The 57,671-nt window shown below is 68.0% G+C and carries 45 protein-coding genes and 1 pseudogene (2 of these 46 running past the window's edge); 16 read left to right on the top strand and 30 right to left on the bottom strand.

Going from position 1 to position 57,671, the window contains the following annotated elements; all coding sequences use genetic code 11:
- The 5 genes from E5A74_RS09710 to E5A74_RS09690 all read left to right on the top strand — a co-directional run.
- On the top strand, positions 1 to 244 hold the 3' portion of the coding sequence (locus E5A74_RS09710) for a TonB-dependent receptor (protein ID WP_135984244.1). Its footprint begins 1,943 nt before the window's first position; 244 of the gene's 2,187 nt are visible here — the last part of the coding sequence; the start codon falls outside the window, past its left edge; its stop codon occupies positions 242 to 244.
- Positions 245 to 257: 13 nt separating this feature from the next.
- A complete protein-coding gene (locus E5A74_RS09705) occupies positions 258 to 1,298 on the top strand; it encodes an N-acetyltransferase DgcN family protein (protein WP_135984242.1) in 1,041 nt (346 codons plus the stop codon).
- Positions 1,295 to 2,425 (top strand): YkvI family membrane protein, encoded by a 1,131-nt coding sequence (locus E5A74_RS09700; protein WP_135984240.1) that lies wholly within the window; start codon positions 1,295 to 1,297, stop codon positions 2,423 to 2,425. The genes E5A74_RS09705 and E5A74_RS09700 overlap by 4 nt, the downstream gene beginning before the upstream one ends.
- The gene (locus tag E5A74_RS09695; protein WP_135984238.1) at positions 2,422 to 3,996 is read left to right on the top strand and encodes a serine hydrolase; all 1,575 of its coding nucleotides are present in this window, start codon (positions 2,422 to 2,424) and stop codon (positions 3,994 to 3,996) included. The genes E5A74_RS09700 and E5A74_RS09695 overlap by 4 nt, the downstream gene beginning before the upstream one ends.
- 143 nt (positions 3,997 to 4,139) lie before the next feature.
- Positions 4,140 to 5,306, top strand: coding sequence for a dipeptidase (locus E5A74_RS09690; RefSeq protein WP_135984236.1), 1,167 nt, complete (start codon positions 4,140 to 4,142; stop codon positions 5,304 to 5,306).
- Positions 5,307 to 5,536: 230 nt separating this feature from the next.
- Here E5A74_RS09690 and E5A74_RS09685 read toward each other — a convergent pair whose 3' ends face one another.
- Positions 5,537 to 5,998, bottom strand: coding sequence for an outer membrane lipoprotein (locus E5A74_RS09685; protein WP_135984234.1), 462 nt, complete (start codon positions 5,996 to 5,998; stop codon positions 5,537 to 5,539).
- Positions 5,999 to 6,143: 145 nt separating this feature from the next.
- On the bottom strand, positions 6,144 to 9,170 hold the full coding sequence (locus E5A74_RS09680) for a TonB-dependent receptor plug domain-containing protein (protein ID WP_135984232.1): 3,027 nt from the start codon (positions 9,168 to 9,170) through the stop codon (positions 6,144 to 6,146).
- 316 nt (positions 9,171 to 9,486) lie between these two features.
- Between E5A74_RS09680 and E5A74_RS09675 the strand changes: the two genes are divergently transcribed.
- On the top strand, positions 9,487 to 11,853 hold the full coding sequence (locus tag E5A74_RS09675; protein WP_135984230.1) for a penicillin acylase family protein: 2,367 nt from the start codon (positions 9,487 to 9,489) through the stop codon (positions 11,851 to 11,853).
- Here the strand turns inward: E5A74_RS09675 and E5A74_RS09670 are convergent.
- The 10 genes from E5A74_RS09670 to ychF all read right to left on the bottom strand — a co-directional run bounded on the left by E5A74_RS09670 (position 11,845) and on the right by ychF (position 21,273).
- Positions 11,845 to 12,432: an HdeD family acid-resistance protein gene (locus E5A74_RS09670; RefSeq protein WP_135984228.1), complete on the bottom strand. Its 588-nt coding sequence runs from the start codon at positions 12,430 to 12,432 to the stop codon at positions 11,845 to 11,847. The two genes, E5A74_RS09675 and E5A74_RS09670, sit on opposite strands and share 9 nt — an antisense overlap.
- Before the next feature lie 25 nt (positions 12,433 to 12,457).
- Positions 12,458 to 13,051 carry an HdeD family acid-resistance protein gene (locus E5A74_RS09665; protein WP_135984226.1) on the bottom strand — a complete coding sequence of 198 codons (594 nt, stop codon included), beginning with the start codon at positions 13,049 to 13,051 and terminating at the stop codon, positions 12,458 to 12,460.
- A 2-nt stretch (positions 13,052 to 13,053) separates the two neighbouring features.
- Positions 13,054 to 14,298, bottom strand: a complete 1,245-nt coding sequence (locus tag E5A74_RS09660) for an arginine deiminase (protein ID WP_135984224.1) — start codon at positions 14,296 to 14,298, stop codon at positions 13,054 to 13,056.
- A gap of 29 nt (positions 14,299 to 14,327) precedes the next feature.
- Entirely contained in the window at positions 14,328 to 15,758 is a 1,431-nt protein-coding gene (locus E5A74_RS09655) for a basic amino acid/polyamine antiporter (protein ID WP_135984222.1), read from the bottom strand.
- A 70-nt stretch (positions 15,759 to 15,828) separates the two neighbouring features.
- Positions 15,829 to 16,083, bottom strand: a complete 255-nt coding sequence (locus E5A74_RS09650; RefSeq protein ID WP_135984220.1) for a hypothetical protein — start codon at positions 16,081 to 16,083, stop codon at positions 15,829 to 15,831.
- Positions 16,084 to 16,144: 61 nt separating this feature from the next.
- Positions 16,145 to 16,609, bottom strand: a complete 465-nt coding sequence (locus E5A74_RS09645; RefSeq protein WP_135984218.1) for an META domain-containing protein — start codon at positions 16,607 to 16,609, stop codon at positions 16,145 to 16,147.
- A 2-nt stretch (positions 16,610 to 16,611) separates the two neighbouring features.
- A complete protein-coding gene (locus E5A74_RS09640) occupies positions 16,612 to 17,190 on the bottom strand; it encodes a hypothetical protein (protein WP_135984216.1) in 579 nt (192 codons plus the stop codon).
- Positions 17,191 to 17,214: 24 nt separating this feature from the next.
- Positions 17,215 to 17,619, bottom strand: coding sequence for a hypothetical protein (locus tag E5A74_RS09635; protein ID WP_135984214.1), 405 nt, complete (start codon positions 17,617 to 17,619; stop codon positions 17,215 to 17,217).
- 252 nt (positions 17,620 to 17,871) lie between these two features.
- Positions 17,872 to 19,932 (bottom strand): ATP-binding protein, encoded by a 2,061-nt coding sequence (locus E5A74_RS09630; protein WP_135984212.1) that lies wholly within the window; start codon positions 19,930 to 19,932, stop codon positions 17,872 to 17,874.
- Positions 19,933 to 20,172: 240 nt separating this feature from the next.
- Positions 20,173 to 21,273 (bottom strand): redox-regulated ATPase YchF, encoded by a 1,101-nt coding sequence (ychF, locus tag E5A74_RS09625; protein WP_135984210.1) that lies wholly within the window; start codon positions 21,271 to 21,273, stop codon positions 20,173 to 20,175.
- Between the two features lie 119 nt (positions 21,274 to 21,392).
- Here ychF and E5A74_RS09620 point away from each other — a divergent pair, with 119 nt between their 5' ends.
- From E5A74_RS09620 to E5A74_RS09610, 3 genes are all read left to right on the top strand, one after another.
- Entirely contained in the window at positions 21,393 to 22,277 is an 885-nt protein-coding gene (locus E5A74_RS09620; protein ID WP_135984208.1) for an oxygenase MpaB family protein, read from the top strand.
- Between the two features lie 89 nt (positions 22,278 to 22,366).
- Positions 22,367 to 23,353 carry a transferrin-binding protein-like solute binding protein gene (locus E5A74_RS09615; RefSeq protein WP_166745719.1) on the top strand — a complete coding sequence of 329 codons (987 nt, stop codon included), beginning with the start codon at positions 22,367 to 22,369 and terminating at the stop codon, positions 23,351 to 23,353.
- Positions 23,354 to 23,457: 104 nt separating this feature from the next.
- The gene (locus E5A74_RS09610) at positions 23,458 to 23,844 is read left to right on the top strand and encodes a hypothetical protein (RefSeq protein ID WP_166745718.1); all 387 of its coding nucleotides are present in this window, start codon (positions 23,458 to 23,460) and stop codon (positions 23,842 to 23,844) included.
- A gap of 6 nt (positions 23,845 to 23,850) precedes the next feature.
- On the opposite strand, the gene pth is transcribed toward E5A74_RS09610, so the two are convergent.
- The 5 genes from pth to E5A74_RS09585 all read right to left on the bottom strand — a co-directional run bounded on the left by pth (position 23,851) and on the right by E5A74_RS09585 (position 27,294).
- Positions 23,851 to 24,420, bottom strand: coding sequence for an aminoacyl-tRNA hydrolase (gene pth / locus E5A74_RS09605; RefSeq protein ID WP_135984202.1), 570 nt, complete (start codon positions 24,418 to 24,420; stop codon positions 23,851 to 23,853).
- Positions 24,421 to 24,501: 81 nt separating this feature from the next.
- Positions 24,502 to 25,128 carry a 50S ribosomal protein L25/general stress protein Ctc gene (locus E5A74_RS09600; RefSeq protein WP_135984200.1) on the bottom strand — a complete coding sequence of 209 codons (627 nt, stop codon included), beginning with the start codon at positions 25,126 to 25,128 and terminating at the stop codon, positions 24,502 to 24,504.
- 267 nt (positions 25,129 to 25,395) lie between these two features.
- A complete protein-coding gene (locus E5A74_RS09595; protein ID WP_166745717.1) occupies positions 25,396 to 25,884 on the bottom strand; it encodes an SRPBCC family protein in 489 nt (162 codons plus the stop codon).
- Complete coding sequence (locus E5A74_RS09590; protein WP_135984196.1) at positions 25,877 to 26,224, bottom strand: ArsR/SmtB family transcription factor; 348 nt, start codon at positions 26,222 to 26,224, stop codon at positions 25,877 to 25,879. The genes E5A74_RS09595 and E5A74_RS09590 overlap by 8 nt, the downstream gene beginning before the upstream one ends.
- Before the next feature lie 185 nt (positions 26,225 to 26,409).
- On the bottom strand, positions 26,410 to 27,294 hold the full coding sequence (locus tag E5A74_RS09585) for a TraB/GumN family protein (RefSeq protein WP_135984194.1): 885 nt from the start codon (positions 27,292 to 27,294) through the stop codon (positions 26,410 to 26,412).
- 68 nt (positions 27,295 to 27,362) lie between these two features.
- On the opposite strand from E5A74_RS09585, the gene E5A74_RS09580 reads away from it, so the two are divergent.
- The 3 genes from E5A74_RS09580 to ppdK all read left to right on the top strand — a co-directional run bounded on the left by E5A74_RS09580 (position 27,363) and on the right by ppdK (position 33,725).
- A complete protein-coding gene (locus E5A74_RS09580; RefSeq protein ID WP_206365822.1) occupies positions 27,363 to 28,229 on the top strand; it encodes a glycine--tRNA ligase subunit alpha in 867 nt (288 codons plus the stop codon).
- A 214-nt stretch (positions 28,230 to 28,443) separates the two neighbouring features.
- Entirely contained in the window at positions 28,444 to 30,741 is a 2,298-nt protein-coding gene (gene glyS / locus E5A74_RS09575; protein ID WP_135984192.1) for a glycine--tRNA ligase subunit beta, read from the top strand.
- A 320-nt stretch (positions 30,742 to 31,061) separates the two neighbouring features.
- Positions 31,062 to 33,725 carry a pyruvate, phosphate dikinase gene (gene ppdK, locus E5A74_RS09570; protein ID WP_135984189.1) on the top strand — a complete coding sequence of 888 codons (2,664 nt, stop codon included), beginning with the start codon at positions 31,062 to 31,064 and terminating at the stop codon, positions 33,723 to 33,725.
- A gap of 86 nt (positions 33,726 to 33,811) precedes the next feature.
- Here the strand turns inward: ppdK and E5A74_RS09565 are convergent, their stop codons facing one another.
- From E5A74_RS09565 to E5A74_RS21440, 8 genes and pseudogenes are all read right to left on the bottom strand, one after another.
- Complete coding sequence (locus tag E5A74_RS09565; RefSeq protein ID WP_135984187.1) at positions 33,812 to 34,090, bottom strand: hypothetical protein; 279 nt, start codon at positions 34,088 to 34,090, stop codon at positions 33,812 to 33,814.
- Between the two features lie 80 nt (positions 34,091 to 34,170).
- Positions 34,171 to 35,163: a type II secretion system F family protein gene (locus tag E5A74_RS09560; RefSeq protein ID WP_135984384.1), complete on the bottom strand. Its 993-nt coding sequence runs from the start codon at positions 35,161 to 35,163 to the stop codon at positions 34,171 to 34,173.
- A 2-nt stretch (positions 35,164 to 35,165) separates the two neighbouring features.
- On the bottom strand, positions 35,166 to 36,143 hold the full coding sequence (locus tag E5A74_RS09555) for a type II secretion system F family protein (protein WP_135984185.1): 978 nt from the start codon (positions 36,141 to 36,143) through the stop codon (positions 35,166 to 35,168).
- A gap of 49 nt (positions 36,144 to 36,192) precedes the next feature.
- Positions 36,193 to 37,473, bottom strand: coding sequence for a P-loop NTPase family protein (locus tag E5A74_RS09550; RefSeq protein ID WP_135984183.1), 1,281 nt, complete (start codon positions 37,471 to 37,473; stop codon positions 36,193 to 36,195).
- Entirely contained in the window at positions 37,470 to 38,108 is a 639-nt protein-coding gene (locus E5A74_RS09545) for a CpaD family pilus assembly protein (RefSeq protein ID WP_135984181.1), read from the bottom strand. Before E5A74_RS09545 ends, E5A74_RS09550 begins: the two co-directional genes overlap by 4 nt.
- Before the next feature lie 18 nt (positions 38,109 to 38,126).
- Positions 38,127 to 39,824 (bottom strand): type II and III secretion system protein family protein, encoded by a 1,698-nt coding sequence (locus tag E5A74_RS09540; protein WP_135984179.1) that lies wholly within the window; start codon positions 39,822 to 39,824, stop codon positions 38,127 to 38,129.
- A gap of 1 nt (position 39,825) precedes the next feature.
- Complete coding sequence (gene cpaB / locus E5A74_RS09535) at positions 39,826 to 40,854, bottom strand: Flp pilus assembly protein CpaB (protein WP_135984177.1); 1,029 nt, start codon at positions 40,852 to 40,854, stop codon at positions 39,826 to 39,828.
- Positions 40,855 to 41,146: 292 nt separating this feature from the next.
- A pseudogene (locus E5A74_RS21440) lies at positions 41,147 to 41,584 on the bottom strand (A24 family peptidase); the annotation flags it as partial.
- Positions 41,585 to 41,633: 49 nt separating this feature from the next.
- Here E5A74_RS21440 and E5A74_RS09525 point away from each other — a divergent pair.
- The 4 genes from E5A74_RS09525 to E5A74_RS09510 all read left to right on the top strand — a co-directional run bounded on the left by E5A74_RS09525 (position 41,634) and on the right by E5A74_RS09510 (position 44,419).
- Positions 41,634 to 42,581: an alpha/beta fold hydrolase gene (locus tag E5A74_RS09525; protein WP_135984174.1), complete on the top strand. Its 948-nt coding sequence runs from the start codon at positions 41,634 to 41,636 to the stop codon at positions 42,579 to 42,581.
- Positions 42,578 to 43,660 (top strand): NAD(P)/FAD-dependent oxidoreductase, encoded by a 1,083-nt coding sequence (locus tag E5A74_RS09520; RefSeq protein ID WP_135984172.1) that lies wholly within the window; start codon positions 42,578 to 42,580, stop codon positions 43,658 to 43,660. The genes E5A74_RS09525 and E5A74_RS09520 overlap by 4 nt, the downstream gene beginning before the upstream one ends.
- 38 nt (positions 43,661 to 43,698) lie before the next feature.
- Positions 43,699 to 43,872, top strand: a complete 174-nt coding sequence (locus E5A74_RS09515; protein WP_135984170.1) for a YegP family protein — start codon at positions 43,699 to 43,701, stop codon at positions 43,870 to 43,872.
- Between the two features lie 133 nt (positions 43,873 to 44,005).
- Positions 44,006 to 44,419 (top strand): acyl-CoA thioesterase, encoded by a 414-nt coding sequence (locus tag E5A74_RS09510; protein WP_135984168.1) that lies wholly within the window; start codon positions 44,006 to 44,008, stop codon positions 44,417 to 44,419.
- Between the two features lie 14 nt (positions 44,420 to 44,433).
- Here the strand turns inward: E5A74_RS09510 and E5A74_RS09505 are convergent, their stop codons facing one another.
- The 5 genes from E5A74_RS09505 to E5A74_RS09485 form a co-directional block, all read right to left on the bottom strand.
- A complete protein-coding gene (locus E5A74_RS09505; protein WP_135984166.1) occupies positions 44,434 to 45,681 on the bottom strand; it encodes an adenosylmethionine--8-amino-7-oxononanoate transaminase in 1,248 nt (415 codons plus the stop codon).
- Entirely contained in the window at positions 45,678 to 46,307 is a 630-nt protein-coding gene (bioD, locus tag E5A74_RS09500) for a dethiobiotin synthase (protein WP_135984163.1), read from the bottom strand. The genes E5A74_RS09505 and bioD overlap by 4 nt, the downstream gene beginning before the upstream one ends.
- Positions 46,304 to 47,416 carry an 8-amino-7-oxononanoate synthase gene (locus E5A74_RS09495; RefSeq protein ID WP_135984161.1) on the bottom strand — a complete coding sequence of 371 codons (1,113 nt, stop codon included), beginning with the start codon at positions 47,414 to 47,416 and terminating at the stop codon, positions 46,304 to 46,306. Before E5A74_RS09495 ends, bioD begins: the two co-directional genes overlap by 4 nt.
- Positions 47,417 to 47,633: 217 nt before the next feature.
- The gene (locus E5A74_RS09490) at positions 47,634 to 56,159 is read right to left on the bottom strand and encodes a YDG domain-containing protein (protein ID WP_135984159.1); all 8,526 of its coding nucleotides are present in this window, start codon (positions 56,157 to 56,159) and stop codon (positions 47,634 to 47,636) included.
- Between the two features lie 22 nt (positions 56,160 to 56,181).
- Positions 56,182 to 57,671: the 3' portion of a ShlB/FhaC/HecB family hemolysin secretion/activation protein gene (locus E5A74_RS09485; RefSeq protein ID WP_166745715.1), read on the bottom strand. It continues 157 nt past the right edge of the window; the window shows 1,490 of its 1,647 coding nt (coding positions 158–1,647); the start codon falls outside the window, past its right edge; the stop codon is at positions 56,182 to 56,184.

The following is a 57,671-nucleotide window of genomic DNA, read 5'->3' as shown; positions in this document are numbered from 1 at the left end:
CGGCGACCGCATCTCCGCGGTCGAGAGCTCGCCGCTCAACGTGCCGGTCGACGGCTATGCGACGCTCGACCTCAACGCCTCGGTGACCTTTGGCGAGAAATGGACGCTGCGCGCCTATGCCCGCAACCTGACCGACGAGCGGGGGCGGATCACCAGCAACGTCGCGACGGTCAATCCCGGCTTCCTGTCGACCGTCCCGCTCCAGCCGCGCACGCTGGGCGTGGCGCTCGACCTCGCTTTCTGATCGGGGCCGGCGGATGAACGCTCCCTTCGGCGCACGCGGCACCGCTTTGGTGCTGCCCCAGCCCTATCTGCTCTTCCTCGGCGACACGACCGAGCCGGGGTTCGCGAAGACCGCGTTCGGGCTGCGCGACTGGGCGGGCGACAAATGCGTCGGCGAGTTCGCGCTGCCCGGCGCCACCGTCACCACGCATCTCGCGCGGATGACGCCGGCACAGGCGTACGCCGAGGGCGCGCGCGGGCTGGTGATCGGCGTCGCCAATCCCGGCGGGATGATCCCGCCGGCGTGGCGCAAGTCGCTGGTCGAGGCGCTCGAGGCGGGGCTCGACATCGTCTCGGGGATGCATGTCCGGCTCGGCGACATTCCCGAGCTGGCCGAGGCCGCGGCGCTGCTCGGGCGGCGGCTGATCGACATCCGCGTGCCGCCGGCCGAGATCCCGGTCGCCAATGGCCGCAAGCGCAGCGGCAAGCGGCTGCTGACCGTCGGCACCGATTGCGCGCTGGGCAAGAAATACACGGCGCTCGGGCTGGCGCGGGCCTTCCGGCAGCGCGGGGTCGACGCCGATTTCCGCGCGACCGGACAGACCGGGATCATGATCGCCGGCGGCGGCATGCCGATGGACGCGGTGGTCTCCGATTTCGAGGCGGGCGCGGCGGAACTGCTCTCGCCCGACGCCGCGCCCGACCACTGGGACGTGATCGAGGGGCAGGGCTCGCTGATGCACCCCGCCTTCGCGGCGGTGTCGCTCGGGCTGCTCCACGGCAGCCAGCCCGATGTGTTCGTGGTCTGCCACGAGCCGGGGCGGACCGAGATGCTCGGCACCGCGGGCTACAAGCTGACCAGCGTCGAGGAAGTCGTCGAGCTGACCATTTTGCTCGGGCGGCGGACCAACAAGGCGATCCGCTGCGGCGGCTTCTCGTACAACACTTCCGCGCTGGGGGCGGAGGCGGCGATCGCGCTGATGGCGCGCGAGAGCGACCGGCTCGGCCTGCCCGTCGCCGATCCGATGCGCGGCGGGGCCGCGTTCGACGCGCTGGTCGCGAGCTGCCTCGCATGAGCGGCGCGGTGGCAGGATCGCGCTGGTTCCAGCGCTTCCTGTTGCCCGGCTTCGCGATGAAGGCAGTGATCATCGGCGGCGGCTATGCGACCGGGCGCGAGCTGGCCGAATATTTCCTCCCCGCAGGCCCATGGGGCGGGCTGGCGGGCATGCTGCTGGCGATGTGCCTGTGGAGCGTGATCGCGGCGACGACCTTCGCCTATGCGCGGATGGTCGGCGCGCTCGATTATCGCGCCTTCTTCGCCGACCTGCTCGGGCCCGCCTGGGTCGCGTTCGAGATCGCCTACCTCATCTTCGTCGTGCTGATCCTCGCGGTGTTCGGAGCGAGCGCGGGGGCGATCGGCGCGGCGATGTTCGGCTGGCCGAGCTTCGTCGGCGCGCTGCTGCTCGGCGGGGGCATTCTCGCGACCGTGTCGCTCGGCAATGCGGCGGTCGAGGGCGTGTTCAAATATGTCTCGTTCCTGCTCTACGGCGTCTATGCGCTGTTCCTGATCCTCAGCCTCGCGACCTTCGGCGACCGCATCGCCACGGGCTTCGCGACGCCCGCGCCATGGGACGGCTGGGCGACGGGCGGGCTGACCTATGCGAGCTACAACATCATCGGCGCGGTGGTGATCCTGCCGGTGCTGCGCCACCTCACCAGCCGACGCGACGCGGTGATCGCCGGGGTGATCGCGGGACCGCTGGCGATGCTGCCGGCGATCCTGTTCTTCACCTGCATGATCGCCTTCTATCCCGGCATCGGCGCAGAGACGCTGCCGTCGGACTTCCTGCTCCGCCAGCTCAACGTGCCGGCGTTTCACTGGCTGTTCCAGATTATGATCTTCGCCGCCCTGCTCGAGAGCGGGGCAGGCGCGGTGCACGCGATCAACGAGCGGGTGGCGGGGGTGGTGCGCAGTCGGCGCGGGACCGAGCTCGGCGCGCGTTCGCGGGCGCTGATCGCGGCGGGGCTGCTGCTCGTCTGCATGTTCGTCGCCGAGCGGGTCGGGCTGATCGCGCTGATCGCCAGCGGCTATCGCTTCCTCGCCTGGCTGTTCCTCGCCGTCTTCGTGCTGCCGCTGCTGACGATCGGGCTCGCCCGGCTGCTGCGACGCCGTTCCGCACCTTCGAAGGAGATCGTCGCATGAAGCTGCGCCCTCTGCTCGCGCTGCCGCTGCTCGCGCTGGCGAGCCCCGCGCTCGCCGATCCGCCGGCGGGGCTCGACGCCAAGGTCGAGACGCTGCGCAAGGCGATCGGCGCGCCGGGGATCGCGGTGGCGGTGGTCGAGCACGGCAAGACCACGCTCGCCAAAGGCTGGGGGGTGCGCAAGCTCGGCGAGGCGGCGAGGGTCGATGCCGACACGATCTTTCCGACCGGATCGACCGGCAAGGCGTTCACCGCCGCCGCGCTCGCGATCCTCGTCGATCAGGGCAAGATCGGCTGGGACGACCGGGTGATCGACCACATGCCGTGGTTCCGCATGTACGATCCCTGGGTCACCCGCGAGATGACGATCCGCGACCTGCTCGTCCATCACAGCGGGCTCGGGCTGGGGGCAGGGGACCTGCTGTTCGTCCCGCGCGGCAGCCTGTCGCGCAAGGAGACGGTCGAGCGGCTGGCGTACATCAAGCCCGCGACCAGCTTCCGCTCGGGCTATGCCTATGACAACATCCTCTACACCGTCGCCGGGCAGCTGATCGAGGAAGTCAGCGGCAAGACATGGGAAGAGTTCGTCACGCGCGAAGTGCTCAGGCGTGGCGGCATGGGCAGCGCCACCGCCACCTACGAGGCGCGCCGGGCGACCGCCGACCGCGCCTTCCCGCATGCCCGGATCGGCGGCGCGGTGCGCGGCGACGGGCCCAATTCGGTGCTCGACGAGCGCGAGGAACTGGGCCGCGCGGCGATGCCCGCGGGCGGGCTGGCGCTGAGCGCGAAGGACCTCGCGCAATGGCTCAAGATCCAGCTCGGCCATGGCGCGCTGCCCGGCGGCGGCCGGCTGTTCAGCGAGGCGCAGGCGGCGGAGATGTGGAAGGGCGTCACCGTGCAGCCGATCACGCCCTATCCCGGCAGCCTCGCGCCGCTGACGCCCAAGTTCAGCACCTATGCGCTGGGCTGGGAAGTCGAGGACTATAAGGGCGCGCGGATCATCTCGCATGGCGGCGGGGTGTTCGGATCGATCACCCATGTGATCCTGCTGCCCGATCAGGACGTCGGCATCGCCGTGGTGGTCAATTCGGAGGACGTGGCGCTGCTGCGCGGCGTCGCGCATCTGCTGGTCGATCATTATCTCGGGCTGCCCGATCAGGACTGGCCGGCGCGCTTCGGCGAGTTCATGGACAAGCGCGTCGCCGGCGGGAAGGCGGCGCTGGCGGCGGTCAAGGCCGCGCCCGCCAAGGTCGGGCCGTCGCTGCCGCTCGAACGCTATGCGGGAACCTATCGCGATGCCTGGTATGGCGACGTCGCGGTGACCAGCGGCGGCGACGGTCTGCGGATCGACTTCAAGACCACCCCGCGCATGGCGGGCAGGCTGGTCCATTGGCAGTACGACACCTTCGTCACCCGCTTCGACGACAAGGCGATCGAGCCGGCGTACGTGACCTTCGCGCTCGACGCCGAGGGCAAGATCGCGCGCGTGGCGATGAAGGCCGAGAGCCCGATCGCGGATTTCAGCTACGACTATCAGGATCTCGATCTGCGGCCGGTGGAGGCGGGGAAGTGAGGGGCGCCTCCTTCAATTCTCCCCCGGAGGGGGAGGGGGACCGCGCAGCGGTGGAGGGGTATTCTCCACGAGCGACGTCGTCCGCGGCGACTACCCCTCCACCAAGCTGCGCTTGGTCCCCCTCCCCCTCCGGGGGAGGATTATTGTTCGCCCTGCTCCTCCTCGCCGGATGCGCCACCACGCAGGCGGAGGCGCCGCGCAAGGCGCATCGCGATTTCCTCGTGCTCGACACGCATCTCGATACGCCGCTCCATTTCGGCCGGCCGGGATGGAGCTTCGCGGGGCATCACGATCCGGCGACCGATCTCGTCCAGGTCGATCTCGAGCGGATGGACGCGGGCGCGCTCGATGGCGGGTTCTTCGCGATCTATACCGAGCAGGGGCCGCTCAACGCGAAGGGCTATGCCGACGCGCTGGCGTTCGCGCGCGGCCGTTCCGACCTGATCGACCACACGCTGGCGGCGTTCCCCAACCGCATCGATTTCGCGACGACCGCCGCCGATGCGCGGCGGATCGATCGTGCCGGGCTCCGCGTCGCGTTCAAGAGCATGGAGAACAGCTATCCGCTCGGCGAGGACCTCTCGCTGCTCAGGGAATTCCATGATCGCGGCGTGCGGCTGGCGGGGCCGGTGCACGGCGCGAACAACCAATTTGCCGATTCCTCCGGAGACACGCCCAAATGGAACGGTCTCTCCCCCCTCGGGCGCACCTGGGTAAAGGAGATGAATCGGCTGGGGATGGTGATCGACGCGAGCCACGCGTCCGACGCCGCATTCGATCAGATGCTCGAGCTGTCAAAGTCTCCCTTGCTGCTCTCGCATTCGAGCGGACGCGGGGCGTTCGACCATCCCCGTAATCTCGACGACTCGCGAATCCGCAAGCTCGCGGCGAAGGGCGGCGCGATCTGCGTCAGCACGATCTTCCTGTCGAACATGAACATGGGCCCGGAACGCGCGGCGCTGTTCAGCCGATACGAGCATATCGCCGACCTCTCGCCCGAGGCGCAGGCCGATCTCGCCCGGCGCTGGCGCGCGCTCGATGCGACCCAGCCGATCTGGGCGGCCGATTTCGAACGCTATATGGCGATGGTGCTCCACGTGATCGAGGTTGCCGGAGTCGACCATGTCTGCTTCGGCGCCGATTGGGACGGCGGCGGCGGACTGCCGGGGATCGAGGACATCTCGGCGCTGCCCAAGGTCACCGAGCGGCTGCGTGCCGCGGGCTATTCCGATGCCGATCTCGCCAAGATGTGGGGCGGCAACATCCTGCGCGTCGTCGAGGCCGCGGCGCGCGCCGCCTCGACGCAGTGAGGACCGCTTCGATCGGCGCCTTCCGATAGCCTGTCGCAGAATGCGCCCGTCGCCGTTTCGAAACGCGTGTTTCCGCGCATTTCCGGAGAGCCTGACTTAGCATCGTGCTCCGGCGGGGCCGGAGCGTTGGCGGCTGGCGGCCGCGAGATGGCCAGCACTCCGGCCTTCGCCGGAGCATAGGAAGCAGCTCGGCGGCGCCAGCCGCGCGACTGGCTTATCCAAGGTCCGCGTCACCGGGTGACGCGGACATTCTCCTCGGTGCCGGTGACCCGGACCCGATCGCCGCGGCGGAAATCGCGGACGTCGCCGGGCTGCACCACGGCGATCGTGTCGCCCGCATCGAGATGGACGGTGATCTCGACGCCCTGCGTGCGCGACGATCCCTCCAGCGCGCTTCCGACCGCGCCGCCGGTGACGGCACCCGCCACGGCGCCCGCGACGTTCGCGGTGGTGCTGCGGCCGATGGTGCTGCCGCCAAGCCCGCCAAGGACCGCGCCGGTGGCGGCGCCGAGCCGGGTCTGGCCCGGCCGTATCTCGACCGCCCGCGCGCTTTCGACCGTGCCGAACTGGACCGGCACCGCGCGACCCGCCTCGCCGGCGGAGAAGCTGTTGGGCGAAGGTTGCGGCGTGCAGGCGCCGGCAAGGCCAAGGCTGGCGATGGCGACAACGGGGATCCAGACGGGGGATTTCATGGACGACCTCCTCGGGTTGCCCATCGTCTCTACGCGGACGGCCTTGGTCACCTAATGGCGTCTATCCCCGGGTTTCGCGGGTATTTTCCCCGAGAAACGACAGGGGCCGCGACGCATGGTCGCGGCCCCCGCAATGCTGGCGCGATCAGCGCAGGTTGAAGCGGATGCCGACGCGGAACTGCCGGCCGAGCATGTCCGAATAGGTGGTGTTCGAGGCGTTGCCGGTCTCGGGCACCAGCAGCGGCCAGCGGTTAAACAGGTTGGTCACGTTGAAGAACATCTCGGCGTCCGAGGTCCCGCTGACCGCGATCTTCTGGGTCAGGTTGAGATCGGCGTAGAACAGCCCCGACACGTGATTGTTGTTGTAGGTCGGGAAGTTCGTGGTCGAGACCGGGCAGCTGGTGGTGCACTCGATGCCGTTCGCGACATATTTGCCCGCGCTGACGCCGCGGCCGGTGAAGGTCGCCGAGAAGGTCGGCGTCTCATAGGCGACGCTGCCGCGGAAGATCCAGGTCGGGGTGCTGGCCTGGCCGCCATTGGCGCCCACCGTGTTGACCGGCGCCGAGCCCGCGATGCCGGTCACCGCCAGATTCTCGATGTAGCGCGTCGCGACGCCGCGCAACGTGACGTTGTCGCCGCCGAACGGGATGCGATAGGCCGCATCGAAGTCGATGCCGCGGACCAGCCGGCGGACATAGTTGAACGGCTGGGTGCGGATCAGCAGATAGGGCGCATTCGGTTGCGACCGCGCCGGATCAGTGGAGATCGCGTTACAGAAGTCCTGATTGCCGTCGGCATAGCAGCGGTTGACGGTCTCCTGCGCGGTGATCGAGTCGATCGCGTCCGCGAGATTGATGCGGAAATAATCGACCGACGCGGTGAAGCCCGGCAGGAAGCGCGGCGACAGCACCGCGCCGATGTTCCACGAATTGGCGACTTCCGGACGCAGATCCGGGTTGCCCGTGGTCAGGCCCGAATAGCCATAGGTGCGCGGCCCGTGCGACCCGTCGGCGGTGAAGATCGGGTTGGAGACCGAATCGCTGTTGGCGGTGCCCGCCTGGTACAGCTCGTTGAGGTTGGGTGCGCGGATGTCGCGCGAGCGGGTCACGCGGAAGCGGATGTCCTCGATCGGCGCCCAGGTCGCGCCCAGCTTCCACGTGGTGACATAACCCGAGTTCGAATAGTCGGTGGCGCGCACCGCGCCGTTGAACTCGAGCCCGAGACCGAGCGGAACGACCGTCTCGAGATAGGCCTCCTTCACGTCGTAGCGCCCCGTGAAGGGCAGGTAGTTGCCGACCGACCACGCGTTGCTGGTGGTGCCGTTGGCATTGATCACTGGCTGAAATTCGGTCGGCACGCTGCCGCGGATCTTCTCCTCGCGATATTCGCCGCCGAACGAGACGCTGACGTCGCCCGCCCAGGTGGCGAACGGCGTGATCGCCCAGTTGGTGCCGGTGACGAACTGCTGCAGCGTCTGATCGCGATAGGGATCGCCGAGGACGTAATCGACCGCCGCCGGGTTGGCGACGCCGAGGCCGAGGCGGTTGAGCGGGACGCAGTTCGGATCGTCGTTGGTCGCGTTGGCATCGACGTTGATCAGGCACTGGATCGAGCCGACGGCATAGCCGCGCGCATTGCCCGCGGGCGCGAAGGCGGCGGCGGTGGCGGCGTTCATGCGGGCGGTGTGCATGATGTTGCGCAGCTGCTCGCGCACGTCCGAACGGCCATATTGGGCATAGACGTCCCAATGGCCGACATTGCCGAACGCCTCGAACGTGCCTTCGAGCCCGGCGACATAGCGCTGGACCTTGCGCTCGTTGTCGATCGCGCGGAACGGCAGGTCGGCGGCGGTGGTCGCCACGGTGACGCTGGTGACGCCGGCGAGACGCGCGGCACCCAGCGTCTGCAGCGCATAGGCGTTGCAGGTCACCGGCACCGGCACGGTGGTGCAGCCGGTGGTGTTGTAGGTGATGCCGGTCGACAGGTTCGGGCCTGCGTTGAAGAAGACCTTCTGGTGGTTGTACGAGCCTTCGAAGAAGGCCTCGACGCCGTCGGTCACTTCGTAGCTCAGCCGGCCGAACACGCCCCAGCGATCGTCCTTCGGCATCAGCCCGATGCGGCGGCCCGAATCATTGACCTGCCACGATCCGCCCTGGACGACGCTCGGATGCGAGCTGTTGGGCGCGCGGGTGAAGGTCGGCGACTGGAGCACGCCATAGTCGAACACGTTCACGGCGCCGTTCTGGCCGAAATAGAGGCCGCGCAACGCGTTCGCCGTGGTGCCCGCCGAGGCGGTGATCAGACCGCCGGGGGTCGAGTTCGCGGCGCCGACCTGGCGCAGCGTGGTGATGTAGCGCGGCCGATCGGTGCTGGCCGCGGTCCAGGTCGGGTCCTCGACCCGGACATAGCCGGTGTGGTTCCAGCCGCGGTCGACTGCGTCGATGTCGAAGATGCCGTCCTGGTGCGCGATCTCGGCGTTGAACAGGATGTGGCCGCGGCCGCCCGCGAACGACTTGCCGCCCGAGATGCTGCCCGAATAGTTTCCGCCGTCGCCATAGGTGGTGACGCCGGTCTCGGCGGTGACGCGCAGGCCTTCGAGCTTCTTGTTGAGCACGAAGTTGACCACGCCGCCGACCGCGTCCGAGCCATAGGCCGCCGAAGCGCCGCCGGTCACCACTTCGACGCGGTCGACCAGCCCCTGCGGGATCGTGTTGATGTCGACCCAGCCATAGATGGTCGAACCGACCGAGCGGCGGCCGTCGAGCAGGATCAGCGTGCGGCCCTCGCCGAGGTTGCGCAGGCTGAGCGCGTTGATGCCGGCCGAGCCGTTCGACAGGTTGAGGCGCGAATTGGCCGGCTTGGTCGAGCCGGCGAGCTGGGGCAGCTGGTTGACGAAATCGGCGATGTTGTTGGTCGGCGAGGTGTTCTCGATATCCTCGCGCGTCAACACCGTCAGCGGGGTGGGCGCCTTGAAGCCGTCGCGGATGATGCGCGTGCCGGTGACGACGACCTCGCCTTCGCTGGTTTCGGCCTGGGCGGGCGTCTCCTGTTCGGCGACGGTGCCCGACGCCTCGGTCTGCGCCGCGGCGGGCGCGGCGAGGAGGCTGGCCAGCGCGAGCGCTGCGATGCTGGAGAAGCTGGAAAGTGCGGTTTGCCGGCGTGGTTTCGTCATTATCGACCCCCCTGATGGGATGAACTTTCGGGACCGGCGAGCCGGCCTGCGCGAATGCCCTCCGCGGCAACGCACCGCACCTCCGCTGCGCTCTCTGGAAGTGGAGCGCATGCGATGGTGCCGAACGGCGAAGGTGCGCCGCGCCCGAACGCAGCGTCAAGGCGGCTGCGGCGTTCTATGGCTTGGGCAAGCCATAGCCACAGACTATGGGCTTCGGCCATAGCCTGACGCTATGAGCGGGGAAGCGCTTGCCATGCGACGGAGCCGAACGCGGCGCTAGCCTTGGCGCCGACCGCAACAGCAGGAATGCCCGCCGATGCACGACCGTCGTTCCTTCCTGCTCGGCTCGGTGGCCACGCTCGCGCTGGCGCCGGTCGCGGCGCGGGCGCAGCGCGCGGTCGCGGGAAAGACGACGACGGTCCGCGGCGCCGGCGCGCCGATCGAGATCGTCGACGACATTTTCGGCGTCCCCCATATCCGCGCCGCGACGATCCCCGACGCGTTCTTCGGGCAGGGCTATGTCGTCGCGCGCGACCGGCTGTTCCAGATCGACCTCGGCCACCGCCGCGAGCTCGGGCGGCTGGCGGAGGCCTTTGGCGGGGATTTCGCGAAGCACGACGCCACCGCGCGGCTGTTCCACTATCGCGGCGATCTCGACGCCGAGCTGCGCCGGGTGCCCGACGAGCTGGTTGCCTGCGCACGCGCCTATGTTGCCGGGATCAACGCGCGGATCGACGAGGTCGCCGCGGACCCGTCGCTGCTCCCGCTCGAATACCGCATCCTCGGCGTCTCGCCGCTGCGCTGGGACCTGCGCGACCTCGTCCTCGCGCGCGGCGCCTCGATCGACAATGCCGATGACGAGGTGCGGCGCGCACAGCTGGCGGCGCTCGGGCTGCTCGAGCTCGACGCGATCATCGCGCCGCTGCGCCCGCGCTGGACGATGAAGGTGCCCGAGGGGCTCGACGCCTCGAAAGTGTCCGAGGCCGATCTCGGCATGCTCCAGCTCGGCGGGCTGCCGTTCAGCGCCGAGACCCCGGTCGCCGACCCCGCCGCGGGGCCGGAAGCGCGCGCCAATGCGGGCAGCAACGCATGGACGGTGGCGCCGTCGCGGACCGCCACCGGGCGGCCGATTCTCGCCAACGATCCGCATCTCGGCATCGGCGGCTTCGGCCCGCGCCATGTCGCGCATCTGAGCGCACCCGGGCTCGACGTGATCGGCGGCGGCTCGCCCGGGCTGCCGGGGATCATGCAGGGCCACACCGACCACTTCGCCTTCGGCCGGACCAATTTCCATATCGACCAGCTCGACCTGTTCGTGCTCGAGCTCGATCCGGCGGATCCCGAGCGCTATCGCCATGACGGCGGCTGGAAGGCGTTCGAGCGCATGACCGTCGCGATCCCGGTGAAGGGCGGGGCGGCGCGGACCGTGACGCTGCGCTATTCGGCGCAGGGGCCGGTGGTATCGCACGATCCCGGCCGGCGGCGGGCGACCGCGGTCGCCTCGATCGCGATGCAGCCCGGCGGGCATGGATCGTTCGCGATGATCGCGATCAACCTCGCCAAGGACTGGAAGAGCCTGCGCAAGGCCTTTCCCTTCCACCCGTCACCGACCAACTTCCACTATGCCGATGTCGACGGGAACACCGGCTGGCAAGTGATCGGCTTCGCGCCGGTGCGCAAGAAGGGCGACGGACTGCTGCCCGTGCCGGGCGACGGGCGCTACGACTGGACCGGCGTACGCGACTTCGCGTCGCTGCCGAGCGCTTATAATCCTGCCAAGGGCTGGTTCGCCTCGGCCAACCAGAACAATCTGCCCGCCGACTGGCCGCGCGACCGGATTCCCGCTTTCTCGTTCCGCGATCCTTATCGCTACGAACGGATCGCCGACGTCCTGTCGTGGCAGGACAAGCACACGCTGGCGGACAGCGTCGCGCTGCACCACGACACGCTGTCGACCCCGGCGCAGCAGTTGCTCGCGCTGCTGCCGAACAATCCCTCGGCGGGCGCGAAGCCGACGGTCGACATGCTGCGTGGCTGGGATGCGCGGATCGACGCGAACAGCGGCGCGGCGGCGCTGTTCGAGATATTGTGGCGCGATCTCGGCAAGCGAATGCTCGCCGCGATCGTTCCCACACGGGCGAAGGCGCTGGTGACCGAGATCGCGCCATCGGTGCTGCTCGGGCTGCTGGCGAAGCCCGACGCGCGGCTCGGCGCCGATCCGGTAGCGGCGCGCGATGCGATGCTCGATGCAGCTATGGTCGCGGCCTGGGCGTCGGCGCGGTCGCTACTCGGCGAGGATGTCGCCAAATGGCGCTGGTCGACGCTGCATCAGGTGCGCATCCAGCACCCGCTGTCGCGAATCCCCGCGATCGCCGCGGCTTTCCCCGCGATCGAAGGCGCCGGGTCGGGCGGGGACGGCTATACGGTGATGGCGCGCTGGCTGGGCAGCGGCCCGGGCTGGCGGGTTGGCGGCGGGGCGAGCTATCTGCAGGTGATCGACGTCGGCGCGTGGGACAATTCGCTGATGCTCAACTTGCCCGGCCAGTCGAACGACCCGCGCTCGCGCCATTATGGCGACCAATATGCGTCGTGGATCGCGGGCGAGATGCGGCCGATGCTGTTCAGCCGCGGTGCGGTCGACGCGCGGGCCGCTGCGCGCACCACGCTGCGCCCGTCAGGCTGAGGCGGCCTCTACCTTGCGCCCGCGCCAGCTGAGATAGCCTAGCGCTGCGCCCTCGATGATCAGGCCGAAGCCGAGCAGCGCGCCGAGCAGCCATGCCGAGACGATCGGCAGCCGGAAGGCGAGATAGAAGGAGAGCAGCACGTTGGCGAGACCGCCGAGCGCCACCCACGCCCAGTTGGGATAGGGCCGGATCGTCAGGCCGAGGCTGATCTTCGAGACGCCTTCGATCATCAGCAGCACGACGACGAGCAGCGATATCGCGAGCAGGCTGGTGCCGGCATTGCGCACGAACATCGCCCCGACGATCAGGAACAGGCTCACCGAGACCAGCTGGAGCCAGAATTGCGGTACCGATCCCGCGCCGATCAGCCCGAGCGCCTGGATGAGCCCGGTGACGATCAGCAGCCAGCCGAGAAAGGTGACCAGCGCCGTCGAGGAGGTCACCGGAAAGGCGAGGGCGAGCACGCCGCTGACGATCATCAACGCGCTCTGGATGCGGAACCAGACCGAGTAGCGTGAGACAGTCTGGCGGACGGCTTCGCGCAGCACCTGCGCGGCGGCTTCCGAGGATATGTCCATACGCCTTCTCCTTCAGCCGGCGCGGTCACGCTGCGGGCGCGGTCGCGGGCTCGGTTTCGCGGGGCGGGGCGGTGCGCGTGCCGATGACGAGGAAAGCGCACCCTTCGATGACCAGCGCCATCCCGAGCAGGATGCCGGGCGCGAACAGGCTCGCGGTGGGCGAGCGGAAGATTAGCCACAGCCCGAGAAGCGTGGATACCGCGCCAGAAAAGGCCAGCCACGGCCAGCCTTTTCGCCGTTTGATCGTGAACGCCATCAGGATCTCGCCGACCCCCTGGATGACCAGCAGCCAGGCGAGAATCGCCGTGAGCACCAGCGCGCCGCTCAGCGGGCTGGTGAAGAAGACGATCCCGGCGCCGACATAGAGCAGCCCGAGCAGGACATGGAGGAACAGGCCGCCCCAAGACCGCGAAAAGGCCTGGCCGATCTGCGCGATCCCCGCGGCGACCAGCGAGATGCCGACGATGAAGGTCATCGCCAGCGTCGAGAGCAGCGGCACGAGGATGGCGAAGGCACCGCAGACGATGAAGGCGAGCCCGAGCAGCGCCGAGCCGGCGCGCCGCCAGATCGAGCGGGCGGGCGCGGGATCGGCGGCAGGCGAGGGGAAAGCGTCGCTCATCGTCAGTCCTCCAGTGCATCGCGGATGATCGGGCAGGTCATGCAATGCCCGCCGCCGCGCCCGCGCCCGAGCTCGCCGCCGGCGATCGTGATCACTTCGATCCCGGCCTTGCGGAGCAGCGTGTTGGTGTAGGTGTTGCGGTCATAGGCGAAGACCACGCCGGGCGAGGCGCAGACCAGATTGGCGCCGCTGTCCCATTGGGTGCGCTCGCGCATATAGGCGTTGCCGCCGGTCTCGACGACGCGCATCCGCGCGACGCCCAGCGCGTCCGCGACGGTATCGACGAGCGAGCCCGCATCCTTGCGGAAATCGATGGTGCCGGGCCGGCTGCCGGGCCGGTAGGAGAAGCACTGGATGTTGTTGACGATGTCCGGATAGAGCAGGACGCAATCGCGATCCGCGAAGGTGAAGACGGTATCGAGGTGCATCGCCGCGCGCAGCTTGGGCATCGCGGCGACGATCACCCGCTCGGCGGCGCCGCGCTCGAACAGCACCGCGGCGAGCTGGCCGATCGCCTGGCGCGAGCTGCGCTCGCTCATCCCGATCAGGACATTGCCCTTGCCGATCGGCATGACGTCGCCGCCCTCGAGCGTCGCCATGCCATGGTCGACGAGCGGATCGCCCCACCAGACCTCGACCTTGCCGGCGAAATCGGGATGGAAGCGATAGATCGCCGCGGCGAGGATCGTCTCCTCGTGCCGGGCGGGCCAGAACAGCGGGTTGAGCGTGACGCCGCCATAGATCCAGCAGCTCGTGTCGCGGGTGTACAAGGTGTTGGGCAGCGGCGGCAGCAGATATTCCGAGGTGCCCGCCGCCTCGTGCACCAGCTTGAGCAGCTCGCCGCCGAGCTCCTGCGGGAACTCCTCTGTGGAGAGTCCGCCGATCAGCATCTCGGCGAGCTCGCGCGGGGCGAGGCCGTCGAGATAGGCGCGGATCTCGTCGACCAGATCGAGCCCGACCTCGTTGGGGACGATCTCGTTGTTGAGGATCCAGGCGCGCGCCTCGGGGATCGCCAGCGTCTCGGCGAGCAGGCTGTGCATCTCGACCACCTCGATGCCGCGCGCGCGCATCTTGAGCACGAAATCGGCATGGTCGCGCTTGGCGACGTCGACCCACAGCACATCGTCGAACAGCAGCGCGTCGCAATTGCTGGGGGTGAGGCGCGAATGCGCGAGGCCCGGCTCGCAGACCATGACCTTGCGGAGCTGGCCGACCTCCGAATGAACCCCGAAAGCGGACTGTGACATCGTCGATTCTCCCGAGCCTGGTTTTGCGGTCAGATGGCGATGTATCCGGTCGCCAACTGGTAGATTCCGATCAGGGCGGCCGCGGCGACGACGGCGAAGATCGCCCATTCGATCGGTTTGAACACGGCTTCGCCCCGCTCGCGCCGCGCCCAGAAATAGAGCGCGGTGCCGGGGCCGTAGAGCACCGCGGAAAGCAGCACGAACCCGACGCCGCCGGCGATGACGAGGAACAATGTGTAGGCGCTGGCGATCGCCGCGAGGATCAGATCGCGCCGCCGCTCCTCGGGCCGCAGATCATAGGTCTCGCCGCTGCGGACCAGCCGCACGCCGTACAGCGCGACGAGCAGGAACGGGATCAGCGCCATCGAGCTGGTGAGGTTGAGCATCAGCGCGAAGGCGTCGCGCGACCAATAAGTGGTGATCACGAAGACCTGGGTGACGATGTTGGTCGCCCAGAGCGCCGCATCGGGCACCTTGTTGCGGTTCTCGCGCGCGAAAAGCTGCGGCATGTCGCGCGTCCGCGCCGCGGCCGAGAGCACTTCGGCGCAGATCAGCGACCAGGCGAGATAGGCGCCGAGCACCGAGACGATCAGCCCCACCGCGACGAACACCGCGCCCCACGGGCCGACCACGGCCTCGAGCACCGCGCCCATCGAGGGCTGGCGCATGCCGGCGATGTCGGCACGGTCGAGCACGGCATAGGGCAGCAGCGTGACCAGCACCATCAGCGTGGTGACGCTGGCGAAGCCGATCAATGTCGCCCGGCCGACGTCGCTGCGCTTCTTCGCGTAGCGCGAATAGACGCTGGCGCCCTCGATGCCGAGAAACACGAACACGGTGACGAGCATCGTGCCGCGCACCTGCTCGAACAGCGTCGTCGGCGGCATGGTTTCGCCGCCCCAGAAATTGGCGGCGAACAGATTGGCCTTGAACGCGAAGATCAGGATCAGGACGAAGACGAGGATCGGCACGACCTTGGCGATGGTGACGACGGTGTTGATGAAGGTCGCCTGCTGGACGCCGCGCAATATGGTGAAGTGGAACAGCCAGATCCCGATCGATGCCACGACGATCGCCACCACGGTGTTGCCGTCGCCGAACACCGGGAAGAAGGCGCCGAGCGTCGACTTGATCAGCACCCAGTACGAGACGTTGCCGATGCACGAGCCGATCCAGTAACCGAACGCCGACAGGAAGCCGGCATAATGGCCGAAGCCTTCCTTGGCATAGGCATAGACGCCGGCATCGAGATCGGGCTTGCGCTCGGCAAGGACCTGGAAGACGCGGGCGAGCGTGAACATCCCGCCGGCCGCGATGCACCACGCGATGATCGCGCCGAACGGCCCGGTCGAGGCGCCGAAGGTGCGCGGCAGCGAGAAGATCCCGGCGCCGATCATCGAGCCGATGACGAGCGCCGACAGGGTGAAGAGCGAGACTTTCTGGGTCTGGTTGTCGGTCAAGGGTTGCTCCCATCAGGCTCGGTGCGGGCCGAACCCGGCCGGAGAGGGACGGAGCGGCGGGCCATCGCCGCTACCAGCGCCCCGACCCGATCTTGCGGCATTGCAGCGGCGCCATCCGGCCGATCGTATAGGTCATCGTCCGCCCGCTCCCGCGGATCGAACGCGTCACCGTTTCGTACCAGAAGCCGTTGCGAACCGGCCTGCGATCGAGGACGAAGGGCGAGCCGGGACCGTCGAAGACCCGCGCGACTCCGCCCGAAAAGACCACCGTGACCTGCCTCCCGTCGCAATCGTAGCGGACGCTGCGCCCGGACGGACCGGTCATGCAGCCGCCGAGCAGCGCGACGCCGGCCAGGGGCGCGAGCAGCCAACCCGGTCGCCGGAGGCTAGTGCGTCGGCGCCCAGACATAATTGCCTCCGTCCATCATCAGATTGAGGTGCAGCCGCCCGTCCGCGATCACGAAGCTGCGGATATGCGCGAAATCGGCAGGCAGGCGCGTGATCGTGCCGACCGGGCAGGCGGCCATGCTCGATCCCGTCGCCTTGATCTCGAGGCTGCCGCGCGCCGATCGCGAATCCGGCGAGGTCCAGCTGCCGAAGCCGCGATTGCAGAACAGCCCCATCGCGGCACTGCCGTCGGGATCGAGCCGCAACGTCCAGACTTCGTCGGGACCCGGGCGGACCGTGCCGATCGCGTCCTTCGACGATTCGAATTCGACGAGCCGCCATTCGGTGCCGAGCAGCGGCGGCCCGCCGGGCGACGGCCCCGCCACAGGCGGGGTGGGCGTGGTGCAGGCGACCGCCAGCAGCGGCGCGAGGAGCACGGCCAGCGTCGGGGGGGCGCGGCGCATCGTCAGCGGCCGGTCCGCGTGCACAGCACGTCGGTCAGATAGTTGGTGCCGCGCACCGTCTCCTGCCGATGATAGGTCGCCGCGGTCCAGCCGCGGGCGCGGCAGAAGCGATCGGCGCTCTGCTCGGCGCAGGCGGCCGCTCCCGACGCGCAGGAGATCACCCGGCGGCCGCTCTCCTGCGGCGCGACGAAGAACTCGGCGCTCATCCCGCGGAGCGAGGCGGTGGGCTGACCGCCGCCGCCGCCGCCGGGCGGTGCGGGGGCGGGGAGGTTGACCGCGCGCGACGGACGCGCCGAGGCCACCCGCCAGTTCACATTGGCGAGGCTCTCGGCAACGCGGTGACACGGGTCGCGATGGTTGGTGCGCGTGCACAAATCCCAGGCCTCGCCGCGCGCCACGCGGACGCTGCGGACCGCCCAGGGGATCACCAGATTGTTCCGCGTGCCGCGCACGAGGAACGAGTGGCCGCGATGGTTGGTCTGGCTGAACAGGATGACCTCGCCGGGCACCTGCGCGGGCGCCGGGCCTGCGAGGAGAAACGCCGCGGCGGCGGCGATCGCGACTGTTCCGATACTGCGCATCGCAACTTCCTTCCTGTCGAATGCCTAGCGGGCCTCGAGCCGCACCACCGGGCGCGTCCCGCCCTGGAATCGCGCGAAGCGGATCTCGACTTGCCGGATGTCGCGCGCGCCGCCCCGGATCCACGTCTCGCGCGAGCATTGGCCGGGCGAGATCGTCCGGTTGAGCGGCACGACCTGCTCGTGCGCCCAGCGGCCTTGCGGCTGCAGCGGGAAATTGATCGTGAAGCTGTTGACGCGCAGCGCCCGGCGCGTGACGCACAGGCGCACCTCGCGATAGCGTTGCCGGCCCGGCGCCCAGATCGTCGCCCGGGTCCAGCCCTCGCGAATCTCGGTCGATCCCACGCGATCCCAGAGGACGCGCCGCTGCGCCTCCGCCGGCGCCGATGCGAGCAGCGGGACGAGGATCATCAGAAGGGCAGGCGTGCGCATGCAGGATCTCCTTCGACGAAATTCGCGCGATCTTCGGCCGTCGCGCCGCTTCCGTCGCGCTGCAGCACCCGCGGGCAAATCGAGCCGCGATGAGGCGTTATTTCACGGGATCAGGGCGCGAGGCATCCATAGTTACCCTGATCTTGCAGGGTGGGATCTGGCATGCCGTCGCGCGCCGCGAAGCGTGGCTGCGGGGGCAAGGGAGCGCCCGGCCGATCGGGGTTATCCCCCATCGCCAAAGCGGGCGGCGACTCAGGCGACGTCGTAGAGCAGCGCCAGCTCGTCGAGGGGAAGCGTGAAGCAGATCGCGGCGCCGCCCAGCGCGCTGCTGTCGTTCCAGATGCGCCCGCCATAGGAATCGACGATCGTGCGGCAGATCGAGAGGCCGATGCCGAGCCCGTCGCGCCCCGAGGCGCCGAAGGGCGCGAAGATATCGTCGACGCCGGCGGGGAGCCCCCGGCCATTGTCGGCGACGCTGACCTCCACCATCCCGGCGCGCTCGCGGCGGCTCGACACGAGGATCTGCGGATCCTTCGCGCCCTCGAGCGCCTGCGCGGCGTTGCGGATGAGGTTGAGCAGCACCTGCTGGATCTGGACCTTGTCGGCGGCGACATGGCCGGTATCGGGCTGGAGCTGGACGGTGATCCGCGCACGCGCCGCCGCCGGCACCGCGACCTTGCTCAGCGCGATCGCCTCTCCGACGATATCCTCGAGCGAGGCGACCTCGCTGGCGCCGCGATCGGACACCATCTCGCGGGCCCGCGAGATGATCTTGCCGGCGAGCCCGATCTGGCGATTGGCCTGGCCGAGCAGCACGGCGAGGCGCTCCTGATCGAGCAGCGACAGCTTGGCCTGCCCGGCGAGATGGCTCGCCGCGGTGAGGTAATTGCCCGCCGCGGTGAGCGGCTGCGACAGTTCGTGCGCGATCGTAGCGGCCATCACATTGACCGCCTCGACCCGGGTGATGTGCGCCACCTCGGCGCGGAGCTGCTCGTGGCGCCGCTCGGTGGTGATGTCCTGCTCGGTGCCGAGCACGGTGCGCACCCGGCCATCGCCATCGACGATCGGCGACATGCGGATGCGCAGCTGCGCGACGCGGCCGTCGCCCATCGTGGCGGTCACTTCGCATTGCTCGGGCCGCTTCGACGCGATCGCGGTGCGCAGGGTGCGCTCGATTTCCTTGCGGCTCGCGGGGTCGTGATAGGCGAGCGCTTCCTCGCCGCGCAGCACGTCCTCGCTCGGCGGACGGCCGTGCATGCGGCAGATCTCGTCCGAGCAGACAAGCATGCCGGTGGTCAGATCGAGCTCCCAATCGCCCATCTTGCCGATCGCCTGGGCCTCGCAGAGCCGCGCGTTGGTCGCGGCGAGCCGCTGGATGATCGCCTCGCGGCGGCGCAGGCCGAGCCAGAAGGCGAGCGCGCCGCCGAGCAGGGTCAGGGTGAGCGCGCCGACGGTGGTGTAGAAGATCCGCGCCCGGGCATAGGAGAGCGCGAGGACGTCGTCGGTGCCGAGGCCGACCGTGACGAAGATCCCGTAGCGGGCGAGGCGCCGGTGGCTGAAGATGCGGGTGATGCCGTCGACCGCGCTGGGGCCGATATAGGTGCCGTTGGGCTGCACCAGCTGCTGGCGCATGACGAGCTTGCCGGCGAGATACTGGCCATAGCTCACCGTCGAGCCTTCGCGGCGCGCGAGCGTGAGCCCGTCGAGGCGAATGACCGAGATCAGATCGTGCGGGCGGAAATCGGCACCCTGGTAGAAATCCGTCAGCCGGTCGACGGGCAGGGTGAGGACGACCGCGCCGGCGAAACCGCCATCGGCCCCCCGGATCGGGCGCGCGAAGCCGATCGCCGGCACCCCGGACAGCGCGTCGCTGGCGGGATCGCTGATGACCGGAGCGTCCCCGGCGCCCGCGCGAAGCCGATAGAAAGCGGGCATGTCGGCGATGCTGCGCGCGGTGCGCGACTCCGCGCTCGACAAGACGACCCGGCCGAGCGCATCGGCGATGTCGATCCGGGCGAACAGCGGTTCGGCCGCGGCGGAGTCGATCAGCGCGCGGGGCCGCCCATCGCCCGTCGCAGCCGCGCCGCCGTGGACCCGCGCGAGATGGCGCGCCGCGCTATCGGCCCGGTCGAACACGCCGGCGATGAAATGCGCATAGGCGATCGCGCGGTTGCCGTTTTCGCGGGCGGCGTCGGACATCAGGTTGCCGCGATGGATTTTGGTGGTCTGGACGGCGGCGACCCAGATCAGCGCGCAGACGAGCACCGTCGCCAGCGGCAGCAGAAACGCTACCCAGCGGGCGGGAACATGCATCTTTCCGCGGAGGGGATAGCGGAATGCTGGCTGGAGAATCTCGGTACGCTTCACACCACGATCAGCCTGGCAGTGTCGACGACGGCAGGTCCCACAACATCAAGATTTATATTTGTTAACTAAGGGCTATCCCGCATAAAAAATAGAAGGGCATGGCCAATTTGTGAAGTGTGCCGGCCATGCATCTCAATTGTCAGGAAGAAACTTGCGTTACCTTTTCGTTGGCGGAAAGTATCGCGCTTAAACGTTGAAACGGAACAGCATCACGTCGCCGTCCTGCACGACATATTCCTTGCCTTCGGAGCGAAGCTTGCCCGCGTCGCGCGCGCCGGATTCGCCCTTGAACTGGACATAATCATTATAGGCGATCGTCTCGGCGCGGATGAAGCCGCGCTCGAAATCGGTGTGGATCTCGCCCGCCGCCTGCGGCGCCTTGGCGCCGACATGCGTCGTCCACGCGCGCGCTTCCTTGGGGCCGACGGTGAAGAAGGTCAGCAGGTGAAGCAGATTGTAGCCGGCGCGGATCACCCGGGCGAGGCCGGTTTCCTCGAGCCCCAGCTCGGCGAGGAACTCGCCGCGGTCTTCCGCCGGCATCGTCGCGATCTCGGCCTCGATCGCGGCGGAGACGACCACCGCCTCGGCGCCCTCGGCCTTGGCCTTGGCGAAGACCTTGGCCGACAGATCATTGCCGTTGGCGGCGTCTTCCTCGTTGACGTTGCAGACATAGAGCACCGGCTTGCCGGTGAGCAGCTGCGCCTGCGCGAAGACGCGGGCCTCTTCGGCGTCCTTCGGTTCGGTGAGGCGGGCGGGCTTGCCGTCGCGCAGCAGCTCGAGCGCCTGGCCGAGCACGCTGGCGGCGATCTTCGCCTCCTTGTCGCCCTGCTGGCCCTTCTTGACGTAATTGGGCACGCGCTTCTCGAGGCTCTCGAGATCGGCGAGCATCAGCTCGGTCTCGACCGTCTCGGCATCGGCGATGGGATCGACCTTGTTGTCGACATGCTGGATGTCGTCATTCTCGAAGCAGCGCAGGACATGGACGATCGCGTCCACCTCGCGGATGTTGCCGAGGAACTGGTTGCCGAGGCCTTCGCCCTTGCTCGCGCCGCGGACGAGACCGGCGATGTCGACGAAGCCGAGCTGGGTCTCGATGATCTTGGCCGAGCCGGCGATCTCGGCAAGCGCGGTCAGCCGCGGATCGGGCACCGCGACGTTGCCGACATTGGGCTCGATCGTGCAGAAGGGATAATTCGCCGCCTGCGCCGCGGCGGTCTCGGTCAGCGCATTGAAGAGCGTGGACTTGCCGACGTTCGGAAGCCCGACAATGCCGCAGCGGAAACCCATGAGAAGCTCGATCCTGTGTTGAGGGGCCGGCGGTGCCGGCAGGTTTGCGGGCTCGATAGGCGCAAAGCGGCGCGGTTTCCAGTGCGGAGCAACCGCGCGGGCCGGCGCGTTGTCGCGGGATGGTGATCAAGCGTATCGACTCCGCCGCCGCGCGCCTGATGGGCATCGACGGCGCCAATTTCCGCGAGCCGGCCGGCGAGCCGGCGATGCTGCCGCCGGACTCGGTCTCGTGGCGCGTGTTCCGCAATCCGGTGACGATGTATATCGGCGGGATCGCCGCGGTGCTGCTCGAGCTGGGCGAGCCGCGCGTCCGCCATGGGGTGTGGGACCATAGCAGCTTCAAGCGCGATCCGGCGACGCGGATGCGGCGCACCGGGCTGGCGGCGATGATCACCGTCTATGGCGCGCGCAGCGCGTTCGAGGCGCTCACCGGGCGGGTCAACCGCATGCATGCGCGGGTGCAGGGCGAGACGGACGACGGCCGCGCCTATGCCGCCAACGATCCCGATCTGCTGCTCTGGGTGCAGGCGACCGCGAGCTGGGCGTTTCTCGAAGCCTATCATCGCTATGGCGAGCGCCTCGGCGCCGCGGAGCGCGACCGCTATTATGGCGAGGCCCGTCCGGGTGCGGCGCTGTACGGCGTCGAGGCCCCGCCGGCGAGCGCGGCGGCGATGCAGGCGCTGCTGGCGCGGATGCTGCCGCAGCTCGAGCCATCGCCGGTGCTCGACGAGCTGATCGCGATCCTGCGCACCGCCGATATCCTGCCGCCACCGCTGCGCCCGTTCCAGCGGCTCGGTGTGCGCGCGGCGATCGATTTGCTCCCGCCGGCGCTGCGCCGGCAGCTGGGGCTCGCCGATCCCCGGCTGCGCCGCCGCGAGCGGGTGCTGCTGCGGCTGCTGGCGGCGGGCGCGCGGCGCTTCGAGTTGCCGTCGAGCCCCGCGCGCCAGGCCGCGACGCGTATCGCAGGTTCGGGATACGGCCAGGACGCGTTGGCTACGTCATAGAGCGGGATCGCTGCTTGACGGGCCCCCGTTCATCTGGGGTACAGGGGCGCCGGGCCTTTCAGGTATCGAAGTATTTCAAGGAGCAGGGAATGATTCGCCGTCACATGATCATGAGCGCCGCCGCGGCGACTCTGGCGCTCGCGAGCTGCAGCGGTAACGATTCCGACGCCGACCCCACGCCGACCCCGACCGCAACGCCGACTCCGACGCCGACCGCGTCGCCGACCTACACGGCATTCCCGCTCGCGGCCGCAGCCGAGTTCGGCACGATCAACGCCGGCACCAGCTACACCGGCGATCCGGCGGGCGCGGTGACGCTGGGCGTCTCCGCCACCGACACCAGCTTCACGCGCGTTCGTCTCGCTACCAGCAACGCCATCACGACCGCGACCTATGTGATCAACGAGGCCGGCGAGGAATCGCGCTTCGTGAACGCCAACGTCACCGTGCAGCCGGCGCCGAGCGTGACCGAATATGTGTTCCGCACCACCGACACGGCGACCGCGGGCAAGTTCGCGCAGCTCGAATTCCTCAACAACACCATCCCGTCGCAGGTCACCAGCAATGCCAATCTGGCGCTGACCAATGTCAGCTACGCCAATTGGTGGCGTGGCGATTCGACCACCGGCGCGAAGCGGATCACGACGTCGGTATTCGGCTATCCGACGGTGGCGACCGATATGCCGGCCACCGGAACCCAGGCCTATACCTCGACGGTCGTCGGCAAGTTGGTCGACGTCACCGCGGGCGTGACCACCGTCTCGCGCGTCGGCGGCACCGTCACGGTCTCGGTGAATTTCTCCACCGGGCTCGTCGACCTCGCCTTCAATCTCAATCGCACGCCCGAAGCGGGTGGCGCCACCACCGCCTTCGGCGCCTTCACCGCGCAGGGTGCGATCCCGACCAAGCAGAATCTGTTCAGCGGCAGCTTCACCGGCAGCACCACGCTCTCGGGCACGCTCACCGGCGGCTTCTTCGGCTCGCAGGGCAAGGAGATCGGTATTGCCTTCGCGGCCAATGGCACCATCGGCGGCGGCAACCAGCGGCTCGTCGGCGTGATCGTCGGCAAGAAGTAACGCCGCAGATCGGCGGAATGCAGGAAGGGCTCCGGGAAACCGGGGCCCTTTCTGTTTGCGCGGCGGCAACCGAATGTTGAGGAGTGGCGAGGCAAGCCGCACCGATGAGCCCGGGCGCCAAATTCTTCCTCGGCATGATGCTGGTGCCGATGATCGTCGTTCCAGCGTTCGTCGTCTCGCGGATCACCTTCTACGTTCCCAGCGGCTTGCTGGCGGACGCGGCCGAGCGCGAACGCTATTCGTCGGATGCGCGCGCGGAGATGGCGCGGCTGCTGCGTTATTGCCGCAAGCATGGCGACACGCATTTCAAGGCGCGCGACATCGGCGTCGCCTATCGCAGCATCACCTCGTGGCGCAACGATGCCGGATGGCTGGCGCGGACCGCGATCGAATGCGCCGACGGGGAGGCCTGCACCGTGCGGGCCAAGGCGCTGATCGCCGCGCCACGCGCGAGCGCGCCGTGCAGCTGGCTCAACCCGCGGCTGAACTGAGCCGCCCTAGTCCTGCAGGCGGAGCGCGACGTCGCTCATGAACCGGGCATCGTTGCCGGCGGCCAGCCACGGCGCCTCGGCGGCGATCGCGCCGAGCATGTCGGCAAGCGGGTCGATTTCCGCCTTGGCATAGTTGCCGAGCACATAGCCGGTCACCCGGTCCTTGTGCCCGGGATGGCCGATTCCGATCCGCACCCGGCGGAAATCGGGGCCGATATGCTGATCGGTCGAGCGCAGCCCGTTGTGCCCCGCAGTGCCGCCGCCCAGCTTCACCTTGACCTTGAAGGGCAGCAGATCGAGCTCGTCGTGGAAGACGGTCACGTCGGCGGGAGTCAGCTTGTAGAAGTCCATCGCCGCGCGCACGGCGCGGCCGCTCTCGTTCATATAGGTGCCGGGCTTGAGCAGGACGAGCTTGTCGCTGCCGATCCGGCCTTCTTGGGCCCAGCCCTGGAACTGCTTCTTCGGCGCCGAGAAGCCATGCACCCCGGCGATGGCGTCGAGCGCCATGAAGCCGACATTGTGCCGGTGCATCGCATATTGCGGCCCCGGATTGCCGAGACCCACCCACAGCTGCATGCGCAAACCCCGAAAAGGAAATCGCCTCCGCACCTAGGGCGCGGAGGCGATTTTTTCACCCAGTAAGTTCGTGGGGGGCGATTACTCGCCTTCGCCCTCGCCCTCGTTCTCGCTCGCGGCTTCGGTCTGGGTATCGCCTTCGCTCGACTTGAGCGCCGACGGCGCCACGATCGTCGCGATGGTGAAGTCGCGGTCGGTGATCGCCGACTTCGCGCCCTCGGGCAGGGTCACCGCCGAGATGTGCAGCGATTCGCCGACTTCGAGACCCTTGAGCGAGATCTGGATCTCGTCGGGGATATGCGCCGCGTCGACCACGAGGTCGAGATCGTGACGGACGATGTTGAGCACGCCGCCGCGCTTGATGCCGGGGGCTTCTTCCTCGTCGACGAACACGATCGGCACCTGGACGGTGACGGTGGCATGCTCGGAGATGCGCAGGAAGTCGACGTGGAGCGGACGATCGGTCACGACGTCGAAAGCGACGTCCTTGGGCAGCGTGCGCTCGCCGTTGATCATCACCACCGAGTTCATGAAGTGCCCGGTGTTGAGGAGCTTGGTGAGCTCGCGTTCGCTGACATGGATGCCAACGGGGTCTGCCTTGTTGCCGTAAATGACGGCGGGGACGCGGCCTTCGCGACGCAGCGCCCGGGAGGCTCCCTTGCCAACCCGGTCGCGCGTCTCGGCCGACAGCGTAAGCGTCTCGCTCATGTGTCTTCCAGTGCGCTAAAGTGTTTCAGTTCGCATGCCCGGCAGGCCTCCAGGGATGACCCTGCCACGGCAAGCGCGCGCCTCTAGCGGAAGTGCGCGGAAAGTGCAACCGCCTCAGCTCCTCCCCCGGAGGGGGAGGGGGACCAGCGAAGCTGGTGGAGGGCTAGGTGCCGCAGGCGACGCTTTGGTTTGTGGAGACTACCCCTCCACCGCTTCGCGGTTCCCCTCCCCCTCCGGGGGAGGATCGATACCGGTCTCTTCGCCGAGCTACGCCAATTCCGGCAGAAGCGCTTCGAGCTTCTCGAAGCTCTGGCTCCAGCCTTCCCGCATGCCTTCCAGCGCCGGGAGCAGCGCTTCGCTGACCTGCTTGACCACCGTGGTCAGGTGCATCGTCGTGCGGCCGCCTGGCGCCTCTTCGAAGCGGAAGGTGCTGACATGCTCGATGCCCCAGCTACCGTCGGCGTCGCGGAAGGCGCGCAGCGCCATCACGAGGCGTTGGGGGCGATCGACCTCGAGGAACTCGCCATGAACCTCGTTGACGCCGTACGGCTCGGGGCCGCGCATATCGATGCGGATCTTGCCGCCCGGGCGAACGTCGGTCTCGCTGAACGGCACGTCGAAATGGTGCGGGCCCCACCAGCGTTCGAGATGCTCGGCCTTGGTGAAACAGTCGAACACCAGTTCGCGCGGCGCCGCGAAGGTGCGGACGATGGTCACTTCGGTGCCCACACCGGGCGCGGTGAGCTTGTCATTCATCGCTTGTCTCCTTGTGCTGCAGTTCCTTGAGATACGTGTCGAGATCGTCGAACTTGCCTTCCCAGAAGCGGCGATAGGCATCGAGCCACGCGCTCGCCGCCGCTAGCGCTGCGGGCTCGAGCTTCGCCGGGCGCTGCTGCGCGGCGCGGCCGCGCGAGATCAGCCCCGCACGCTCGAGCACCTTGAGATGCTTGGTCACCGCCGGACCGCTCATCGCGAAGGGGCGGGCCAGCTCGCCGACCGGGCTCTCGCCCTGCGCCAGCCGGGTGAGGATGGCGCGGCGAGTGGGGTCGGCGAGCGCGGCGAAGGTGGCGCTCAGCGGGTCGGGTGCGGGACTCATCTAACCTCCTTGTTAAATAACCTATTGGTTAAATAATGAGGCGAGTCAAGCCTCCTTCCGTCACCCCCGCGAAAGCGGGGGCCCATCTCGTGCGTGTGCAGCAGATACGCCGGTTATGAGGCGGGAGAGCGTGGGAGATGGGCCCCCGCTTTCGCGGGGGTGACGTAATCGGACGCGAGATGCGTCTAGTACTTCACCCGCTCGGCCTTGAGCCCGCGTCTGGCGAGCTCGGCCTGCAGCCCGGCCGGGCCGGCGAGATGCCCGGCGCCGACCGCGACGAACACCGTGCCCGGCGCGGCCATCCGCTGCCTGAGCCAGTTTGCCCATTTGGCGTTGCGCGTGACGAGCAGCGCCTTGGCCAGCTCGGGCGAGTGGCCGAGATCCTCGTTCATCAGCCGCGCGATCCCCTCGGCATCGCCCTTGCCCCACGACGCGACCATGCGATCGATCGTCGCGCCGGCATTGGGCAGATCGTCGAGCGTCTCGACGAGCAGCGCGCGCTGCGCCGGCATCGGCAGCCGATCGAAATAGCCGAGCTGCTCGCGCGCGGTCTCGAGGCCCGCGATCTTCTTGCCGGCGCGTTGCGCCGCTGCGGTCAGCACCGCCTCGGCGCCGTCCTTGTCGTCATAGCCCAATTGGCGCAGCGGCGCGGCGGAGAGCATCGTCGCGGCGAGCCACGGCTCGGCCCGATCGAGCGCCTCGGGCGCCAGCCCCATTTCGGGCAGCGCGGCGCGGAACTTGGCAGCCTCGGCGGGCGGCAGCTGTTCGGGCAGGGTGGGGCCGGCGCGCGTCATGCCGAGCTCCTGCACCAGCGCCTGCATCTCGGCCTGGGGCGGCATCACCAGCTCGAGCACCAGCTCGTCGCTGGCGTCGAACGCGGCCTTCACGCCATCGTCGAACCAGCTGAGGCCGGGCTTGAGCATGTGCACCGTGCCGAAAAGATAGATCGTCGTATCGGCGTCGCGGACCACCCAGAGCGCCGGATCGGCATCGCTCGTTGTCGCCCTGGGCGCCGGGGCGCCGCATCCGCCGAGCGCCAGCAGCGCCAGTCCGATCCACATCTTCCGCATTGCGCGCGACAGGAGGCGATCACTGCATCCTTGTCAACTTGGGTACATCACGCCAAAGCACCGCCGATATGTCCGAGCCGCTCAGCTTCCAGCGCATGATCCTGAAGCTCCATGATTACTGGAGCGAACGGGGCTGCGTGATCCTCCAGCCCTATGACATGCGCATGGGTGCCGGCACCTTCCACCCCGCGACGACGCTCAAGGCGCTCGGCCCCGATCCGTGGAACGCCGCCTTCGTCCAGCCCTGCCGCCGGCCGACCGACGGCCGCTATGGCGAGAACCCCAACCGGCTCCAGCATTATTATCAATATCAGGTGATCCTGAAGCCGAGCCCGCCCGATCTGCAGGAACTGTACCTCGGCAGCCTCGCCGCGATCGGCATCGACTTCACGAAGCACGATATCCGCTTCGTCGAGGACGATTGGGAATCGCCGACGCTCGGCGCGTGGGGGCTGGGCTGGGAAGTCTGGTGCGACGGGATGGAAGTGACCCAGTTCACTTATTTCCAGCAGATGGGCGGCTTCGACTGCAAGCCGGTGGCGGGCGAGCTGACCTATGGGCTCGAGCGGCTGGCGATGTACATCCAGAACAAGGACAGCGTGTACGATCTCGCCTTCAACGACGCGGGCGTTAGCTATGGCGACGTGTTTCTCGAGAACGAGAAGCAGATGTCGAAGTGGAACTTCGAGATCGCCGATACCGACGCTTTGTTCGATCTGTTCCGCAAGGCGGTCGCCGAGTGCGAGAATTGCCTCAAGGCCGACCTGCCGATCCCGGCCTATGAGCAGGCGATCGAGGCGAGCCATGTGTTCAATCTGCTCAATGCCCGCGGAGTGATCTCGGTCGCCGAGCGCCAGGCCTATATCGGCCGGGTGCGCGATCTGGCGAAGGGCAGTTGCGAGGCGTGGATGGCGAAGAACGGGTGGGCGGCGTGAGTCGTTCGTTCGCGCAGATTGTTCGCGCAGAGGCGCAGAGGACGCAGAGACTGCGGTCCTCGAACGCCGCGGAGCGGCTCTCATCCAGCTTCGATACAGATGCGGCGTCTCGCTGGCGCGAGACGATGGAGCCTTGTTCCTCTCTGCGTCCTCTGCGCCTCTGCGCGCAAAACCCTTCTCTCCTTCGCGCCTTTGCGCCTTTGCGTGAACAACTATGACCGAAGACTTCCTTCTCGAGCTGCGCTGCGAGGAAATTCCCGCGCGGATGCAGGAAAAGGCGCGCGCCGATCTGGCGGCGCTGTTCGAGGCGCGGCTGAAGGCGCTCAACCTGCCGTTCACGGGCGTAGAGAGCTTCGCCACCCCGCGCCGGCTCGCGCTGATCGTGCGCGGCGTCGCCGAGACCACCGCGGCGATGACCGAGGAGCGCAAGGGCCCCCGCGCCGACGCGCCCGCCCCGGCGATCGAAGGCTTCCTCCGCTCGACCGGGCTCAGCCGCGAGCAGCTCGTCACGCGCGACGACGGCAAGGGCGGGCAAGTGCTGTTCGCCGTGATCGAGCGCCCCGGCATCGTCGCCGGCTCGGTGCTCGCCAGCGCAATCACCAACGTGATCCACGCCTTCCCCTGGGCCAAATCGATGCGCTGGGGCGCGGCCTCGCAATCGACCGAGAGCCTGCGCTGGGTGCGCCCGCTCCAGGGCATCATCGCGCTGCTCGGCGACAAGCTCGTGCCCGTAGAGGTCGCGGGGATCAGGAGCGGCGTGCAGACCGTCGGCCATCGCTTCCACCATCCGGGTGTGATCACGATCGGCTCGGCCAATGACTATGCCGAGAAGCTGCGCGCGTGCCACGTCATCGTCGACGGCGCCGAGCGCCGCGCGATCATCGCGGTCGGCGCCAAGCTGGCGGCGCAGAAGGCGGGGCTCGGCCTGATCGAGGACGACGGGCTGCTGTTCGAGAATGCCGGGCTGACCGAATGGCCGGTGCCCTTGCTCGGCCGCTTCGACTCCGATTTCCTCAGCGTGCCGGCCGAAGTGATCCAGCTGACGGCGCGGGTGAACCAGAAATACTTCGTCTGCCGCGATGGCGCGGGCAAGCTCGCCAACGCGTTCGTCTGCGTCGCGAACATCGACGCGGTCGATGGCGGCGAGAAGATCGTTCAGGGCAACCAGAAGGTGCTGGCGGCGCGGCTCAGCGACGCGCGCTTCTTCTACGAGACCGATCTGAAGACCAAGCTCGACGATCTCCGGCCCAAGCTCGAGAAGATCGTCTTCCACGAGAAGCTCGGCACGGTCGCCGACAAGGTTGATCGCGTCGCGAAGCTCGCGCGCTGGCTGGTGGAAGAGGGGATCGTCGGATCCTCCCCGGAACGGGGAGGGGGACCATCGCAAAGCGATGGTGGAGGGGGCGTGCCCCAAGCGACGCCGCCCGCGGATAGCCCCCTCCACCGTCCTTCGGACGGTCCCCCTCCCCGTGCCGGGGAGGATCGGGAGAAGCTCGCCGCCCTCGCCGAACGCGCCGCGCGCCTCGCCAAGGCCGATCTCGTCACCGGCATGGTCGGCGAGTTCCCCGAGCTGCAGGGGCTGATGGGCGGCTATTATGCCGCCGCGCAGGGCGAGCCGGCGGAAGTCGCCGAGGCGATCCGCGATCACTACAAGCCGGTCGGGCAGGGGGATGCGGTTCCGACTGCGCCGGTGACGGTGGCGGTGAGCTTGGCAGACAAGCTGGATACCATAGGCGCGTTCTTCGCGATCGATGAGCGGCCGACTGGATCCAAAGATCCTTTCGCGCTCCGTCGAGCCGCAATCGGCGTAATCCAGCTGATTACAGCGAACACGCTCCGGTTTTCGCTGGAAGGTAGCTTCGCTTTCGCGTTCATCAATTTACTCGAACGGCACATCGCGAACCTGGAGGGCTTCGAGCGCTCGGGGGTGGCGAAGCATCCGCAGTGGAAGTCACCGTTCGGCGATGGTGAGAATGCTGATGACGCATTCTTCCGATTGTTGCAGGACTTCTTCGCCGACCGCCTCAAGGTCCAGCAGCGCGAAGCCGGCGTCCGCCACGATCTGATCGACGCGGTGTTCGCGCTCGGTGGCGAGGACGATCTCGTCCGCCTGCTCGCCCGCGTCCATGCGCTGCAAGCCTTCGTCACTACCGAGGACGGCAAGAACCTCCTCGCCGGCTACAAGCGCGCCGCGAACATCCTCAAGAAGGAAGGCTTCGACGGCACCGATACCGATGTCGGCGGCAATATCTACGAGGCCGAGCCGGCCGAGGCCGCGCTCAAGGAGGCGCTCGACGCCGCCGAGCCGCGCGCCGAAGCCGCGATCGAGGCCGAGGATTTCGAGGCGGCGATGGCCGCGCTCGCCACGCTCCGCGCGCCGATCGATGCGTTCTTCGACGACGTCACCGTCAACGATTCCGATCCCGACAAGCGGATCAGCCGCCTCGGCCAGCTCGCGCGGATGCGCGACGCAGTGCACAAGGTCGCCGACTTCTCGAAGATCGAAGGCTGAGGCTGCATTCATCCCACCGGGCTCCTGCTTTCGCAGGAGCACACCGGCGCGCAATCTAGGGCGGGCCGGGTCAGTTTCTTCAGCCGCTGACGACAGGGCGATGTCGCAATGCACAAACGGGGGCCGTTTCTGCATGATGTTAAGCTGATTTATCAGATTTATTACGCAGCCGGAATAGCGTAATTTGTCGAGACTTTAGGAAGTCTTGGCCGCCCGGCGCGCGGGAGGCTCCTGACAACGCAATCAGAGCTTCCGCCTTGTTCGCATGCGCGGTAGGCGCCTCCCGTGCCGGGGCAGTGCCTCCAGCAGAAGGACCAGGGATGACGCAGTACGTATACCGCTTCGGCGGTGGGGTTTCTGACGGCGGCAACGGCGACAAGAATCTGCTCGGCGGCAAGGGCGCCAATCTCGACGGCATGGCGGGCATCGGCCTGCCGGTCCCTCCCGGCTTCACGATCAGTACCCCGGTCTGCGCGCTCTATTATGATTCAGGCGAGAGCTTCCCCGACAGCCTCAAGGCCGAAGTCGCCACCGGTGTGGCGCATATCGAGGCGGTGACCGGCAAGAAATTCGGCGATGCCGCCGATCCGCTGCTCGTCTCTGTCCGGAGCGGCGCGCGTGTGTCGATGCCCGGCATGATGGACACGGTGCTCAATCTCGGCCTCAACGACGCGACCGTGCAGGGCCTCGCCGCCACCTCGGGCGACGATCGCTTCGCATGGGACAGCTATCGCCGCTTTATCCAGATGTATTCGGACGTCGTCCTCGGGCTCGATCATGGCCGCTTCGAGGAAGCGCTCGAGATCGCCAAGGAGGACAATGGCTATCATCTCGACACCGAGCTGAGCGCCGGCGACTGGCAGAAGCTCGTCGCGGAGTACAAGGGCGTAGTCGAGGAGCTGTGGGGCAAGCCCTTCCCGCAGGACGTCCACGACCAGCTCTGGGGCGCGATCGGCGCGGTGTTCGGATCGTGGCAGTCCGAGCGCGCCAAGGTCTATCGCCGGCTCAACGACATCCCCGGCGACTGGGGCACCGCGGTCAACGTCCAGGCGATGGTGTTCGGCAATATGGGCGAGACCAGCGCGACCGGCGTGGCGTTCACCCGCGATCCGGCCAAGGGCGACAATGCCTATTATGGCGAGTTCCTGATCAACGCGCAGGGCGAGGACGTGGTGGCGGGCATCCGCACCCCGCAATATCTCACCAAAGCCGCGCGCGAGACGGCGGGCGCCAGGCCGCTGTCGATGGAAGAGGCGATGCCCGAGGCCTATGCCGAGCTGGCGCGCGTGTTCGACCAGCTCGAGCGGCACTATCGCGACATGCAGGACATCGAGTTCACCGTCGAGCGCGGCAAGCTGTGGATGCTCCAGACGCGCAGCGGCAAGCGCACTGCCAAGGCGGCGCTCAAGATCGCCGTCGACATGGCCAATGAGGGCCTGATCACGCAGGAGGAGGCGATCCTGCGGGTCGATCCGCAGGCGCTCGACCAGCTGCTCCATCCGACGCTCGATCCCAACGCGACGCGCGACGTGCTGACCAAGGGGCTGCCGGCCTCGCCCGGCGCGGCATCGGGCCGCGCGGTGTTCGACAGCGACACCGCCGAGAAGCGCGCCGCCGCGGGCGAGGCGGTGATCCTCGTCCGGGTCGAGACCAGCCCCGAGGACATTCACGGCATGCACGCCGCCAAGGGCATCCTCACCGCGCGGGGCGGGATGACCAGCCACGCCGCGGTGGTCGCGCGCGGGATGGGCCGGCCCTGCGTCTCGGGCGCGGGCACGCTGGCGATCAACGCCCGCGAGAAGCTGATGCGGATCGGCCAGCGCGAGGTGCGCGAGGGCGACGTCATCACGATCGACGGCGCCACCGGCGAAGTGATGTTCGGCGCGGTGCCCACCGTCCAGCCCGAGCTGTCGGGCGATTTCGGCACGCTGATGCTGTGGGCCGATGCCAAGCGCCGGCTCAAGGTGCGCACCAACGCCGAGACGCCGCTCGACTGCCGCACTGCGCGCGAGTTCGGCGCCGAGGGCATCGGGCTGTGCCGCACCGAGCATATGTTCTTCGACGGCGCGCGGATCACCGCGGTGCGCCAAATGATCCTCGCCTCGGACGAGCAGGGCCGCCGCGCCGCGCTCGACAAATTGCTCCCCGAGCAGCGCAGCGATTTCGTCGAGATCTTCGAGGTGATGGCCGGACTGCCGGTGACGATCCGGTTGCTCGATCCGCCGCTCCACGAGTTCCTGCCGCACGAGGAGGCCGAGTTCGCCGAGGTCGCCGCCGCGGCCGGGCTCGACGTCGAGACGCTGCGCCGTCGCGCCGCCGAGCTGCACGAGTTCAATCCGATGCTCGGCCATCGCGGCTGCCGTCTGGGCGTCACCTATCCCGAGATCTACGAAATGCAGGCGCGCGCGATCTTCGAGGCGGCGGTGATCGTTGCCGAGAAATCGGGCGCGGCGCCGATCCCCGAAGTGATGATCCCGCTGGTCGCGACGCGGCGCGAGCTCGAGCTGATGAAGATCGTCGTCGACAAGGCGGCACAGGCGGTGTTCGCCGAGAAGGGCCGGACGATCGAATATCTGGTCGGCACGATGATCGAGCTGCCGCGCGCGGCGCTGCGCGCGGGCGAGATCGCCGAGGTCGGCGAGTTCTTCAGCTTCGGCACCAACGACCTGACCCAGACGACGCTGGGCGTCAGCCGCGACGATGCCGCGCGCTTCCTGACGACCTATGTCGAGAAGGGCATCTATGCCCGCGATCCGTTCGTCAGCCTCGATGTCGAGGGCGTCGGCGAGCTGATCGCGCTGGCGGCAGAGCGGGGCAGGGCGACGCGCGCCGGGATCAAGCTCGGCATCTGCGGCGAGCATGGCGGCGATCCCGCGTCGATCGCCTTCTGCGAGGCGACCGGGCTCGATTATGTCTCGGCCTCGCCCTATCGCGTGCCGATCGCGCGGCTGGCGGCGGCGCAGGCGGCACTCAAGAGCCAATAATTGGGGTGCTCCGGCGCAGGCGGCGTTGGCGGCAAGCGTTCGGCCGGCGACCAGCGCTCCGGCCTGCGCCGGAGCACGACAGCAAGTTAGTAGGGGTCGATCGCGCGCGGCGCTTCGACCACCGGCGTGGTCGCGGCGCGCAGCCGCGCATTCTCCGCCTCGAGCTCGCGCAGACGGCGCTGCGCCTCGCGCAGCTCCGCGCCGGTCTCGTCGCGATAGGTGCGGTGGCGCAGCTCCTCGTCCTGATAGCGATCGCGCCATTTGCTGCGACCCGAACGGGCGGCGAGCCCGAAGAAGAAGCCGGCGACGAGCGTCAGCCCGAGCGCCACGAACTGCGTGACCGTGTCGAAAGGCAATCCCGTCATCGCTCGATCTCCCTGCGGCGGGGCGGGGACAGGCTAGCCCGTCCTTGCGCCCGACGCCACCGTAACGATCGACACGGGATTTAGTGCATCAGCGCGTCGTTGATCGAGCAGGCCGCCGGCCCGAGGATCACGATGAACAGCACCGGCAGGATGAACAGGATCAGCGGCACGGTCATGATCGCCGGAAGACGCGCGGCCTTTTCCTCGGCGCGCATCATGCGCTCGTTGCGGAATTCGGCCGAGAGCACGCGCAGCGCCGAGGCGAGCGGGGTGCCGTATTTCTCGGTCTGGATCATCGTGGTGACCACGCCGCGGATCGCCTCGAGATCGATGCGCGTCGCGAGGTTCTCGAACGCCTGGCGGCGATCGGTGAGGAAGCCCAGCTCGATCGCGGTCAGCGAGAATTCCTCGCCGAGCTCGGGATAGGCCTTGCCGAGTTCCTTCGAGACGCGGCCGAAGGCGGCGTCGACGGTGAGGCCGGCCTCGGCGCAGATCACCAGCAGGTCGAGCGCGTCGGGAAGCCCCTTGCGGATCGCGTGGCTGCGCTTGGTGATCTTGTTCTTGAGATAGATGTCCGGCGCCTTGTAGCTCAGGATGAAGCTGATGGCGACGAGGCCATATTTCTTCATCGCGCTCCACTCGACGAACATGTCGGTGCCGTAGACCATGTACAGGATCGGGCCGCCGATCACGATCGGCAGGACCAGCCGGCCGAAGATCACCGCGACCGCCCATTCCTTCGAACGGATGCCGGCCTGGAGCAGCTTGGTCTGCGCGACCTTGATCTGGCTCTCCTGCAGCACCTTCATCGAGGACAGCAGCGAGCGGATGCGATCGGTGGTCTCGTTCTTCTGGACGAGCTTGGCGCGGCGCTTCGAGGTCGAGGCGGTGATGCCCGCCTTGAGCTGCTCGCGGCGATCGTTGAGCGCCTTGACGCGCTTGGCCATCGGATCGCGCACCGTCGTCGCGGTGTAGATCGCGAAGACCATCGCCGAGGCGGCGATCGCGCTGAGAATGGTCGCGACCCAGAGGACGTCGACGCCGAGCAGGGTGGGGCCGTTGGAAGGTGCCATCATCAGATCTCGAAATTGACCATCTTGGCCATGATGAAGGCGCCGAGGCCCATCCAGATCAGCCCGCCGCCGCCGGCGATCATCAGCCGCTCGTCCTTGAAGAAGTTCATCATGTAATTGTTGTTGATGAACCAGACGAGGCCGAACACGATGAAGGGCAGCGCGCCGACGATGAGCGCCGAAGCCTTGGATTCGGACGACATCGCCTTGATCTTGAGCTTCATCTGCGCGCGCTTGCGGAGCACGTCGGCAAGGTTGGAGAGCGTCTCGGCGAGGTTGCCGCCGGTCTCGCGCTGGATCGCGATGGTGATCGTGAAGAACTGGAATTCGGGCGTGCCGAGGCGGTCAGCAGTCTCCTGCAGCGCGGCGTCGAGCGTGCGGCCGATCTTCATCTTGTCGGTGACCGCGCGGAATTCCACGCCCACCGGGCCGTCAACTTCCTGGCCGACGACGCCCATCGTCTCGGTGATCGGGAGGCCCGAGCGCAGGCCGCGCACGAGCAGCTCGATCGCGTCGGGGAATTTCGTCGTGAACTTGGTGATGCGGCGCTTGATGAAGAAGCTGACGACCTTGTGCGGCAAGCCGACGCCGACGAACAGCCCGAGGAACAGCGCAAGCCAGATCGGCGCGCCGTTGAGGATGAGCAGCCCCGCGGGAACCGCGAAAAGCCCGAGCGTGACCATGCCGTACTGGCTCAGCGTCCAGCCCTTGCCGGTCATGTTGAGGCGCTTCTGGAGCAGCGCGGGGTTGGGCAGGAAGCGCGACGCGGCGAGATCCATGCCGCTCGCGCTCTTGGCGGTGACGCGGCGGATCTGCGCTTCCATCGCCACCGAGCCGGTGTTGCCGGCGTGACGCTCGCGCAGCCCGGAAAGGCGGCGCGCGCCGGCGCGCTCCACCGACGGCCCGGAGAATGCGAGCACCATGAGCGCGAGCACCACGAAGGTGCCCCCACCCAGCATCAAAACCGGCATCAATTCCACGCCGACTGCCTCCGAACCGATGTACCCGCGCAGCCTATGCGCGAAGTGGTTACTTCTTTGCCTTTGACGGCATCTTGACCTTGATCTTGTCGAGCAGCGAGCTGCCCTTCGAGCCCTTGGCCGGCTTCGCCGCCTTGTCGTCGCGCTCACCCGAATCGGTGATCGCGATGATCCGCTGCGCCAGGTCGACGAGCGGGGCGAGCGACTTGGCCGACTTGCCGGCCTCGGCAAGCGGCTTGCCGAGCTTGGCGGCCTGCGCGGCGACCTTCTGCTCGAACGGGATCATCAGATCGATCTTGCGCTCGATCGAGCCCTCGAAGTCCTTGCGGCTGATCTCGAGCATCGCCTGCGGCTGGACCTTGTTGGCGACGACGATGACCTGGGTCTGCGGCGCGTTCGACTTGAACCAGCTGAGGATGCGGATCGCATCGCGCGCGGCGGCGAGCGTCAGCTCGGTCACCAGCACCGCGACCTGCACGTCGGTGATCAGATGCGGATGGTTGACCAGCATGTTGCGCGGCAGATCGACCACGGTGCACTCGAAAGCGCCGCGCATCTCTTCCTGCAGCTGATAGAAGGCCGCGCCGTCGGTGAGGACCGGTGCGTTGATCGGAGCCTCGGCCGAGAGCACGGCGAGACGCTCGGATGCCTTGACCATCGCGCGTTCGATGAACAGCCCGTCGATGCGGCTCGGATTCTCGATCGCGTCGGTCAGGCCGCGGCCCGGCTCGAGATCGAGCGCGAGCGCACCGGTGCCGAAATGCACGTCGAGGTCGAGCAGCGCGGTGGTGCGCGCATGCTTGTCGCTCATCAGCCATGCCAGCGACGTCGCGATCGTCGAGGCGCCGCAGCCGCCGCGCGTGCCGATCACCGCCATCGCGCAATGCGGCACGTCGCTGCCGGGCTCGGCGAGCTTGGGCGCGTTGAGCGCGGCCTGCGCCTGCGCGAAGGTGTCGCGCAGCGCATCCGGGTTGAGCGGCTTGAGCAGATAATCGTGGATGCCGCTCGCGACGAGGTCGCGATACAGGCGCACGTCATTGACCTGGCCCGAGGCGATCACGATCGTGCCGGGCTCGCAGACTTCGGCCAGCGCGTTGATGTCGTTGAGCGGATCGCCCGATTCCGAGAGATCGACGAACAGCACGTTCGGGCTCGCCGAGACCGACAGGGTCTGGACCGCATTGCGCAGGCCGCCCTTGTTGACCTTTTCCGGCGACCAGCCGAGCTCGACGGCGATCGGGCGCAGCGCCTCTGCCGTCCCTTCGTCGCAGACAAAGGCAACGAACGGCTCGCGATGGCCGGTGCGCGAGGGGTGGAAAGGTGCGTTCACTGCTTGCCTCCGGCGCTGTCGGACTTGACCTGGGTACCGCCGCCGCCCGTCGGCTTGGCGCCGCGCAGCGCGTTGATCGCCTTGCCGCCCGTCACCGGATCGGTGACCGACGAGCCGCTGGCGCCGCGGACGAGATCGGCCGGATCGGCGACCATCGCGGCAAGGTTGCTGTTGATCGCGCAACCGAAATTGGAGGTGGTGCTCTGCGACCAATCGGGCGTGTACTGGCGCGAATAATCGGGGCAGTTCGGCACGCTGGCGGTCATCCGGGTCACGACGACGCGGACGGTGCCCGGCGCGATCTGGCCGACGGTGACCGGCGCCTGATCGGAAAGCAGCAGGCCGTAGCGATTGGCTTCCTCAGCGATCGCCGCGCGGGCGCCTTCGCCATTGCCGCTGCCGCCATCGTCGATCGAGATGCGATCGCCGTAGCGGAGCCCCATCGATTCGAGCCAGCCGGCGAGCCGCTGGCCTTCGCCGGGCGCCAGCGCATAGCCGGCGGTGCGGACGTCGAAGACATAGTCATTGCGCTCGACCACCGGCTGATAAACCGATTCGAGGCCGCCATTATAGGTCCCGCACGCGCTCAGCAGCAGCGCCGGAGCGAGGAGGAGGGGAGTGAAGCGCGACAACATTGCGATCTCCTCAGGGCGTCAGAAGCCGAAGCCGGGGGCGGCGGCGCCGCCCTTTTTCGGCCGCGAAGGGGCGGGGGCAGCCTTGGCGGGCTGCGGGGCAGGGGCGGCGGGAAGCGCCGGCCCCGGTGCGAAAGCGCCGACCGTGGGGGTCGCGCCGCTCGGGGCCATGCTCGGCTTGGGGCGATCGCCGCCAGCCTTGTTGCCCACCAGGTCACCACCGATGATCCGCTCGAAATCGTCCGGCGCCTTGTAGCCGTCGGTCGGCAGAACGATCTGGTTGGCGTTGACCGGCTTGACCAGATACGGGGTGATCACGATCACCAGCTCGGTCTCGTTGCGGCGGAAGCCGTTCGAGCGGAAGAGCGCGCCGAGCACCGGCACGTCGCCGAGCCCCGGGGTCTTGTCGATCGAATTGTCGTGGCTGTTCTGCAGCAGGCCGCCGATCACCATGCTCTCGCCCGAACCGAGCTCGACGGTGGTTTCGGCACGCCGCGTGGTCAGCGCCGGGATCTGCGTGCTGCCGACCGAGATCGCACCCGTGGTGGTGATCGTCGACACTTCCGGCCGCACGCGCAGCGAGATGCGCCCGTCCGAGAGCACGGTCGGGGTGAAGGCGAGGCTGACGCCGTACGGCTTGTATTCCACCGACACCTGGCCGAGCGCCTGGCTGACCAGCATCGGGATCTCGCCGCCGGCGAGGAAGGTGCTGGTCTCGCCCGAGAGCGCGGTGAGGTTCGGATTGGTGAGCGTCGTCACCTGGCCGATGCGCTCGCCGAGATCGAGCGCGCCGAGCACGTCGAGGCCGAGCAGCTTGCCGGCGAGGCCGAGCGTGCTGAACTTGGTGCCCTTGTCGATCTGATAGGTCGAACCGGTGCCCGGAAGCACGAAATCGCCCTTGGCGGGATCGAAGGGAAGGCTGATCGTGCCGGCCGGGAAGCCGAAGCGCGAGGACGCGTCGAGCACCGGCAGGTTCGACAGGTTGGGCGTGCCGATCGTGCCCGGCGAGCGCGTGCCCGACTGGACGCCGAACTGGAAGCCGCCGGTCTGATCGCGGGTGGCCAGATTGACGCCGATGTCCTTGACGAAGCTGCGGCTCACCTCGGCGAAGCGCACCTGCAGATTGACCTGCAGCGGCGTCGCCGTCTTGAGACGGTTCATCACCATGATCTTGAGCTGCGCGTTCGGATCCGAGACGTTGACGCCCGGATTGAGCGCGGCGAGGACGAGGCGCTGGGCCTGCTCGCTGTCGTCGGGCGACGCGACGGTGCCGCTCAGCACCGCGAGCTGGCCGACGGTGGTCACCTTGATGTCCGCCTCGGGCATCGCCGCCTTGATCATGCGGTCGATCGAGGTGATGTTCTGGCTCACCCGGACATTGGTCGAATAGACAACCGTGCCGTTGGCGGTGGTGGCGAAGATCGTCGCCTCGCCGAATTCCTTGCCGAACAGGTGGATCTGCCGCGGGTTGGCGACGTAGACGTCGGCCACGCCCGGGTTCGAGGTCCACACATTGGTGACCGCGGTCGGCAGCGTGACGAGCTCGCCCTCACCGATCGACAGCAGGACTTCGCGGGTCGGGCGTTCGGTGCCGGCCGGAAGGCTGGCGACGCGGGCCTTCTGGCGCGCCTGGGCTATCGCCGCGACGGGCATGGTCATCGCCAGAGCGGCCGTCACCGTGGCGCCCAGCGCCCGGTTCAGGTGAGTCTTGGTGCGCATTTCAGTTCTTACCCCCGACCTCGATCTCGGTCACAGCGTTGCCTCGGGCAACATTGACCACCGGCCCCTTGCGGACGGCCGCGCCGCCCGGATAATTGCCCGGAACCGGCTGGGCGGTCGCAGTGCGATCCTCAGCCTTGCCCGGGACGGTGCTACGCTGGAAGCGCGACACGTCGGCGCCGGTGGCGAAGCCGCCACGGCCTTCCATCGGCCGGGCTGCGGCGCGCGCCAGCATTTCCTTTTCCTTCGCCGGATCGCCGTCGGCGGGCACATCGACCTCGCCATTGGCGATCGCCTGCTCGAGATCGCCCTGATTGTCGGCGATCGAGCGCAGCGACAGCGAGAGCTGGCCCACCGTCTGCGCGACCGCGATCTTCTCGGCGATCTTCGGCGTCGCCTCGACGGTGACGTTCGAATAGGTGGTGACGACGGTGTTGCCCTTGTCGTCGGTGGTCTTGTCGGTCTTCTGGTCGGTGGCGAGCACGCGCAGGTTGCGCAGCACCGTCTCGGACGCCTTGAGCGCCGGACCGTCGCCGCCGCCGGAAACCGACTGGGTGAGGATCAGGTCGACCCGGTCGCCCGGGAAGACGAAGCCGGCCACGGCGCTCTGCGCGGAAACCGGAACGGTCACGGCGCGCATGCCCGGCCCGAGGGCGGCGGCAAGGAAGCCGCGGTCGCCGGGCTTGACCAGCGCGCCCTGGGTGATCGGCTGGCCGGCCGGAATCGCGAATCGGACGACGGTGCCCTGCAGCTTGGCCGGCTCGCTCTCGCCCTTGATGAAATAGGCGCCTTCGATCAGCTCCTTCGGCCAGGCGACGAACTTGACCGACGTGGCGTCGAGGATCGTGCCGACCGGCAGGGTACGCGTGGCGACCATCACCTCGGTGGTGTTCTGCGGAGCCGCTGCGGGAACCGGCGCCGCGCCCGCGACCGGCGTGGGTGCGCCGACGAGGATGTTGCGTGCCATGAACGCCGTGATCGCAGCGACCACGAGTGCGCCTACGAGCAGAATGAGCTTGCGTGCATCCATTTCGCTTCAAGCCTTTTCAATTACATGGCCGGTTGAGTTGCTCCGGCGTTAAGCATCACGTGAACTGGTTAAAAATCGGTTCGCGAAGAACGAGCAGCGTCGAAATCGCAATTGCGACGCCGTAAGGTGTCTCGGGGACGATGCCGTTTTTGCGTGCCGCGCGGGCCCCGATCAGCAGCAGCGCGCCGAGCGCGGCGACCAGCGCCATCGCCACCGCGACGGCAGCCACGGGGCGCGCGAACAGCGCCGCGGCGATCCCGCCACGGCTCGCATGGACGAGCAGCGCGAGTGCCAGTGCGGCGAGCGCGATCGGGCCGATCGTGCGCCACGGCAGGGCACGCAGCCCCCCGCGCAACTGCGTCCAGCGCTCGGCGACCATGACGATCGTCAGCGCGCCGCCGACGAGCGACATCAGCACGAGCATCCCGACCAGCGGCTGGACCGGCAGCCACAGCGCGAGCGCGCCGAGCAGCTTGACGTCGCCGCCGCCCATCTGGCCGATCGCGAAGGCGCCGACGAAGAAGGCGAAGACCAGCGCGGCGAGGCCGAGCTGGAGCGCGACATCGGGCCAGAACGCGAGTCCGTTGGCCCACCACCAGAGCGGGGCGAGCAGCGCGATCGCGGCGTTCTTCCAGTTGGCGATGTTGCGCGAACGCGCGTCCTCGACCCCGGCCGAGACCAGGAGCAGGCCGAGCGCGCCCAGCAGAAAGGTCAGAAACACATCCCCCATCGCGCCTCAGACCTAGACGGGATGGCTTATCAAAACGTAACCAACGCCCATGGCATCTTCCCCTATAGACCGCCGCGCGATCCCCGCGGGCGGGCGCATCGATCGCTGGCTGGCATCCGACGGCTGGGATCATCGCGTGTTCGACTGGCGCGCGGAGACCGACACGCCGCGCGGCTCGATCCTCTTCGAGGGCGGTCGCGGCGACATTTTCGAGAAATATCTCGAGAGCTTCGCTCATTGGCATGCCGCGGGGTGGAACATCACCTCGTTCGACTGGCGCGGGCAGGGCGGCTCGGGCCGGCTGACCGCGTCGAAGAACTGCGGCCATATCGAGGACTATGCCGATTATATCCGCGATCTGCGCGAATTCTGGGCGGGCTGGACGGCGGCGAACCCGGGCCCGCGCATCGCGATGGGGCATTCAATGGGCGGCCATCTGACGCTGCGCGCGCTCGCCGAGGGCGCGATCGCGCCCGATGCGGCGGTGCTCGTCGCGCCGATGCTCGGGTTCAAGGCGGGGATCTTCGGGCCCTTTGCCGAGCGTGCCGCCAATTTCCTCGGCGGGCTCGGCGATCCCGCGCGTCCGGCGTGGAAGGGCAATGAGAAGCCCTATACCACCGAGACCCGTGCCTCGCTGCTCACCCATGATCCCGATCGCTATGCCGACGAGATTTGCTGGCAGACGCAGAGGCCCGAGCTGCTCACCGGGCCGCCGAGCTGGCGCTGGGTGATCGAGGGCTTCCGCTCGATCCGCGAGCTCGCCGCCGATCCGCGGCTCGCCGAGATCCGCGTGCCGGTGCTGATGCTCGTCGCCGAGCGCGACGGGCTGATCGACGGCAAGGCCGCGCTCGCGCTCGCGCCGCGCCTGCCCGACGTGCGCGTCGTCCGCTTCGGCAAGGAGAGCGCGCACGAGATATTGCGCGAGAGCGACGCCGTGCGCGATCGCGCGCTCGGCGCGATCGACAGTTTTCTCGACGAACGAGCGCCGCGGGCGTGAACCGGTACGACGTCGCGATCGTCGGTGCCGGGATCGCCGGCGCGAGCCTCGCGGCCGAGCTGGCGCCGCACCTGCGGGTGCTCTTGCTCGAGGCCGAGGAGCGTCCCGGCTACCACGCCACCGGCCGCTCGGCAGCGTTCTGGTCGGAAACCTATGGCGGACCGGACATCCAGCCGCTGACCACCGCGTCGGGGCCGCTGCTGCGCGCCGGCGGCTTCCTCGAGCCGCTCGGCTCGCTCCATATCGGCCGTGCGGGCGAACGCGCGCAAATCGACGCCCTGCTCGCGAAATTCGAAGGGACCGGCGTCGCGCTGCGCGCCGTCGATCCGCGCGAGGCGCTGCCCGGCCTGCGCCCCGAATGGACGCTCGGCGTCTATGAGCCGAGCTGCGAATATATCGACGTCGGCGGGCTGCACGCCGCGTGCCTCGCCGCCGCCCGCCGGGCCGGAAGCACGCTCGTCGTCTCCGCGGCGCTCGCGGCGGCGCATCGCGAGGCCGGCCTTTGGCGGCTCGACACCCGGGCGGGCGCGTTCGAGGCCGATATCCTCGTCAATGCCGCCGGCGCCTGGGCCGATCCGGTCGCGGCGCTCGCCGGCGCGGCGCCGCTCGGCATCCAGCCCTATCGCCGCACGATGCTCCAGCTCCGCACCGAGCCTGCGCCGCCGCCGCGCTGCCCGCACGTCGCGCATATCGGCGGCAGCTTCTACTTCAAGCCCGAGGCCGGCGGGCGGCTGTGGCTCAGCCCGCACGACGAGATCGCCAGCCCCCCGTGCGACGCCGCGCCCGAGGAGATCGACGTCGCGATCGCGATCGACCGGTTCGAACAGGCGGTCGACTGGCGCGTCGCCGCGCTCGAGCACAAATGGGCGGGTCTGCGCAGCTTCGCGCCCGATCGACTGCCGGTCTATGGCTTCGATCCGCAGGTCGAGAATTTCTTCTGGTGCGCCGGGCAAGGGGGCTTCGGTATCCAGACCGCGCCGGCGGCCGCGAAGCTGGCGGCGGCGCTGCTGCTGCGCCGATCGCCTGGCGTGGAAGTCGCGCAGATCGACGCAGAACGATATTCCCCGCGACGTTTCTGATCTATGTTTCGCGCCGACAATGACGGACGGAGTGGGCCATGGCGCACAAATTCGTGATCGAGCAAAACAAGGCGGGCGAATATGTCGCCAAATTCAAGCACAACGCCGAGACGATCTTCTGGACCGAAGGCTATGCGTCCAAAGCGTCCGCGAAGAATGCGATCGAATCGATCCTGAAGAACGGTCCTTCAGCGCCCGTTGAGGAGGGCTGACCCGGCAGGGTGGCCCCCACGCCCCGGCATTGCCGTTACGGAAAGCTGCGCCTTCGGTGAAAGTCGAGGATTTCTGCGGGTTTTCGCGGATTTTCCTCGCTGCGAATCGCAGGGAGTGATAGGTTTGCGCGCCATGCAAAGCGCTCCGCTTCCCTATCGATTCCGCATCGACGTTGCCCGTGAGGACATCGACTTCATGGGGCATGTCAACAATGCCAGTTATCTGAAATGGGTGCAGGAAGCCGTGATCAGCCATTGGCGCGGGCTCGCCCCGCCCGAGGCGGTCGCCAAGCACCTCTGGGTCGCGCTCAAGCACGAGATCACCTATCGCCGCCCGGCATTTCTCGACGACGACGTCGTCGCGACGGTGCTGCTCGAAAAGGTGCAGGGCGCGCGCGCCTTTTACGAGACGGTGATCCGGCGCGGCTCCGAGGTGCTCGCCGAGGTCAAGTCGAGCTGGTGCTGCGTCGATGCCGAGACGCTCAAGCCCTCGCGGCTGGCGCGCGACGTCATCGACCATTTCTTCACCAAAACCGACGAGGCCTGATCGGCCCCTCGGGGCTAATCGCCTGAGATGAACTCCCCGAGCGTCGCATAGATCGCGCCCAGATCGTCGTCGTCGATGCAATAAGGCGGCATGACGTAGACCGTCGCTCCGAGCGGGCGGAGGAGCGCGCCGCGCGCCCGGGCAAAGGCCATCAGCCGCGGCGCGACCGAGGCGAGATAACCCGCGGCGCCCCCGGCCAGCTCGAACGCGGCGATCGTCCCCATCCGGCGCGGATTGGCGATATCGACGCTCTGCCCGAGTGCGTCGAGCTGCTGCTGCTGGCGCAGCCCGAGCGCGGCCACGCGCGCGAGCACCGGCTCGTCGCGCCAGATCGCCAGATTGGCGACCGCGGCGGCGCAGGCGATCGGATTGGCGGTGTAGCTCGACGAATGGAAGAACATCCGCGCGCGATCATCGGAGAAATGCGCGTCGAAGATCGGGGCGGTGGCAAGCGTCGCGGCGAGCGGGATCGCGCCGCCGGTCAGCCCCTTCGACAGGCAGAGGATGTCGGGCACGACGCCGGCCTGGTCGCAGGCGAGCAGCGTGCCGGTTCGGCCCCAGGCGGTCATCACTTCGTCGGCGATGAACAACACGCCGTGGCGCGCGCAGATCGCGCGCATCTCGGCGAGCAGCGCCGGCGCGTAGATCAGCATGCCCCCGGCGCCGAGGATCAGCGGCTCGACGATGAAGGCGGCGGGCGCCTCGCGGCAATGCGCCTCGAGCGCATCGAGCGTCGTCTGCTCGCACCCCGCCGCAGGGAAGGGGATGGTCGCGACGTCGAACAGCAGCGGACCATAGGCCTGGTTGAACACCCCGCGCGCGCCGATCGACATCGCGCCGATCGTGTCACCGTGATAGCTGTGCTCCATCACGACGATGCGGTGGCGGGGCGCGTTGCGGTTCGCCCAGAAGCCGAGCGCCATCTTGAGCGCCACCTCGACGCTGGTCGAGCCGCTGTCGGAGAAGAACACATGCGCCAGCGGCGCGGGCATCATCGCCACCAGCCCCGCCGCGAGCGTCTCGGCGGGTTCATGGGTGTAGCCGGCGAAGATGATCTGATCGAGCGTGCCCGCCTGCTCGGCGATCGCGGCCATGATCCGCGGATGGCCATGGCCGTGCGTCGTCACCCACCATGACGAAATGGCGTCGACGATGCGCTGCCCGTCGGCAGTGTGCAGCGCGGCGCCCTCGGCCCGGGTCACCAGCGGGATCGGCTCGCCCAGCCCGTGCTGGGTGAAGGGATGCCAGACCGGCGAGCTCATGCGGTGAAGTCCGCGGGGCGGAAGTTCGCCGCGAACGCTCCGGCGAGCGCCGGCCGGGTCAGCGCGGGAAGGATCGGCAACCGACCGAGCCGCCGGACGTCGCCGATCGCCGCGATCGTCGCCTCGCTGTCTTCGTTGGCGTCGCCGACAAAGGCGATGCCGAGGATCGCGATCCCGCGCGCGCGCAGGGCCTCGATCGAGAGCAGGCTGTGGTTGATCGTGCCGAGCGCGGTGCGCGCGACCAGCACCACCGGCAGGCGCCAGCGCGCGAACATATCGGCGTAGACCAGATCGCGGGCCAGCGGGACGAGCAGGCCGCCCGCACCTTCGATCACCAGCGGCCGATCGCATGCCGGCAGCGCGAGCTGCGCCGGATCGATCGTCACGCCGTCGATCTCGGCCGCGCGGTGCGGCGAGCAGGGGGTGTGCAGGCGATACGCCTCGGGCAGGATGCGTTCGGCCGGCAAGCCGGAGAGCGCCGCGACGCCGGCGCTGTCGCCGCCCGCATCGAGCCCCGCCTGAACCGGCTTCCAGTAGCTGCCGCCGATCGCGGCGACGAGCGCCGCGGCGAACACCGTCTTGCCCACATCGGTGTCGGTGCCGGTGACGACGATCCCACGGGTCATGCCAGCGCTCCTGCCAGCGCGGCGACGTCGTCGAGGCCGATGTTGAGCGTCAGCGAGACGCGCAGCCGGGCGGTGCCGGCGGGGACGGTAGGCGGCCGGATGCCGCGCACGTCGAATCCCGCGGCCCGCAGCGTCGCGGCGCGCGCCATCGTCCGCCCATCGTCTCCGATGATCAGCGGCAGGATCTGCGACCCGGTCGGGGTCACGCCCGTCGGCGCAAGCAGCGTTTGCGCGGCGCCGATCAACGCGTGGAGCCGTTCGCGCCGCTGCGGCTCCTCCACCAGCAGGCGCAGCGCCGCGCGCACCGCGGCGGCGATCAGCGGGGAGGGGGCGGTCGAGAAGATGAAGCCCCGCCCGCGATTGACGAGGAAGTCACGCACCGTCGCCGGCGCGCACAGCAACGCGCCCTCGCAGCCGAGCGCCTTGCCGCAGGTATGCAGCGTGATCAGGTTCTCGCGGCCCTGCAGCGCGTCGGCGAGGCCGCGCCCGTCGGCGCCGAACACACCGGTGGCGTGCGCCTCGTCGACCAGCAGGATCGCCTCGTGCCGATCGGCGAGCGCCGCGAGCGCGTCGAGCGGCGCGCGGTCGCCGTCCATGCTGTACAGGCTCTCGACGGCGATCCAGACCCGGCCGGTGCCGCCTTCACGGCGCCACGCGGCGATGACCGCCTCGAACGCATCGGCCTCGTTGTGCGCGGCCGCGCGATTCTCGGCGCGTCCCAGCCGCAGCCCCTCGTGCGCGCTGGCATGGACCAGCGCATCGTACACGACGAGGTCGCCGCGCTGGGGCAGCGTCGCCAGCAACGCGACGTTGGCGGCATAGCCGCTCGAGAAGAACAATGCCGTCTCGCTTCCGAAGAAGCGGGCCGCTTCCTCCTCGAGTGCCTGATGCTCGGCATGATTGCCGCGCAGCAGGCGCGAGCCGCCCGAGCCGATCGGTACTCCGCGTTCGAGCGCCGCCGCCACTGCCGCCGCGAGCCGCGGCGCGCCGGCCAGCCCGAGATAGTCGTTCGAGGAAAAGTCGCGCCCGCTACGCGGCGTCAGCCGCCGCGAACGATCCATCGCGGCGAGCGAGGCGAGATCGGTTTGCTGGCGTGCGAAATAACCCATGCGCGCCCGTACACAGGCGCCACGCCGTTGGACAAGGCTGCGCGGCGCCGAGCTCGTCGAGCGTTTCCGACGATGCCCGTCGAGCGTCGGCGCTCAGCGCCGGGGACCCGAAAATTGCCCTCGCACCCCTGCATTCCTCCTTCAGGAGGGCAGACGCGCCCCAAAATCCGTCTCTGGAGCGGCCAGGCTGGCCCCCGAAACCGCCGTTCCTTCCTTTTCAGGGCTGCGCGGCTGGCTGGGGACAAGCCTGATCTTCGGCTTTGCACCCGATCCCCGCATCGACGACGACCAGCCCGTTATTGGCCGGCGCGAGACTTGGCACCTGCGCTCGGTTCTGGACGAAAGAGATCAGATCGGCGGTCGGCTCCGTCGGCAGCGGTTGATCGCTCCCCGTCGGCGCGGTGATGCTGAGCACCCCCGGCGTGAAGCTTATGTCGTAGTTGGCGCCGCCGGTCAGCGTTCCCTGGAGGATGCCATATCGCCCTGGCGCCTCGCCTCTCTCGCGCGCCAGCGCGCCGGTCAATTGATCGCCCGACACGAGATCGCCCTGCGCCAGAACATAGGTGAGGGCGGGGTCGGACTGACGCTGCTCCTTGGAGGCGTCGTTCGCGCGGATCGAAAGCGCGCGACGCGCGATGCTGGCGAAGACGCCCTGGGGCATCTGGATGTCGTAATTGCCCGCATCGGCGCCGGTGAGCGTCAAGCCGGTGACGGACACCGATTTCCCCGTGCCGGCATTTCTGTCCGCGAAATTGAAGACCCCGCCCGCATGGCCGACGGTATCGCCTTCGACGATGCCGGTGACGTGCACGGAGCCGGTCGTCGTGGTGGTGCCGTCGTAGACCTTGTTGTTCGCGGTCGCGCTGACTTGCAGCACCTTCCTCGAGATGTTCGCCAGCGCGGAGAGCGGGATGGTCACCGAATAATTGCCTGCTTCCGAGCCGGCGAGCGCACCGCCGGTGATCGTCACGACCTTCTGGGTTCCGGCTTGCCGGGTGTCGAAGGTGAAGGTCGCGCCCTCGACGAACACCTTGCCCAGGTCCGCCTCGACGACGTTCGACAAATCGAAGCTGCCGCTCGCCTTCGTGGTGCCGTCATATTCCTTGTCGTCGGCCTTTGCGGAAACGCCCAGCGCCTTCCTCGTGATCTCGGCGAGCGCCGTCAGGGGGATGGTGACCGAATAATTGCTCGATTCCGCTCCCGACAGGTGGCCGCCGGTGATCGTCACGACCTTGTCCTTGCCGGCGTTCTTCGTCGCGAAGGTGAAAGCCGCGCCTTCGACGGAGACCTTGCCGGCGTCCACGGCCTCGATGCCGGCGAGCTCGAACCTGCCGTCGGCACGGGTGGTGCCGTCATATTCGCGCGTGCCGACGATCGCCCGGATTCCGAGCACCTTCTGCGCGATTTCACCCCAGGCCTGTGCCGGGATCTCCACCGAATAATTGCTCGCCGCGTCGCCCGCCAGCTGCCCGCCGGTGATCCGTACCACCTTGTTCCCGCCGGCGTCCTTCGTCTCGAAGGCGAAGGTCGCACCGTCGACCGAGACCTTGCCGGCATCGACGTCCTCGACGCCGCTGAGCGAGAAGCTGCCCTGCGCATCGGTCTTGCCGTTATAATCGCGGGTGACGACCGACGCGGAGATGCCCAGCGCCTTTTGGGTGATCTCGCCCTGGGCCATGTCGGGCATCGTCACCGAATAGTTCGCCGCCTCGTCGCCGGCCAGACGGCCGCCGCTGATCGTCACGACCTTGTTCCTGCCTGCGTTCCGGGTGTCGAAGGTGAAGGTCGCGCCGTCGACATGCACCTTGCCGGCATCGACCGCCTCGACGCCGGTCAGCGCCACGCTTCCGGTGGCGCGGGTGGTGCCGTCATAGGCGCGCCGGTCCACCAGCGCGGATGCGCCGAGGGCCTTCCTCGCGATCTCGCCGAACACCGGGCCGGGGATCGAGACCGTGTAGTTGCCGCCGTCCTGGCCGGTGAGCGTCAGCTCGACGAACACCTGCTGCCTGCCGGCGTTCTTGCTCGCGAAGGTGAAGGTGCCGTTGTAGCCGACTGCGTCACCGGCGAGGATGTCGTTCAGCACGACATCCGCTTCGGCCGCGGTTCCGCCGTTATAATCGCGGCCGTGCGGCGTGACCGCGGCAGTGATGGCCTTCGGGTTGATGCTGGCAGTCCCCGCCGCTTCGGCGAATTGAATGTCGTAATTGTCCTTGTCCAGACCGCCGAGGCTCGCCGCCCGCAGATAGACCTTCTTGTCCTTGCCCGCGTTCCGGTCCTCGAACTCCAGCCGGCCGCCGATGACCTGAACGTCGTCATTGTCGACGCGGCCCTCATAGCTGTAGGTGCCGGTCGCGGCGGTGGTCCGGTCATATTCCTTGTCGACGACGCTCGCGCTGACCCGCAACAGGGCCTTGTCGATGAAGCCGGTCGTCTCGAGCGGGATCACCACGCTGTAGTTGCCCGATCCCACACCGGCCAGCGTGCCCCCGCTGATCAGGACCCGCTTCGCGTTCGCCGAGGCATTCTTGTCGGCAAAGCTGAACACCGCGTCGGCGATGCGCAGCGATCCCTCCTCGCCCGGCGCGTAGTTGCCGAGGCTGAACGAGCCCTGGGCGGTGACGCGCCCGTCATAGGTCTTGCGTGCCGCTGCGGCCCCGACGGTGAGCGCGCGGCGGTCGATGAAGCCCGCCAGCGCGCCGGCGTTGTCCAGCACGAGATTGTAGTTGTTCGCGAAATCGCCGGTCAGGGTATAGCTGAGCAGCCGCGCCGCCTTCGCCGAATCCGACGCATTCTTGTCGAGAAAGGCGAAGATGCCGGCCGCGTCTCCGGTCTCGCCGGCCACCTGCCCCGTGAAGCCCGCGATCGTGCCGGTCGCATCGAGGCTGTTGTCGTAGATCTTGCGCAGGATCGACGCAGTGGCATGCAGGTCGCGGCGGTCGATGAAGCCCGTCAGCGCGCCGGCATTGTCGACGATCAGGTTGTAATTGCCGGCATAGCCGGCGCCCAGCAGGGCGCTGAGCATCCGCACCGGCCTGGCATTTCCCGACGCGTTCTTGTCGAGAAAGGCGAATGCGCCCGTCGCGTTGATGCCCTCGTCGCCGGCGGCATAGCCGGTGAAGCCGCCGATCGTGCCGGTCGCGCCGAGCTGGCCGTCGTAGATCTTGCGCAGGATCGACGCGGTGGCGTGGACATCGCGGCGGTTGACGAAGGCAGTGAGCGCCCCGGCATTGTCAACGATCAGATTGTAATTGCCGGCATAGTCGGCGCCCAGCAGCGCGCTGAGCATCTGCACGGCTTTGGCGCTGCCGGATGCGTTCTTGTCGAGGAAGGCGAATACGCCCGTCGCGTTGATTCCCTCGTCGCCCGCGGCGTAGCCCGTGAACCCACCGATCGTTCCGCTCGCGTCGCGCTGGCCGTTATAGGTCTTGTCGGAGACCGAGGCGGAGGCGTGGACGTCGCGCCTGGAGATGTCGGCGAGGCCGGCGGAGGTGGTGAAGGACACCTCGTAATTGGCGCTGTCGGCGCCGCCGAGGACCGCGTCGCGCAGGAACACCCTCTTGTCGGTCCCGACATTCTTGTCCTCGAACTCGAGGCGTCCCTGCGCCACCGTCAGGACATCGCCGCCGACGATGCCATCATAGGTGTAGGTTCCGGTCGCCGCGGCCGTGCCGTCATAGGTCTTGTCGCCGACATTGGCGCTGACGTTGAGCGCCTTTCTGGTGATGAACCCCGTCGTTTGCGCCGGAATGGCGACGGTGTAGTTGCTGCTGCCGGCACCGGTCAGCATGCCGCCGGTGATGTCGACCGCCTTGGCGGTGGCCGAGGCGTTCTTGTCGCGGAACCGGAAGGCGGCGCCGTCGATGCGCACCAGCGCTTCCTCGCCGGCGACGAGGTTGCCGAGCGTCAGCGTGCCGGAAGCGTCGACGCCGCCATTATATTGCCGGGTCGCGACCAGCGCGTTCACCGTCAGTATGCGAGGATCGATCCGGCCGAGAACCGTGCCCTGATTGGCGAAGTCGATGAAATAATTGCCCGAGGCCGATCCCGTCAGCGACCCGCTGGTCAGCCGTACCAGATGGTTGCCGACATCCTTGCCGTCATATTGGAAGACGACATCGCTCATGCCGACGGCGCTCGCATCGACGGCGTAGACGCCGACCATGTTGCGCACGAGGGCATTGGCGAGGAATCCGCCATTATACTGCCGGGGGCCGACGCCGAAATCGAACGTGACGCCCTTTTTGAGGATATTGGCGGCGATGCCGGCCATGCCGGCGGTGTCGATATAATAGTTGCCCGATGCCGCACCGCTGAGCGACCCGCCCGTCATCCTGACCAGATGCGTGCCGGCATTATAGCTTGCGAAGGCGAAGCTCGGGTCGACGAGGCCGACGGTCTCGCTGCCGACCAGGCCGAGAATGGCGAGGATGTCGGCGGTGGCGCCGGGCAGGCTGTCATAGGTCTTGTCGCGCGGCCTGAAATCGACCTTCAGGCCCTTTTTGACGATGAGGGCGTCCACAGCGCCCGTCCCCGCGATGTCCAGCTCATAGTTGGAAATGACGGACGCGTTGCCCGACAAGCCGCCGCCGACGAGGCGCGCGCGACGGTTTCCGGCGTCCTTGCTGTCGAACTCGAAGACCAGATTCTGCCAGCCGACCGCTTCCGATCCCACCACGCCGTTCAGGCTGCGGGCCACGCCCGTCGCGGATACCGTGCCGTCATAGACGCGGTTGTTCGCGTCGAAGGTCAGCGTGAGCTTCTTCCTGAAGATCTCCGCGACAAGGCCGGAGGGCAAGGTCAGATCGTAATTGCCCGACGCGCTGCCCGCCAGCGAGTACAGGGCGTCGACGCCCCGCACGCCGGCATTCTTGTTCTGGAAGCGGAACGATCCTGTCGCGGACACATTTCCGGTGTCCCACGCCTCGACGCCGTTGAGCGTGAAGGTGCCCTGCGCATCGAGCAGCCCGTCATAGACCTTGTTCTGGACGCTCGCCGCGGCGCTCAGCGTCTTCCTGTTCACCGTCAGGATGCCGCTGCCATCGAATTGGAGCGCGTATCCGGTCAGGCTCTGCAGGCTGCCCAGGCCGATTCCGATGCCATAGCCACCGCCGACGACCCTGGCTTGCGCTCCTGCGCCCAGCGAAGAGAGCGACGGCATGCCCGACAGGACGGACGACAGCGTATCGCCCTGATAGGCGCCCGCCACCGACTCCAGCAGGCCGCTGATCGAGTAATGGGTACCGGCCACCGGCGTGCCCAAGGCGAGCGTCTGCCCATAGGTCTTGGACAGGTTGAGGCTGCGGAAGGTGAGCGTCGGCAGATAGTTGAAGACATAGTGCGTGCCGCTGATCGTGCCCGGATCCTTGCTCGCGAGCGCCGCATTCCAGATCGCGGTCGCGCCGCTGTCGAGATTGTTGAAGTTGTTGCCGAGATGGCTGCCCAGATAGACGAGCCAGCGGTCCGTCGCGGCGATCGCGCCGGCGCCGGCCGCGTTGTCGAGCGCGCCCGTCGCCGACAGGATCACTTCGCGGCCGCGCAGCCGGCCGGCGCCGCCGAGGTCGATGTCGCCTGTGGTGACGATGCGCGCCGTGCCCGTGCCGCCGCTGACGTTTCCGCTGACGAGCAGGCCGCCGGCGGTGTCGTTCAGGCTGAAGCCGTTGGCCGAGAAGTCGCCGAGCGTCGCGATCAGGTTCGCGCCGGTGAGCATCGCCGATCCCGTCGCGCTGCCGGTCAGCGTGCCCGTGCCGATCATACCCGTCTGGGTGATGTTGCCCGATGCGTTCAGGAAGACCGACCGGGACGAGCCGGTCGTCACATTGCCATTGAGCGCGATGGCGCCGCCGCCGGTGGTGGAGAGCGCGATGTCCTCATTGGCCGAACTGATCGGGCCGGCGATCGTCAGGTCGCCGTTTTCCGCACGAACGTTCAGCGTGCCGCCGACGTTGAGGGCGCCGAGCGTGAGCCCGCCCGCAGTATCGACGATCGTGAAGTCGCTGCTCGCCGCCATGCCCACGGGCTGGAAGGCGAAGCCGGTGAAATCCTGCGCGGTGATCGCGTAGTTCCCGGTGACAGTCGCCGCCTGCTTCACGTTCAGCGTGCCGCCGGCCTTCAGGAGCAAGTCGCCGCCGGCGGAAAGCCCGTTGACGGTCAGATTGGCGCCGGCGCCCTGCACCTCGATGCTGAGCGTGCCAGGCGCGGCGAGGTTCGTCGTGAGAAGGTCCAGCCCGCCCGCCGTGTCGACGATCGAGAAATTGTTGCCCCCGTTCGTGAAGATCGGCTCGAGGACCTTGCCGAAGAAGTTCGTGCCGGTGACGCTGTAATTGCCGCCGATCGTCGGGCGGGTGCCGAAGGAAAGAAGGTCCGCGCTCACAGACAAATTGCCGCCGACGGTGAGCGTGGCGGCGCCGATACCGAACGAGTTGTTCGCGCCCTGAACGGTGATATTGAGATTGCCGGTCACGTTGATCGAGGCCGGGAGGGTGAGCCCGCCCGCGGTGTCGATGATGTTGAAGTTGGCCGGGCCCGATCCGGTGAAGATCGGCTTCAGCGTGTTGCCAAATCCTGAGATTTCTCCGCCGCGGAGCGTGTAGTTGTTGCCGCCAACTCGGACCATCCCGTCCACCAGCGACGTCGTGTTGCTGCCGTTATCCGCCGACAGCAGCGAAAGATTGCCGGTCGTCGCGGTGACGTCTTTGACGACACGAATGCCGCCTGTCAGCGACTGGATCGTGATGTCCCCCTGCGCTGTGACGTTTCCGGAGTTGTAGATATCCTTCGCGGCGGTGAAGGTGACATTCCCCGTCAGCGCGGTCAGGTTGTTGAAGCCGATATTGCCCGAGGCGGTTGCTTCCGCGATGACGGTCAAATTCCGGCCGGCGGTGAGCGAGAACGAACCGAAGCTCATCGAAGCGCCGGTGATCGTCACCGAAAGGTCGCGCAGATTGGCCTGCAGGGGGTTGAGCGAATTCTGGAAATACGCACCGGCCCGGACGAGATAGTCCCGCCGGACATCGGCAGCGCTTTCCATGTCGAGGTTGTTGATGCCAAGGTCGATGATGATGTCACGCGCGGTCAGTTGGCCGAGGGGCAGCTGCGACAGCGACGTGATCCTGATGTCGGCGGCGCCGTTCCCGGCGCTGATCGTGTTGAGCTTGGGAGCAGATCCGCCGGAGCCCAAATTGATCTCGACGTCCCCGCCGCTGATGATCGTGCCGTTACGCGTCGAACCGGCCATCGACAGGACATTGGCCGCAGTGATGGCGGCCGGCGAGGCGGCGCCCAGGGTGATCTTGTCCCGCGCGTTCAGATATAGCTGGCGGTGCCCGGATCCACCGGTGTCTCCGCGGCTGGCAATGGGCACATCGGCGACGTTCGAGAGTCCGGTGAGGATGGCGCCGCCCAGCGTGATGCCGCCCTGCGACGCCTTCATCAGGATGTCGTCACCTGCGCTGGCACGCGTCACGTTGATCGCGCCGCTTCGTGCCTCCACATACACGTCATGCGCGCCGGTCAGGGTGCCCGCCGTAACCGAGGCGCCGACAAGGTCGAGGCTCGAGCCCCCGGTCGAGGAGATGTCGGTGACCGAGATCGCGCCGCCCGCCTCGATCCTGGTCCCGCCCGCATCGAAGGGGCCGGCGAGTGAAATCGAGCCCGTCGAGACGAAGTGCCCGGACACCTTCGCCCCAATCGATGTGCCAGCGGTTATCGACCCGGTAAGCCGGAGATCGACGTCCGAGCCATCGGCTGCGGTTTCCACCACCCCGGTGCTGCCACCCGATCCGAGGATGATCGTGCCGCCAACGGTGCTCGCGCGCGTGGCGACGAGGGTGCCGCTGATATCGATCGCCGCGTTGATCACGCCGGCGCGGCTGACCGCGGCAAGATAGATGTCCCCCGCGTCGGTGGTGCCCGCGAGGCTCAGGGGCGTGGCCGCGACGGAACCGCTGGCGGTATCGGGCACCGCGAACTTGACGAGCGAGAGGTCGTTTCCGGCCTCGGGTGCGAACTGCACCGTATATTTGTTGGCGGCGCCGTAGAGCACCTGGGTGCTCGCGATGTCCGAGGAGGTCGGCACCGGCGATTGCGGCGTTCCGGTCAGCGTTCCCTTGCCGATCTGGGAGCCGGCGGCGGTCGTCACTTCGGGTGCGATAAAGGCCAGCGCTCCGCCGTAACCGCGGATCTGCGCGCCGTTCAGCACCTGGACCTTGCTTCCGTCCGCGGCACCCGACATGCCGACCGCGAAGGTGCCGCTGGTGCCGAGAAAGGCCGCGTCGCCACCTTCGATCGTGGTCGCGGTGCTCGCGAGGAGCCCGCCCGTGCTGATCCGCGCATTGGCGCCGAAGATCACGCCGTCGCGCGCGAGGACCCAGATGTTGCCGCCATATTGGCTGCTCGCGGGCGTCCCGACCCGGCCTTCGAGCGTGCCGTCGATGTTCGCCGAGCCTATCTTGACCCGGTTCAGGACGATATCCTTGCCATCCTGGAAATAATAGGTCGCCGTATCGGTGGAGCCGATGTCGAACGTGTTCCAGTCGATGAGGGTTCGCGAGCCGTTCAACGTGATCGCGGTCCTGCCGGGGGTGCCGTTGTTGAAGGTCGGCGCGGTACCGTTCGACTGGGCGCTCGCCCCCGTCATTCCCGAGACCTGGGCATAGGCAGGCGCTGCGGTGAGCATCGCGAGGGCGGTGCCGAGGAGCAGGCGGTTGCGGAGGGACGCGGCGGCGGTGCGAACGATCTGGGCCATGACAGGGTCTCCAGCCTGAGAATCAGAAGCGGGTGGTGAGATTGACGAGGACGCGCGGGTCCGGCTTGCCGAAGCCCCGGAAGGGCTCGGTCAGCGGTACGGCCATGGTGACGTCGAGGGTCGCGCTGCCCAGCACGACGGCGCGGAAGCCGCCGCCGACCGATTTGACCGACGCGCTCTCGCCACCCAGATCGAAATTGTCGACACGCGCCGCGTCGAGGAACGCGAACAGGCTCGCGCTCGCGGTCTTGTTGCCGAACGGACCCATGGTGATTTCGAAAGCACTGGCGACGCCCCGCTCGCCCGAGATGACGCCGGCGTCATAGCCGCGGCCGATGGTGAAGTTGCCGGCGCTGATCTCTTCGTAGCTGACGAGCGGTCCCGTCGCCGTCTGCGCCTCGGTCCGGATGCTGACGGAGACGACGGGGGAGAGCTGCGCCTGCGCGAACAGATTGGCGCGCACGACCCCCGCGCGCGGATCCGCATCGAAGCGCGACAGCTCGATCGCGCCCGGATCGCTCGCGTTCAGGATATCGAGCCCCTTGCGGACTTCGATCGAGCCCGCCGCCGAGATCGGAACCGTTCCGATCGCGTCGCTCACATTGCCCTGCAATCGGGCAAACGCGACGCGGATGCGATCCTCGCTCACGGTGAACTCGCCGAAGCGGGTCTTCTGGTTCGCCATCTCGAGGCCGTTGGCAAGCGTCAGATTCTCGCGACGCTTGCGGACGATCGGATAGGAAAGCTCGGTCGAGGAGACGATCGATTGCGTGTTGAGACCGAGAAAGCCGAGCAGCCCGCCGGGATGCCCTTCCGCATAGGAAAGCGAGGTGCGGGCAACCAATCCCTGGCTGCCGAAACGGCCTTCCTGGGCGAACTGGATCACCCGCTGCTTCTTCAGGTCCCTCGAGGCATAGGCGCTGATCGAGGTGCGATCGCCGAAGGCGGTCAGGCTGTTGACGTCGACCCGGGCGAGCGCGGTCCACGGACCCGAGGTCTCGCTGGCCAGATTGTGGATGTTGAAGGTCGTGTCGAGCAGGTCGCGCGTCACCTCGATCTCCAGCGCCACGGCACCGCGCTGGCCGGTGATCGGTCTTATCGTCGTGGTGATCCGGACGCCCGGTATGTCCGATGCGAGCAACAGATAGCGCTGCACCTTGTCGAGGTCGAAAGGCCCGTCGGAGCGCGCCTTGTTGATGTATTGTTCGATCTTGCGGCGCACGGGGCCAACGTCACCGCTCACCCGCACGTCGGAGAGATGGGCCTCGATCACTTCGATGGTCAGCTTGCCGTCCGTAATCTCCTGCCTCGGTATTTCGACGCGCGCGAGGATGCCCTCGCGGAAGAACAGCGCCGCCGCGCGGTCGCGGATCTCGCAGGCGGCCGACAACGGCACCTCGCTGTTGAGCAGATCCTGATAGGCAGGCGCCAGCTGCCGTGCTGTCAGCGCGGTCGCGCCGAGGAATTCCACGCTGGTGAGCTTGAACCGCTGCTCCATCTCGGCAAAGGCGC

It is taken from the genome of Sphingomonas naasensis, from assembly GCF_004792695.1.
Taxonomy (GTDB): Bacteria; Pseudomonadota; Alphaproteobacteria; order Sphingomonadales; family Sphingomonadaceae; genus Sphingomonas; species Sphingomonas naasensis.
This window is presented reverse-complemented; position numbering and strand designations above follow the sequence as displayed.

What these genes read in the sequence shown, in the direction of transcription:
- E5A74_RS09705 (WP_135984242.1), top strand. Translation starts at nt 258, where the DNA reads ATGAACGCTCCCTTCGGCGCACGCGGCACCGCTTTGGTGCTGCCCCAG.
- E5A74_RS09700 (WP_135984240.1), top strand. Translation starts at nt 1,295, where the DNA reads ATGAGCGGCGCGGTGGCAGGATCGCGCTGGTTCCAGCGCTTCCTGTTG.
- E5A74_RS09695 (WP_135984238.1), top strand. Translation starts at nt 2,422, where the DNA reads ATGAAGCTGCGCCCTCTGCTCGCGCTGCCGCTGCTCGCGCTGGCGAGC.
- E5A74_RS09685 (WP_135984234.1), bottom strand. Translation starts at nt 5,998, where the DNA reads ATGAAATCCCCCGTCTGGATCCCCGTTGTCGCCATCGCCAGCCTTGGC.
- E5A74_RS09680 (WP_135984232.1), bottom strand. Translation starts at nt 9,170, where the DNA reads ATGACGAAACCACGCCGGCAAACCGCACTTTCCAGCTTCTCCAGCATC.
- E5A74_RS09675 (WP_135984230.1), top strand. Translation starts at nt 9,487, where the DNA reads ATGCACGACCGTCGTTCCTTCCTGCTCGGCTCGGTGGCCACGCTCGCG.
- E5A74_RS09670 (WP_135984228.1), bottom strand. Translation starts at nt 12,432, where the DNA reads ATGGACATATCCTCGGAAGCCGCCGCGCAGGTGCTGCGCGAAGCCGTC.
- E5A74_RS09665 (WP_135984226.1), bottom strand. Translation starts at nt 13,051, where the DNA reads ATGAGCGACGCTTTCCCCTCGCCTGCCGCCGATCCCGCGCCCGCCCGC.
- E5A74_RS09660 (WP_135984224.1), bottom strand. Translation starts at nt 14,298, where the DNA reads ATGTCACAGTCCGCTTTCGGGGTTCATTCGGAGGTCGGCCAGCTCCGC.
- E5A74_RS09650 (WP_135984220.1), bottom strand. Translation starts at nt 16,083, where the DNA reads ATGACCGGTCCGTCCGGGCGCAGCGTCCGCTACGATTGCGACGGGAGG.
- E5A74_RS09645 (WP_135984218.1), bottom strand. Translation starts at nt 16,609, where the DNA reads ATGCGCCGCGCCCCCCCGACGCTGGCCGTGCTCCTCGCGCCGCTGCTG.
- E5A74_RS09640 (WP_135984216.1), bottom strand. Translation starts at nt 17,190, where the DNA reads ATGCGCAGTATCGGAACAGTCGCGATCGCCGCCGCCGCGGCGTTTCTC.
- E5A74_RS09635 (WP_135984214.1), bottom strand. Translation starts at nt 17,619, where the DNA reads ATGCGCACGCCTGCCCTTCTGATGATCCTCGTCCCGCTGCTCGCATCG.
- E5A74_RS09630 (WP_135984212.1), bottom strand. Translation starts at nt 19,932, where the DNA reads ATGCATGTTCCCGCCCGCTGGGTAGCGTTTCTGCTGCCGCTGGCGACG.
- ychF (WP_135984210.1), bottom strand. Translation starts at nt 21,273, where the DNA reads ATGGGTTTCCGCTGCGGCATTGTCGGGCTTCCGAACGTCGGCAAGTCC.
- E5A74_RS09620 (WP_135984208.1), top strand. Translation starts at nt 21,393, where the DNA reads ATGGTGATCAAGCGTATCGACTCCGCCGCCGCGCGCCTGATGGGCATC.
- E5A74_RS09615 (WP_166745719.1), top strand. Translation starts at nt 22,367, where the DNA reads ATGATTCGCCGTCACATGATCATGAGCGCCGCCGCGGCGACTCTGGCG.
- E5A74_RS09610 (WP_166745718.1), top strand. Translation starts at nt 23,458, where the DNA reads ATGAGCCCGGGCGCCAAATTCTTCCTCGGCATGATGCTGGTGCCGATG.
- pth (WP_135984202.1), bottom strand. Translation starts at nt 24,420, where the DNA reads ATGCAGCTGTGGGTGGGTCTCGGCAATCCGGGGCCGCAATATGCGATG.
- E5A74_RS09600 (WP_135984200.1), bottom strand. Translation starts at nt 25,128, where the DNA reads ATGAGCGAGACGCTTACGCTGTCGGCCGAGACGCGCGACCGGGTTGGC.
- E5A74_RS09595 (WP_166745717.1), bottom strand. Translation starts at nt 25,884, where the DNA reads ATGAATGACAAGCTCACCGCGCCCGGTGTGGGCACCGAAGTGACCATC.
- E5A74_RS09590 (WP_135984196.1), bottom strand. Translation starts at nt 26,224, where the DNA reads ATGAGTCCCGCACCCGACCCGCTGAGCGCCACCTTCGCCGCGCTCGCC.
- E5A74_RS09585 (WP_135984194.1), bottom strand. Translation starts at nt 27,294, where the DNA reads ATGCGGAAGATGTGGATCGGACTGGCGCTGCTGGCGCTCGGCGGATGC.
- E5A74_RS09580 (WP_206365822.1), top strand. Translation starts at nt 27,363, where the DNA reads ATGTCCGAGCCGCTCAGCTTCCAGCGCATGATCCTGAAGCTCCATGAT.
- glyS (WP_135984192.1), top strand. Translation starts at nt 28,444, where the DNA reads ATGACCGAAGACTTCCTTCTCGAGCTGCGCTGCGAGGAAATTCCCGCG.
- ppdK (WP_135984189.1), top strand. Translation starts at nt 31,062, where the DNA reads ATGACGCAGTACGTATACCGCTTCGGCGGTGGGGTTTCTGACGGCGGC.
- E5A74_RS09565 (WP_135984187.1), bottom strand. Translation starts at nt 34,090, where the DNA reads ATGACGGGATTGCCTTTCGACACGGTCACGCAGTTCGTGGCGCTCGGG.
- E5A74_RS09560 (WP_135984384.1), bottom strand. Translation starts at nt 35,163, where the DNA reads ATGGCACCTTCCAACGGCCCCACCCTGCTCGGCGTCGACGTCCTCTGG.
- E5A74_RS09545 (WP_135984181.1), bottom strand. Translation starts at nt 38,108, where the DNA reads ATGTTGTCGCGCTTCACTCCCCTCCTCCTCGCTCCGGCGCTGCTGCTG.
- E5A74_RS09540 (WP_135984179.1), bottom strand. Translation starts at nt 39,824, where the DNA reads ATGCGCACCAAGACTCACCTGAACCGGGCGCTGGGCGCCACGGTGACG.
- cpaB (WP_135984177.1), bottom strand. Translation starts at nt 40,854, where the DNA reads ATGGATGCACGCAAGCTCATTCTGCTCGTAGGCGCACTCGTGGTCGCT.
- E5A74_RS09525 (WP_135984174.1), top strand. Translation starts at nt 41,634, where the DNA reads ATGGCATCTTCCCCTATAGACCGCCGCGCGATCCCCGCGGGCGGGCGC.
- E5A74_RS09515 (WP_135984170.1), top strand. Translation starts at nt 43,699, where the DNA reads ATGGCGCACAAATTCGTGATCGAGCAAAACAAGGCGGGCGAATATGTC.
- E5A74_RS09510 (WP_135984168.1), top strand. Translation starts at nt 44,006, where the DNA reads ATGCAAAGCGCTCCGCTTCCCTATCGATTCCGCATCGACGTTGCCCGT.
- E5A74_RS09505 (WP_135984166.1), bottom strand. Translation starts at nt 45,681, where the DNA reads ATGAGCTCGCCGGTCTGGCATCCCTTCACCCAGCACGGGCTGGGCGAG.
- bioD (WP_135984163.1), bottom strand. Translation starts at nt 46,307, where the DNA reads ATGACCCGTGGGATCGTCGTCACCGGCACCGACACCGATGTGGGCAAG.
- E5A74_RS09495 (WP_135984161.1), bottom strand. Translation starts at nt 47,416, where the DNA reads ATGGGTTATTTCGCACGCCAGCAAACCGATCTCGCCTCGCTCGCCGCG.
- E5A74_RS09490 (WP_135984159.1), bottom strand. Translation starts at nt 56,159, where the DNA reads ATGGCCCAGATCGTTCGCACCGCCGCCGCGTCCCTCCGCAACCGCCTG.